The sequence below is a fragment of the Streptomyces sp. SS7 genome, from assembly GCF_037993025.1.
Classification (GTDB): domain Bacteria; phylum Actinomycetota; class Actinomycetes; order Streptomycetales; family Streptomycetaceae; genus Streptomyces.
Genome location: NZ_CP141223.1, coordinates 3584737 through 3639773 on the forward strand (window position 1 = coordinate 3584737; position 55037 = coordinate 3639773).

Annotated in this window: 54 protein-coding genes and 4 pseudogenes (2 of these 58 only partly in view); 29 read left to right on the top strand and 29 right to left on the bottom strand. The window is 71.8% G+C overall.

Features of this window, described 5'->3' with window-relative positions; translation table 11 throughout:
* Window positions 1-677, bottom strand: the 5' portion of a protein-coding gene (ilvA, locus tag U5640_RS16300) for a threonine ammonia-lyase (protein ID WP_340376518.1). The gene continues 553 nt to the left of window position 1, outside the view; the window shows 677 of its 1230 coding nt (coding positions 1-677); the start codon lies at window positions 675-677; the stop codon falls past the left edge of the window.
* Between the two features lie 167 nt (window positions 678-844).
* Here ilvA and U5640_RS16305 point away from each other — a divergent pair, with 167 nt between their 5' ends.
* The 3 genes from U5640_RS16305 (at window position 845) to U5640_RS16315 (ending at window position 2297) form a co-directional block, all read left to right on the top strand.
* The gene (locus tag U5640_RS16305; RefSeq protein WP_340385143.1) at window positions 845-1354 is read left to right on the top strand and encodes a MarR family transcriptional regulator; all 510 of its coding nucleotides are present in this window, start codon (window positions 845-847) and stop codon (window positions 1352-1354) included.
* A gap of 188 nt (window positions 1355-1542) precedes the next feature.
* Window positions 1543-2052, top strand: a complete 510-nt coding sequence (locus U5640_RS16310; protein ID WP_340376519.1) for an RNA polymerase subunit sigma-70 — start codon at window positions 1543-1545, stop codon at window positions 2050-2052.
* A complete protein-coding gene (locus U5640_RS16315) occupies window positions 2049-2297 on the top strand; it encodes a hypothetical protein (RefSeq protein ID WP_340376520.1) in 249 nt (82 codons plus the stop codon). The genes U5640_RS16310 and U5640_RS16315 overlap by 4 nt, the downstream gene beginning before the upstream one ends.
* Before the next feature lie 29 nt (window positions 2298-2326).
* On the opposite strand, the gene U5640_RS16320 is transcribed toward U5640_RS16315, so the two are convergent.
* Window positions 2327-3481, bottom strand: coding sequence for a cystathionine gamma-synthase (locus U5640_RS16320; protein WP_340376521.1), 1155 nt, complete (start codon window positions 3479-3481; stop codon window positions 2327-2329).
* Window positions 3482-3648: 167 nt separating this feature from the next.
* Between U5640_RS16320 and U5640_RS16325 the strand changes: the two genes are divergently transcribed.
* Window positions 3649-4767: a hypothetical protein gene (locus U5640_RS16325; RefSeq protein WP_340376522.1), complete on the top strand. Its 1119-nt coding sequence runs from the start codon at window positions 3649-3651 to the stop codon at window positions 4765-4767.
* Between the two features lie 111 nt (window positions 4768-4878).
* On the opposite strand, the gene U5640_RS16330 is transcribed toward U5640_RS16325, so the two are convergent.
* Window positions 4879-6402, bottom strand: coding sequence for a hypothetical protein (locus tag U5640_RS16330; RefSeq protein ID WP_340376523.1), 1524 nt, complete (start codon window positions 6400-6402; stop codon window positions 4879-4881).
* A gap of 133 nt (window positions 6403-6535) precedes the next feature.
* Here U5640_RS16330 and U5640_RS16335 point away from each other — a divergent pair, with 133 nt between their 5' ends.
* On the top strand, window positions 6536-6796 hold the full coding sequence (locus U5640_RS16335; RefSeq protein ID WP_340376524.1) for a hypothetical protein: 261 nt from the start codon (window positions 6536-6538) through the stop codon (window positions 6794-6796).
* Window positions 6797-6919: 123 nt separating this feature from the next.
* On the top strand, window positions 6920-7513 hold the full coding sequence (locus tag U5640_RS16340; protein ID WP_340385146.1) for a DUF4291 domain-containing protein: 594 nt from the start codon (window positions 6920-6922) through the stop codon (window positions 7511-7513).
* Between the two features lie 65 nt (window positions 7514-7578).
* Here U5640_RS16340 and U5640_RS16345 read toward each other — a convergent pair.
* A pseudogene (locus U5640_RS16345) lies at window positions 7579-7734 on the bottom strand (DUF4291 family protein); the annotation flags it as partial.
* A 100-nt stretch (window positions 7735-7834) separates the two neighbouring features.
* Window positions 7835-8455 (bottom strand): TetR family transcriptional regulator C-terminal domain-containing protein, encoded by a 621-nt coding sequence (locus U5640_RS16350; protein ID WP_340376525.1) that lies wholly within the window; start codon window positions 8453-8455, stop codon window positions 7835-7837.
* 113 nt (window positions 8456-8568) lie between these two features.
* Between U5640_RS16350 and U5640_RS16355 the strand changes: the two genes are divergently transcribed.
* Window positions 8569-9486: an alpha/beta fold hydrolase gene (locus U5640_RS16355; protein WP_340376526.1), complete on the top strand. Its 918-nt coding sequence runs from the start codon at window positions 8569-8571 to the stop codon at window positions 9484-9486.
* Window positions 9487-9562: 76 nt separating this feature from the next.
* Here the strand turns inward: U5640_RS16355 and U5640_RS16360 are convergent.
* Together U5640_RS16360 and U5640_RS16365 are read right to left on the bottom strand one after the other, a co-directional pair.
* Window positions 9563-10685 (bottom strand): annotated as a pseudogene (locus tag U5640_RS16360) (hypothetical protein).
* Between the two features lie 44 nt (window positions 10686-10729).
* On the bottom strand, window positions 10730-11557 hold the full coding sequence (locus U5640_RS16365; protein ID WP_340376527.1) for a DUF6585 family protein: 828 nt from the start codon (window positions 11555-11557) through the stop codon (window positions 10730-10732).
* Window positions 11558-11775: 218 nt separating this feature from the next.
* On the opposite strand from U5640_RS16365, the pseudogene U5640_RS16370 reads away from it, so the two are divergent.
* Window positions 11776-12205: pseudogene (locus U5640_RS16370) on the top strand (RNA-guided endonuclease TnpB family protein); the annotation flags it as partial.
* A gap of 16 nt (window positions 12206-12221) precedes the next feature.
* Here U5640_RS16370 and U5640_RS16375 read toward each other — a convergent pair.
* Window positions 12222-14282: a restriction endonuclease gene (locus U5640_RS16375; RefSeq protein ID WP_340376528.1), complete on the bottom strand. Its 2061-nt coding sequence runs from the start codon at window positions 14280-14282 to the stop codon at window positions 12222-12224.
* A gap of 330 nt (window positions 14283-14612) precedes the next feature.
* Between U5640_RS16375 and U5640_RS16380 the strand changes: the two genes are divergently transcribed.
* A complete protein-coding gene (locus tag U5640_RS16380; RefSeq protein WP_340376529.1) occupies window positions 14613-15740 on the top strand; it encodes a haloacid dehalogenase-like hydrolase in 1128 nt (375 codons plus the stop codon).
* A gap of 66 nt (window positions 15741-15806) precedes the next feature.
* Here U5640_RS16380 and msrA read toward each other — a convergent pair whose 3' ends face one another.
* Window positions 15807-16319, bottom strand: coding sequence for a peptide-methionine (S)-S-oxide reductase MsrA (msrA, locus tag U5640_RS16385; protein ID WP_340376530.1), 513 nt, complete (start codon window positions 16317-16319; stop codon window positions 15807-15809).
* A gap of 151 nt (window positions 16320-16470) precedes the next feature.
* Window positions 16471-17268, bottom strand: coding sequence for a carbon-nitrogen family hydrolase (locus U5640_RS16390; RefSeq protein WP_340376531.1), 798 nt, complete (start codon window positions 17266-17268; stop codon window positions 16471-16473).
* A gap of 140 nt (window positions 17269-17408) precedes the next feature.
* Here U5640_RS16390 and U5640_RS16395 point away from each other — a divergent pair, with 140 nt between their 5' ends.
* The gene (locus U5640_RS16395; protein ID WP_340376532.1) at window positions 17409-18512 is read left to right on the top strand and encodes a serine hydrolase domain-containing protein; all 1104 of its coding nucleotides are present in this window, start codon (window positions 17409-17411) and stop codon (window positions 18510-18512) included.
* A 50-nt stretch (window positions 18513-18562) separates the two neighbouring features.
* Window positions 18563-18982: a hypothetical protein gene (locus U5640_RS16400; protein WP_340376533.1), complete on the top strand. Its 420-nt coding sequence runs from the start codon at window positions 18563-18565 to the stop codon at window positions 18980-18982.
* Between the two features lie 54 nt (window positions 18983-19036).
* Here the strand turns inward: U5640_RS16400 and U5640_RS16405 are convergent, their stop codons facing one another.
* Complete coding sequence (locus tag U5640_RS16405; protein WP_340376534.1) at window positions 19037-20077, bottom strand: NAD(P)-dependent alcohol dehydrogenase; 1041 nt, start codon at window positions 20075-20077, stop codon at window positions 19037-19039.
* A gap of 171 nt (window positions 20078-20248) precedes the next feature.
* On the opposite strand from U5640_RS16405, the gene U5640_RS16410 reads away from it, so the two are divergent.
* Window positions 20249-21172 carry a helix-turn-helix transcriptional regulator gene (locus U5640_RS16410; protein WP_340376535.1) on the top strand — a complete coding sequence of 308 codons (924 nt, stop codon included), beginning with the start codon at window positions 20249-20251 and terminating at the stop codon, window positions 21170-21172.
* A 2-nt stretch (window positions 21173-21174) separates the two neighbouring features.
* Here U5640_RS16410 and U5640_RS16415 read toward each other — a convergent pair.
* The 3 genes and pseudogenes from U5640_RS16415 to U5640_RS16425 all read right to left on the bottom strand — a co-directional run.
* Window positions 21175-21510 (bottom strand): annotated as a pseudogene (locus U5640_RS16415) (antibiotic biosynthesis monooxygenase family protein); the annotation flags it as partial.
* 20 nt (window positions 21511-21530) lie between these two features.
* Window positions 21531-21728 (bottom strand): DUF397 domain-containing protein, encoded by a 198-nt coding sequence (locus tag U5640_RS16420; protein ID WP_340376536.1) that lies wholly within the window; start codon window positions 21726-21728, stop codon window positions 21531-21533.
* On the bottom strand, window positions 21700-22563 hold the full coding sequence (locus U5640_RS16425; protein WP_340376537.1) for a helix-turn-helix transcriptional regulator: 864 nt from the start codon (window positions 22561-22563) through the stop codon (window positions 21700-21702). The genes U5640_RS16420 and U5640_RS16425 overlap by 29 nt, the downstream gene beginning before the upstream one ends.
* 107 nt (window positions 22564-22670) lie before the next feature.
* On the opposite strand from U5640_RS16425, the gene U5640_RS16430 reads away from it, so the two are divergent.
* Window positions 22671-22874, top strand: coding sequence for a hypothetical protein (locus U5640_RS16430; protein ID WP_340376538.1), 204 nt, complete (start codon window positions 22671-22673; stop codon window positions 22872-22874).
* Window positions 22871-23260, top strand: a complete 390-nt coding sequence (locus U5640_RS16435; protein ID WP_340376539.1) for an ATP-binding protein — start codon at window positions 22871-22873, stop codon at window positions 23258-23260. The genes U5640_RS16430 and U5640_RS16435 overlap by 4 nt, the downstream gene beginning before the upstream one ends.
* Here the strand turns inward: U5640_RS16435 and U5640_RS16440 are convergent.
* The 4 genes from U5640_RS16440 to U5640_RS16455 all read right to left on the bottom strand — a co-directional run bounded on the left by U5640_RS16440 (window position 23235) and on the right by U5640_RS16455 (window position 27370).
* Window positions 23235-23921 carry an ABC transporter ATP-binding protein gene (locus tag U5640_RS16440; protein WP_340376540.1) on the bottom strand — a complete coding sequence of 229 codons (687 nt, stop codon included), beginning with the start codon at window positions 23919-23921 and terminating at the stop codon, window positions 23235-23237. The genes U5640_RS16435 and U5640_RS16440 overlap by 26 nt on opposite strands.
* A 46-nt stretch (window positions 23922-23967) precedes the next feature.
* A complete protein-coding gene (locus U5640_RS16445; protein WP_340376541.1) occupies window positions 23968-25428 on the bottom strand; it encodes an ABC transporter permease in 1461 nt (486 codons plus the stop codon).
* Window positions 25429-25563: 135 nt separating this feature from the next.
* Complete coding sequence (locus tag U5640_RS16450) at window positions 25564-26826, bottom strand: Ig-like domain-containing protein (RefSeq protein ID WP_340376542.1); 1263 nt, start codon at window positions 26824-26826, stop codon at window positions 25564-25566.
* Window positions 26827-26989: 163 nt separating this feature from the next.
* On the bottom strand, window positions 26990-27370 hold the full coding sequence (locus U5640_RS16455) for a hypothetical protein (RefSeq protein WP_340376543.1): 381 nt from the start codon (window positions 27368-27370) through the stop codon (window positions 26990-26992).
* A 109-nt stretch (window positions 27371-27479) separates the two neighbouring features.
* Here U5640_RS16455 and U5640_RS16460 point away from each other — a divergent pair, with 109 nt between their 5' ends.
* Together U5640_RS16460 and U5640_RS16465 are read left to right on the top strand one after the other, a co-directional pair.
* Entirely contained in the window at window positions 27480-27848 is a 369-nt protein-coding gene (locus U5640_RS16460) for an LPXTG cell wall anchor domain-containing protein (RefSeq protein WP_340376544.1), read from the top strand.
* Window positions 27849-27890: 42 nt separating this feature from the next.
* Entirely contained in the window at window positions 27891-28703 is an 813-nt protein-coding gene (locus U5640_RS16465) for a hypothetical protein (protein WP_340376545.1), read from the top strand.
* 82 nt (window positions 28704-28785) lie between these two features.
* Here the strand turns inward: U5640_RS16465 and hutH are convergent, their stop codons facing one another.
* The 3 genes from hutH to U5640_RS16480 all read right to left on the bottom strand — a co-directional run bounded on the left by hutH (window position 28786) and on the right by U5640_RS16480 (window position 32543).
* Window positions 28786-30324 carry a histidine ammonia-lyase gene (gene hutH, locus U5640_RS16470; protein WP_340385148.1) on the bottom strand — a complete coding sequence of 513 codons (1539 nt, stop codon included), beginning with the start codon at window positions 30322-30324 and terminating at the stop codon, window positions 28786-28788.
* Between the two features lie 107 nt (window positions 30325-30431).
* On the bottom strand, window positions 30432-31583 hold the full coding sequence (locus tag U5640_RS16475; RefSeq protein WP_340376546.1) for a GGDEF domain-containing protein: 1152 nt from the start codon (window positions 31581-31583) through the stop codon (window positions 30432-30434).
* 156 nt (window positions 31584-31739) lie between these two features.
* Window positions 31740-32543: an enoyl-CoA hydratase-related protein gene (locus U5640_RS16480; protein ID WP_340385150.1), complete on the bottom strand. Its 804-nt coding sequence runs from the start codon at window positions 32541-32543 to the stop codon at window positions 31740-31742.
* A 223-nt stretch (window positions 32544-32766) separates the two neighbouring features.
* Between U5640_RS16480 and U5640_RS16485 the strand changes: the two genes are divergently transcribed.
* Complete coding sequence (locus U5640_RS16485) at window positions 32767-33396, top strand: hypothetical protein (RefSeq protein ID WP_340376547.1); 630 nt, start codon at window positions 32767-32769, stop codon at window positions 33394-33396.
* 1 nt (window position 33397) lies between these two features.
* Here the strand turns inward: U5640_RS16485 and U5640_RS16490 are convergent, their stop codons facing one another.
* Window positions 33398-34492: an adenylate/guanylate cyclase domain-containing protein gene (locus U5640_RS16490; RefSeq protein ID WP_340376548.1), complete on the bottom strand. Its 1095-nt coding sequence runs from the start codon at window positions 34490-34492 to the stop codon at window positions 33398-33400.
* A 137-nt stretch (window positions 34493-34629) separates the two neighbouring features.
* A complete protein-coding gene (locus U5640_RS16495) occupies window positions 34630-35505 on the bottom strand; it encodes a biotin--[acetyl-CoA-carboxylase] ligase (RefSeq protein ID WP_340376549.1) in 876 nt (291 codons plus the stop codon).
* A 110-nt stretch (window positions 35506-35615) separates the two neighbouring features.
* Between U5640_RS16495 and U5640_RS16500 the strand changes: the two genes are divergently transcribed.
* From U5640_RS16500 to U5640_RS16515, 4 genes are all read left to right on the top strand, one after another.
* A complete protein-coding gene (locus U5640_RS16500) occupies window positions 35616-37211 on the top strand; it encodes an acyl-CoA carboxylase subunit beta (protein WP_340376550.1) in 1596 nt (531 codons plus the stop codon).
* A 9-nt stretch (window positions 37212-37220) separates the two neighbouring features.
* Window positions 37221-37430, top strand: a complete 210-nt coding sequence (locus U5640_RS16505) for an acyl-CoA carboxylase epsilon subunit (RefSeq protein ID WP_340376551.1) — start codon at window positions 37221-37223, stop codon at window positions 37428-37430.
* Window positions 37431-37546: 116 nt separating this feature from the next.
* Complete coding sequence (locus U5640_RS16510) at window positions 37547-37675, top strand: hypothetical protein (protein WP_099053973.1); 129 nt, start codon at window positions 37547-37549, stop codon at window positions 37673-37675.
* A gap of 4 nt (window positions 37676-37679) precedes the next feature.
* The gene (locus U5640_RS16515; protein WP_340376552.1) at window positions 37680-38285 is read left to right on the top strand and encodes a nucleoside triphosphate pyrophosphatase; all 606 of its coding nucleotides are present in this window, start codon (window positions 37680-37682) and stop codon (window positions 38283-38285) included.
* Here U5640_RS16515 and U5640_RS16520 read toward each other — a convergent pair.
* Entirely contained in the window at window positions 38254-38769 is a 516-nt protein-coding gene (locus tag U5640_RS16520; RefSeq protein WP_340376553.1) for a hypothetical protein, read from the bottom strand. The two genes, U5640_RS16515 and U5640_RS16520, sit on opposite strands and share 32 nt — an antisense overlap.
* 388 nt (window positions 38770-39157) lie before the next feature.
* Between U5640_RS16520 and U5640_RS16525 the strand changes: the two genes are divergently transcribed.
* Window positions 39158-40933, top strand: coding sequence for a biotin carboxylase N-terminal domain-containing protein (locus tag U5640_RS16525; protein WP_340376554.1), 1776 nt, complete (start codon window positions 39158-39160; stop codon window positions 40931-40933).
* Window positions 40934-41096: 163 nt separating this feature from the next.
* Here U5640_RS16525 and U5640_RS16530 read toward each other — a convergent pair whose 3' ends face one another.
* Window positions 41097-42053: a DeoR/GlpR family DNA-binding transcription regulator gene (locus U5640_RS16530; RefSeq protein WP_340376555.1), complete on the bottom strand. Its 957-nt coding sequence runs from the start codon at window positions 42051-42053 to the stop codon at window positions 41097-41099.
* A gap of 120 nt (window positions 42054-42173) precedes the next feature.
* Window positions 42174-43613: an NAD(P)H-quinone dehydrogenase gene (locus U5640_RS16535; RefSeq protein WP_340376556.1), complete on the bottom strand. Its 1440-nt coding sequence runs from the start codon at window positions 43611-43613 to the stop codon at window positions 42174-42176.
* A 96-nt stretch (window positions 43614-43709) separates the two neighbouring features.
* Here U5640_RS16535 and U5640_RS16540 point away from each other — a divergent pair, with 96 nt between their 5' ends.
* From U5640_RS16540 to U5640_RS16555, 4 genes are all read left to right on the top strand, one after another.
* Complete coding sequence (locus U5640_RS16540) at window positions 43710-44147, top strand: gamma-glutamylcyclotransferase (protein WP_340376557.1); 438 nt, start codon at window positions 43710-43712, stop codon at window positions 44145-44147.
* Window positions 44148-44162: 15 nt separating this feature from the next.
* A complete protein-coding gene (locus tag U5640_RS16545) occupies window positions 44163-44447 on the top strand; it encodes a hypothetical protein (RefSeq protein WP_340376558.1) in 285 nt (94 codons plus the stop codon).
* Between the two features lie 104 nt (window positions 44448-44551).
* Entirely contained in the window at window positions 44552-45376 is an 825-nt protein-coding gene (locus U5640_RS16550) for a purine-nucleoside phosphorylase (protein ID WP_340376559.1), read from the top strand.
* 466 nt (window positions 45377-45842) lie between these two features.
* Window positions 45843-47474: a phospho-sugar mutase gene (locus U5640_RS16555; protein ID WP_340376560.1), complete on the top strand. Its 1632-nt coding sequence runs from the start codon at window positions 45843-45845 to the stop codon at window positions 47472-47474.
* Between the two features lie 80 nt (window positions 47475-47554).
* On the opposite strand, the gene U5640_RS16560 is transcribed toward U5640_RS16555, so the two are convergent.
* The 3 genes from U5640_RS16560 to U5640_RS16570 all read right to left on the bottom strand — a co-directional run bounded on the left by U5640_RS16560 (window position 47555) and on the right by U5640_RS16570 (window position 51820).
* Entirely contained in the window at window positions 47555-49216 is a 1662-nt protein-coding gene (locus U5640_RS16560; RefSeq protein ID WP_340376561.1) for a DUF4157 domain-containing protein, read from the bottom strand.
* A 105-nt stretch (window positions 49217-49321) separates the two neighbouring features.
* Complete coding sequence (locus tag U5640_RS16565) at window positions 49322-51007, bottom strand: hypothetical protein (protein WP_340376562.1); 1686 nt, start codon at window positions 51005-51007, stop codon at window positions 49322-49324.
* A 153-nt stretch (window positions 51008-51160) separates the two neighbouring features.
* Window positions 51161-51820, bottom strand: coding sequence for a PH domain-containing protein (locus tag U5640_RS16570; RefSeq protein WP_340376563.1), 660 nt, complete (start codon window positions 51818-51820; stop codon window positions 51161-51163).
* A gap of 144 nt (window positions 51821-51964) precedes the next feature.
* Here U5640_RS16570 and deoC point away from each other — a divergent pair, with 144 nt between their 5' ends.
* The 3 genes in view from deoC to U5640_RS16585 are tightly spaced (at most 5 nt apart) and all read left to right on the top strand, a layout consistent with a single transcriptional unit that may run on beyond the window.
* Window positions 51965-52918: a deoxyribose-phosphate aldolase gene (gene deoC / locus U5640_RS16575; protein ID WP_340376564.1), complete on the top strand. Its 954-nt coding sequence runs from the start codon at window positions 51965-51967 to the stop codon at window positions 52916-52918.
* Window positions 52919-52923: 5 nt separating this feature from the next.
* Window positions 52924-54375, top strand: a complete 1452-nt coding sequence (locus U5640_RS16580) for an aldehyde dehydrogenase family protein (RefSeq protein WP_340376565.1) — start codon at window positions 52924-52926, stop codon at window positions 54373-54375.
* Window positions 54368-55037, top strand: the 5' portion of a protein-coding gene (locus tag U5640_RS16585; protein ID WP_340376566.1) for an aldehyde dehydrogenase family protein. Its footprint extends 230 nt past the window's final position; the window shows 670 of its 900 coding nt (coding positions 1-670); it begins with the start codon at window positions 54368-54370; the stop codon falls past the right edge of the window. Before U5640_RS16580 ends, U5640_RS16585 begins: the two co-directional genes overlap by 8 nt.

The window sequence follows — 55037 nt, forward strand, 5'->3', positions numbered from 1 at the left end:
CCGGCCGCCAGCGAGGGCGGATACGCCGCCGCCCCCTCGGCCTGCACACCCACGATCCGCACGTCCGGCCGCGACGACTTCACCGCGACCGCGATGCCCGCCGCGAGTCCGCCGCCGCCGATGCCCACGACGACCGTGCCGACCTCCGGACACTGCTCCAGGATCTCCAGGCCGACCGTCCCCTGCCCCGCGATCACATCGGCGTGGTCGAAGGGATGGATGAACACCGCGCCCGTCCGCTCCGCGTACTCCTGCGCGGCGGCCAGTGTCTCGTCGACGACCTGCCCGTGCAGGCGCACCTCCGCGCCGTACTCCCGGGTCGCGCTGATCTTCGGCAGCGGGGCGCCCTTGGGCATGAACACCGTGGAGCGCACCCCCAGCAGCGACGACGCCAGCGCCACGCCCTGCGCGTGGTTGCCGGCGCTCGCCGCGACCACCCCGGCGGCCCGCTCCTCCGGCAGCAGCCCCGCGATCCGCACGTACGCGCCGCGCAGTTTGAACGATCCCGTCCGCTGCAGGTTCTCGCACTTGAGGAGCACCGGCGCCCCGACGAGCTGGGACAGATGCCGGCTGCCCTCCATCGCCGTCATGCGCGCCACGCCCGAGAGCATCTTGTGTGCGCCGCGCACATCGTCGAGGGTGACGGGCCGCAAGGAGTCAGCCGTGCCATAGCTCATGACATCAGCATCGCAGTTCACAGGCGGGAACGGCCGCTGTGACCAACCACCGAGACCGGTTTGCGCAGCGCCGGTACGGCCCGGCTTCCGGCCGCGTACTCTGTCCCCCATTCCTGACAGCACCCCCTTCATGAAGTGAGCCCCCGGCCATGCCCACAACACCTGAAATGTCGATGGACATGACGACCGTCGGTGACACCGGTCTTCTCGACACGCTGCAGCACGAGGTCGCGGTCTTCGCACGCCGGGCCGAACAGACCCGCCTGGGCGGCGTCGGGCAGGTGCGCAACTCCATGGACCGCGCCGCGTACCTGCTGCTCAACCGTCTCGACAAGGAAGGCCCCATGGGCGTCAAGGCGCTCGCGGCGAGCATGGGGATCGACTCCTCGACCGTCACCCGGCAGGTGGCCCCCCTCGTCGACACCGGCCTGGTCAAGCGGACCTCGCACCCCGAGGACGGACGGGCCGTGGTGCTCCAGCTCTCCCCGCGCGGGCAGTCGCGACTGGAGGAAGTGCGGTCCTCCCGGCGGCAGTTGATGGCCGAGCTGACCGAGGAGTGGGCCCCGGAGGAGCGGGAGGCGTTCTGCTCCCTCCTCACCCGCTTCAACGTCGCCCTGTCCTCCCGGATGGCGGCCCAGGGCCTGCCGGGCACGGAGCCGGCACCCGCCGCCTCCTGAGCACCGGCGCACGCACGCGTGCGTGCGTGGCCCTCGGACGCGTCATGCATACGGTGCGTGCGCGGCTCTTGACCGAAAGCCCACGCCTGGCCTCATATGAGACCGGGTCCCCCGGGCCGTACGCGGTGCCGTACGCGTGCTCCGCCGGGAGCCGTTTCCAGGGGGCGCCGGCAGGCGGGAGGCTGGGGATGCGAGAGAGGCGTACGGTCCAGGAAGCCCGCCGGGTCCGGGAGTTCGCGGCGTTCTCGGCCGGGGCGGGCGGACGGCTGCTGCGGACCGCCACCCTGCTCACCGCGGAGACCGCGCAGGACAACCCGCGCGCGCGGCGCCTGCTGACCCACGCCCTGGCGCACACGTACGCGTGCTGGGACCGGCTGCGCGGGGAGGACCCGTACAACCACGCGCGGGAGTGCCTGGCCGTGCGCTTCGCGCGCGGGACCTGGTACCGGTACGGCGGCCTGCCGTTCGGCCGCTCCCGTGCCCGGCCCGCCGGCCCACTGGCCGTGCTCTCCCCCCAGCAGCGGCTCGTCCTGGTCCTGCGGCTGCACGAGGGGGTCGCCGAGGAGCAGGTGGCGGCGCTGCTCGGGCTGCCCCCGGACCGCATCCACCTGATCGTGGACCGGGCGACCACGCTCCTGCTGCACCCGCCGCGCGGGCCGGCCCCCGCGCGCGTGAGCGCGAAGGCGGCCACCTCGTGAACCGGCCCGAACGGGAGGCCGCCGTACGGCAGATGATGGAGCGGACCACGCCGCGGGTGCCGGCCGATCTCCATGCGGACGTGCTCCGGCTGGGCGGCCGGATGCTGCGGCGCCGGACGATCGCGCTGCGGCTGCTGTGGCTGCTGCTGTTCGCGGCGACCGTGGCCTTCGTGGTCTGGGCGGCCACGGTCCGCCCCTGGGTGGAGCCGCCCTCGGAGACGACTCCACCGGTCACCGGCTGGTGACCACCGCGCGGGGAGGCCGCGCGGTGGGGCTAGCCCAGGGCCTGCTGAAGGTCCTCGAGCAGGTCGTCGACGTTCTCGATGCCCACGGAGAGCCGGACCAGGTCGGCGGGCACCTCCAGCGCCGAGCCCGCCACCGAGGCGTGCGTCATCCGGCCGGGGTGCTCGATGAGGGACTCGACGCCGCCCAGCGACTCGCCGAGGGTGAACACCTTGGCGCGGTTGCAGACCTCGACCGCCGCCTCCTCGCCGCCGGTGACGCGGAAGGAGACCATGCCGCCGAAGGACCGCATCTGCTTGGCCGCGACCTCGTGACCGGGGTGCTCGGGCAGCCCCGGGTAGAGGACCTGCGTCACGCGCGCGTGGCGGGTCAGCATGTCGGCGACCTTGGTGGCGTTCTCGCTGTGCCGGTCCATGCGCACCGACAGCGTCTTGGTGCCGCGCAGCACCAGCCAGGAGTCGAAGGGCCCGGCGACCGCGCCCATCGCGTTCTGGTGGAAGGCCAGCTCCTCGCCCAGCGTGGGGTCGGCGGTGACCAGCGCGCCGCCGACGACGTCGGAGTGGCCGCCCATGTACTTGGTCAGGGAGTGCACGACGACGTCCGCGCCGAGCGCCAGCGGCTGCTGGAGGTAGGGCGTGGCGAAGGTGTTGTCGACGACGAGCCTCGCGCCCGCGTCCCGGGCGATCTGGGCGACGGCGGCGATGTCGGTGATGCCGAGCAGCGGGTTGGAGGGGGTCTCCACCCACACGGCCTTGGTCTTCGGGGTGATCGCGGCCCGGACGGAGGCGGGGTCGCTGGTGTCGGCGACCGACCACTCCACGCCCCAGCGGGCGACGACCTTGGCGAAGAGGCGGAAGGTGCCGCCGTACGCGTCGTTGGGGATGACCACGTGGTCACCGGGGCTGAGCAGCGTACGCAACAGGCAGTCCTCGGCCGCCAGTCCGGAAGCGAACGCAAGTCCTCGGCGGCCGCCTTCGAGGGCCGCGAGGTTCTCCTCCAGGGCGGTGCGGGTCGGGTTGGCGCTGCGGCTGTACTCGTAGCCGCCGCGCAGGCCGCCGACGCCGTCCTGCTTGTAGGTCGACACCTGGTAGATCGGCGGGACGACCGCGCCGGTGAGGGGATCGGCGGTGTTGCCCGCGTGGATCGCGAGGGTCTCGAAGTGCTGACTGATGTGCCTGTCGCTCATGGGCACCGAGCGTAGTGCGCTCGCGGGACTGCTGCCGGACGGCCGCCCGGCGGCCGGGCGGCGGGCAGCGGGCGGCCGGGCCTCGCACCCGACCCGGAGAGACGTTTTTCCACAGGCTGACGGGCCGGGGTTGGCCAATTGTCGGCGGCGTCTGGTTCGCTTGAGACATGGAAATTCTCTGGGTCCTGATGGCTCTGATCATGATCAGCTTCGTGCTGCTGCCGTTCCTGCGGCGTCGGCGCGGCATGATCGAGCAGGTCCCGGCGGGCCACCCGGACGCCGCGGACCCGGCCGACTACGGCTTCGTGCGCACGGAGGAGCTGGACATCCGGATGCCCGGCCCCGACCAGGACCTGCTGGACGTCCTGGACGTGGTGCAGCACACCCAGGACTACCGTGCGGCCCAGCAGCTGCTGGCCGGCACGGAGATCGAGGGCGAACTGCGCTGGCAGCGGGTGCAGGCCTTCGCGGGCGCGGCCGCGCTGGAGCTCCAGCAGCGGCCGGGCGGGGTGAGCGAGGCACCGGGCGGGCAGTGGCTGCGGGTGTGGCGGACGGAGGCGCCCAAGGACGCGGGCGGCGCCGCGGTACACGCCGAGTTCCTGGTCCAGCAGGCCTGGCGGACCTCGACGCCGGGCACCGACGACTTCCGGATCATCATGGAGGAGGCGAAGGACGCCTGCGGCCAGGCGGCGCTGCTCTCCCCCGGTGACCCGGTCCCGTACATCGTCGAACTGTCGGTGGCGCGTGGTCTGCACTACTCGCAGGCCGAGTTCGAGCAGCTGTGGCTGAAGATCCTGGACCGCGCCCCCGCGCACATGGGCGCGCATCTGGCCGCCCTGCACTACTGGTGCGAGAAGTGGCACGGCTCGCGCGACCTGGCGACCTCGTTCGCGGAGGCGGCCGCGGCCCGCGCACCCCGGGGTTCGCTGCTCGCCGCGATGCCGCTGTTCGGGGTCTTCGAACACCTCCCCGAGGTCAACCTGGTCAGCAGCTTCTACCAGAGCGAGGTCGTGACCAAGGCGATCCACGGCGCCCTGTTCTCGGTGCAGGCGGCCCGCCCCGACGACCCGATGCTGGCGCACGTCCGCCATCTGCTGATCTTCTTCCTCGTCCGCAGCGAGCGCTGGGCCGAGGCCATGAACCAGCTGATACACGTCGACGGCCATGTCGGCGCCCTCCCGTGGACCCTCTCCCCGGACCCGGCGGGCGAGTTCGCGGTCTACCGCGCGCTGGCGGTGGCGGGCTACGAGGCGAACGGAGGCAGCCCGGCGACGCTCCCGCAGTGACGCGGGCGGGGTGACGCGGACGGATGCGGACGGGGTGCGGCCCGGCAGGACGTGACTGCAAGGCGGGTCCGTGGCCTTCCGAGAGGACCCGGACCCGCCTTCGGTCCGGGCCTACTTCGGTGTGAAGAGAAGCATCCGGTCCATGAGCAGCGACGAGAAGGCCGGGCGGGTGTGGGTCCCCGGCTGCATGTAGACGCGTGCTGCGAACTGGACCATGCTCGTGTCGACGGGCCGGTGGAGGCCGAACCGCGCGCAGTAGTCGGCGCCGGTGGACGGGAGCTGGGTGACGTACCGTCCGGTGGGCCCGTTCTGGCCGGCGCGGCTGAACGTCCAGGCGTAGAACTTGTCCGCGTTCCCCTTGTCGGAGAGGTAGTGGTGAGCGCTGCCGCGCAGCTCCTCGTGGTTCTTGGACGTCAGTGACACGGCCGCCTTGGGGTCGCCGTAGAGCGTGATGCTCGAGTAGGACGCCTGCCGGGTGCTCACATGGTTCGTGCCGTAGGCGACGAGGAAGGACCCGTTGGGCAGTTTGAAGCTCGGGGTGATGGGGTCGTCGGCGTCGTTGGAGAGGGCGTCCACCCCGGTGACGGGCGGGTCGGTCAGCAGCTTCTGCTGGAAGCCCGGATACGACTCCTCGAAGCCGCGCCGCACCACCAGCTCGCTCACCTTGTACCCGGGGTGGGCCTTGATGATCCGGCGGCGCAGCAGTTGCAGCGACGGGTTGAGGTTCAGTTCGGTGGCCCCGGTCCCGGAGACCCGCAGCCGCGGGACGGGCAGCGGATCGGGTGCGTACACCGGCTTGGTCTGATTCGAGGACCCGCTCTTGGGCCGTACGCGGAAGACCTGGATCGGGGGCGCGGCACGGTAGTCGTCGAGGGCCTTCTCGTAGCCGCGTTTCGGCACGGCCGTACGCATTCCGATCAGGAACTGGTCGGAGCGCTTGTCGAGGCCGAGGCGGAACATCGCTGGAGGGATGGTCATGTTGTTGATCGCGCCCCGCAGACCGGAGGCGGCCAGCATCTTGTTCACCTTCGCCCGCGTCTGCCTGTGCCCGGTGACCACGAGGGCGAACGGGCGATCGTACGGAGTCGAGCCGGTCGTGCGCACCGTCTTGTTGTTGACGGGGTCGCCCACGGAGGGCCACAGGAGCGGGCCGGTGGGCAGAGCGCCCTTCATCATCGTGACGTCGAAGGAGAAGTACGCCTCCGGCGGCGGCGTCCTCCCGATCATCACGACCGCCTCGTCCTGGCGGAGGCGCCAGGTCACAGGCGGATTGGTGTTGGGTGCCTGGCCCTGCACCTCGGGCAGTCTGGTGACGATGTAGGGCGACTGGGGATTGGCCCACAGGGCGCTGAACACGGCGCCCTCGCAGTACCGCTTGTCCAGGTCGAACACGGCCTCGGTGCCCGACTGCGACACATAGCCGGACTTCGTGAGCTGGCGTTTGAACCGGGCCGCTTGTCCGCCGACCTGGCCTGCGGCAGGCCGTTGCCCGTCGCCCCGGGCAGAGGAGTGGGAAAGAGGTGGCCGAGTTGACGCGGCCGAGGTCTCGGCGGCGGTTGCGCAGGGCGCGAGCAGGAGCGCGGCGGCGGACATGGCGAGCACCGCCGGACGCCGACGCGGGACGAATGAGGTCATGGGACATGGGTAGCGAACGGGATGTCGTACAGGGCTCACCACGCCGTGGGGGGTTCCTCGGTCACCCGCCGGAAGTCCGTGAGGTCACCCTGGCGGCGGCGCCATCGAGCGATGGGCGTACGGGCGCACACCGATGGAGAACCGCTGCCGGCTGCCGAGGGCCGGCTCACGTGAGGCGGTCACCGGGCGCGATGCGGTGCTCCTCGCCTTGTCCTGGGACGGTGTCGAAGAGATGCCGGGAATGGTGGACGAGTCCGACGCCGTGCTCCAAGGGATGCCGTCGACCGATCCAACGAACGTCGTTACGCATGGCGTCGGCACTCTGCTCACCGAACACGGCGAGGCGATCGCCGGACCTGCTCCGGGAGCCCCCACGGAGGAACATCCGTTCTGACCCCGGAGCTACGTGGCCCGCCCGGGCGACCGCCTGCCGCTTGCGGCCGACGTGCTGCAGCGGATCGGGCAACGGCTCGAAAATCGGTGGTCACCTGAGCTGACCGAGCCCACGCTGTACGCCATGGAAGAACCGCTCCACAGGATCCGCGCGCTCCACACGGCGTCCACGATCACCGTCTACCAGGCGTACTCCTCCGAGATCGGACTGCCCGCCATCCGGGACGGCCGTTTTCCGGCTGCGTGGAAGCCTGGCCGCATGACGTGGATCAAGCCCAGTTTCCTGTGGATGATGTACCGATCCGGCTGGGGCACGAAGGAGAGCCAGGAGACCGTCCTCGCCGTCGAGATCACTCGCGACGGCTTCGACTGGGCGCTGCGCCATGCCTGCCTGTCGAGTTACGTCCGCGGACTGCATCCCGATCGCGGCACCTGGCAGCGTGACCTCAAGCGCGCACCGGCCCGTGTGCAGTGGGATCCCGAACGCGATCTGCACCTGCATCCCCTGCCGTACCGCTCGCTGCAACTGGGGCTCTCGGGTGAGGCATCGTCGCGTTACGCGGACGAGTGGATCGTGTCCATCAGCGATGTGACTCCGCTCGCCCACGAGATCCGCGCACTCGTCAGGGACGGGCAACTGGACTCAGCTGCCCGACTGCTCCCCCAGGAGCAGGAGTACCCCGCTGGAGCAGAACTTCTTGCCCACCTGTCTCCCTGACCGGCAATGCGGGCACCACCGCCAGCACCACCCGCGGGCCACATGCCGGCCAAGGTCTGCGAACCTGGCTTGATGACCCACGTCATGCGGTCGGGCTTCCACGCGGCGGGAAACCGGCCGTCGCAGATGGCGGGCAGGCCGATCTCCGGGGAGTACGCCCGGTAGACGGTGATCGTGGACATCGTGTGGAGTGCGCGGATCCTGCGGTGCGGTTCTTCCATGGCGTACAGGGTGGATTCGGTGGGCTCGGGTGGCCACCGGCTTTTCGGCAGGTGCTCGCCGCGCACCACCCCGTCACCGCGCCGCCGCCACCGCGAGCCGTCAGTCGACCTGGAAGATCCGGTTCAGGTGAAGATCCAGGATCGCGGTCGCGGACTCCGGGCTGCGCTGGCCGACCAGGATGCCGGTGCCCAGTCCGGCGGACATGGCGAGCAGGGCCGCCGCTTCGCCTCTCGCGTCGATTCCGGCCCCCGCGAGACGGGCCTCCTGTGCCTGCCGGAGGAGCCCGGTGAGGGTGTCCTCGGCGGCATCAGGGCTGGCGATGAAGGGCTGGGCGGCCAGAGCCTCGTCCGTCACGGCCAGGACGGCGTACGAGGTGTAGAGGAAGTGGAACGTGCGGCTCTCGTCGTCGGTCGGCAGCGCCGCCGTCAGGAGCGCCTCGATCACGGCGCGGGGGCCCGGACCGCTCCCGGCGGCTCCGCTCCCGGCGGCTCGAACCCGGGCGGCGACCCGCTCCCCGAACCTCTCCGTCAGATGCTGCAGCCCGAAGAGCAACAGCTTCTCCTTGGTCTCGAAGTAGTACTGGACCAGCCGCAGTGACACTCCGGCCTCGGCCGCCACGTCGCGCATCCCCACGGCGTGCAGCCCGCGCCGTCCCGCGACCCTGACGAGTGCCTCGGCGATCTCGGTTCGTCGTTGTGCGTGGTCCACGCGCTTCGGCATCGGTTGCGCCTCTCGTCCGTCCGCCCTGTCGCTCGGCCATTTTCATGATACAGCCGTATCATTTTCATGGTACGGTCGTACCACGATCGAGCTGACGACGAAGGGGGACCCCCGTGCCCAGGACCACGACCGGCGAACGGCTGCGGCCCGATGTGGGGCGGTATGTGAGCGACGTCCTTCGTGAGCGCTACTTCTCCGCGTGCGACGCCGTCTACGCCATGGGTGCGCCCGCTGTCGCCCAGGAGGACGTGGCGACCAGCTTCGGGACGACGCACGTCTATCGGTACGGCCCGGGCGACCCGGCCGACTCCCGCCGTACCCCGGTGGTCCTGGTGCACGGCGCCGGCAGCTGCTCCGCGATGTGGTATCCGAACACTCCGGCGCTCAGCGCCGAGCGAACCGTCTACGCGATCGACACACCCGGCGACCCCGGCCGCAGTGATCAGCGTGAGCCCCTTCACCAGCCCGAGCGTGCCGCGCAGTGGCTGGACGAGACCCTCGCCGGGCTCGGCCTCGACCGCGTCCATCTGGTCGGTTCCTCCTACGGAGGATGGCTCGCCCTCAATCAGGCACACCGCAAGCCCGCACGCCTCGCCTCGGTCACGCTGCTCGACCCCGGCGGCCTCGAGAAGGTCGGCCTGCGCTTCTTCGTCTGGATCTTCGTCAGCCTCTTCGCGACCTCGGCGCCCGCGGCACTGCGCCCACGACTGGCGGCCTGGCTGGAGCAGCCCGTCCTCGTCGTGCCGCAGCTGCGCGCGATGATCAGAACGGGCGTCCGCGCCTACCGCATTCGCCGCCCGGCTCCCCTGCCGCTGTCCGAGGCAGAACTGTCCACCATCCGCACCCCGCTCTATCTGCTGCTCGGCAAACGCAGCCTTCTCGTGCATCCGGCGCGGCAGGTGGAGCGCGTGCCGCGGCTGATACGGGGCGCCCGGGCCGAGATCCTCTCGAACACCGGTCACGGACCCCAGATCGACCACGCGGACGAGGTCAACAGCCGGATGCTGGGCTTCATGGACTCGATCGGCTGACGGGCGCGCCCCCGAACGGGGCCGGCTGCCGCCTTCGAACCGGCGACCGGCTCCCGGCACCTCCGCCGAAGACGGGTCAGCCCGCGGATACCTGCGAAACGGCTTGGCTGTAAGCGTCGCGATACCTCCGCAGCCGGGGGGCGCGTACGGCGGGCAGCCGGACCAGAGTGTCCTGGAAGGCGCCATGATGGGGCGTCAGCGGGTGCCAGGGGCGCGGCGGCTGGGGGTAGTCGTCGCGCAGGACGCCCTCGGGGAGGCGCCCGGTCGCGGGCGTCGGCGAGATCTCGCCCGGGTCGACGAGGTACGCCCAGAACCCCGCTGTCCAGCGGCACCACGGCCCCCTCGTCGCCCGGCGGACGCCAGGACGCCCCGGTGAGGGGATGGCGAGGGACGAGGAGGACATCGGGACGCGCCCGGGGCAGGTGGATCCCCGGGCCGGCCAGGCCCACGGACCGAGCCCCCGATCCGGCCAGCCCCACGGGCCGGGCCCCCGGGCCGGGCAGCCCCACGGACCGGGCCCCGGGGCCGGCGGGGAGATACCGGCCGACGGCGTGGCCGAGCAGCTCGGCGACCGGACCGGCGGGCAGGTGCACCGGGCGGTCCTCGGTGACCGCCACGAGATGGGCCAGGGCGACTCCGACCGCCGCCTCCCAGCGACGGCTCCACGACCCGTCGGGTTCGACGGGAGGGACGCGATGCTCGGCGCGCTGCAGATCGCCCCAGTCAGGAGGCGGACCGGCCCGGAGTGCCGAGAAGCGGCGTACGACCGCGTCGGGCTCGAGCCACACCGTCTGCCACAGTCCGCAGTCGTCCATGCGGGTTGCCACGGCCCGCCCGCACCCCTCGCACGCCAGGTTGGGACCGGCCCGCCCGTCCACACCCCGGCAGTAGCCTTCGCACCTGTCGGGGATCAGGGCCATGGACCGCGAGTCGCCGGGGGCGATGACGATCCTGTTCCGCGCGCCGAAGGAGACGGAGTACACCGGCGCGTACACGCCCTGCCGAGCGGACTCGTCCGCTCCGACCTCCTTCCACGGCCGCCAGGGCGGTCCGGTGGGACGGGGGTCGACGGCGTACGTCGCGGGGTCCATCAGCGCAGGGTGGAGTTCCTCCCACCTCCCGTGGTGGGTGTGGACGGGGAGGGCGACCCGGGACACCGGCGCCGTCAGCTCCGTGCCGCACCCGGCACACGCGAACATGTCCAAACGAGCTCCCCCTGGCGTGGCGCGGGCCGGCCCGCGACTCACCCGGTCTGCCGCGAGGCCCTCCGCAAGGCGTCCGACGCGGTGAGGAACAGAACGGCGTCCGGCACCTCGGAGACCGGCACCCGGACGGGCTTGCGCTCACCGATCACCACCACGCAGATGGTCGACCCCATCAGCTCGACCTCGCTGATCCTCTTCCAGTCCATGACGGTGCCCCCGTGCTCCAGCCCGGCCAGGCTCACCGTGAACGGCCCGAACGCCACCCGCCCGCCGCTCTGCAACGACTCTCCGAGTTCGGCCATGCGGGCCGTGGCGTCCTCCTGGGCCATCCGATTCCGGACCGTGGCCCAGCCGTTCGCGATCAGGGCGCCGATCTCTCGCGCGTCGGACGTGTCGCCCGACACCATGAAGTTGCCGGCCGGCATCTGGACGTACACGGAATGCGTGGTGGCCATGGTGACCCCGTTGCGCACGAGGTCCGTCGCGTGTCGCTGACATCCGGTGATCTCGTCCCAGGCACCGGCGATCGGGGACCGCGCGCCGTCCTGGTACACGACGCCGTGCTCGAAGACGGCACACCATTCCACCGGTTTGAACCATGCGGCCAGGGGGACGGCGATCGCCCCGAGGAAGGAGCACCCGCCGAGAATCATGAAGAGGATCGCGTTCGTCCACTCGCTCTCCTCACTGATGGTGAAGATCATCATCACGCAGAACGCGGTGACCAGCGACAGCATGAACGCGGCCCACCAGGACACCGAACGGGTCCGTGAGCGAAAGGCGTACAGGCCCGCGCCCAACTGCCGCTCCGCCGCCGCTCCCGGCACGGTCGTCGGGATCTCGTCCCATAGGTTTCGAGCCGCCATCGTCGCTCCCCCCGCACACCCAGCTGTGCCACAACAGGCCTGCGGACAGGCTTAGTTGACGGTTCAAAACATCATCGCGATGCTACGGCGCCTGGCCGGAAAGCGGTAGACGGTCGCCGCTCACTCGGACGCCGCCGACTTGCCGAGCTTGTCCAGCTGGGTCCTGATGACGTCCTCCGGGACGGCGGCCGCGGCCGCGTCCCCTGCGCCCCGGGGGCGTGTATGTGGAAGACCTCGCGGTGTCCGGTCTCGGGCGCACCCGGCTCGCCAAGTCCGTGCACGACGCGGGATGGTCCGCGTTCGTGTCCATGCTGGAGTACAAGGCGGCTCGGCACGGCCGCACCTTCGCCAAGGTGGACCGGGCCTTCCCGTCCTCGCAGGTCTGCTCGGCCTGCGGATTCCGGGACGGCCCCAAGCCGCTGCACGTCCGCGAGTGGACGTGCAGCGCATGCGGCACCGTGCACGACCGCGACCACAACGCAGCCCGCAACGTCCTCTTCGAAGGACGTCGAATCGTCGCCGCCGGACGGGTGGAGACGCCAAACGCCTGTGGAGCGCCGGTAAGACGGGCACACGTGCCCGCACAGCGCGGTGAAGCAGGAAGCCCCCCGGAAGGGTCAGACGACCCAGGCCGGAATCCCTGGACTTCAGGCCAGGGAGCACGTCAATCCACCTCGATGCCGAAGTCCTGTACGAGCTCCTCCAGGCCGCCCGTGTAGCCCTTGCCGCCCAGGACGAAGTCCCAGTCGCCGTTCGCCCTGCGGCGGAACGAGCCGAGCACCAACGCGGTTTCGCCCGGCCGGCCGTCGGAGACGTCGAGTCGGCCCAGCTCCGTCAGGCCCGGGTCGAGCAGGCGGATGCCGGCGTCCGTGAAACCGGAGAGGTCGGCGTCCGGGTTGGCCTCGGGGTCGACGGCCGCGACGAGGACGAACCGGTCGGCCTCGCCGGGCAGTCCGTCGAACGAGACACAGATCGCGGCCTTGTCGGGCGCCGTGGCGGGCAGAGCGCGTACCGAGCCGTCCGGCGTCCGCGGGTTGTTGAAGAAGACGAAGTGGTCGTCGCTGAGGACCCGGTTGCCGCGGCAGACGAGAGCGCACACGTCCAGGGCGACGCTTCCGCTCCACGACATGCCGAGGACGTTGTAGTCGTCGGGCAGCCGGGTGTCCGGCGCGGCGGGCGTCGGCCGCGCCGCGGCCTGCCGGCCGCCGTCACCGAGCCGCCCACGCAGCCCATGACGGTGGAGCAGGTCCACGAGTTCGGGGCCCGAGACGAGTTCCAGCGGCTTGCCGTTGGCGAAGGCGTGCGAGCCGGGGCCGAACCCCGACGTCGTCACGAGGACACCTTTGTTGGCGCCGGCGTCCTGCACGGTTCCGTACAGGTCACGCACGGCGGTGGGCGGCACCGTGTTGCGGTAGCGCTTGACCTGCACGACGATCGTTCCGCCTCGGATCGGCGTCGGATCCAGTGCGTCGACGTCCACGCCCCCGTCGTTGGAGCGCTGGGTGGTCACCGCCTGCATCCCCATGGCCCGGAAGAGGTCGGCGACGAGATCCTCGAAGGCGATCGGGTCCATGGCGAACAGGTCGGGTTCCTCGTCGCCGCCGTGCGCGACGACGCGGTTCCCGACATCCTGCGGCCGTCTGCTCGGCCGTACCGGTACGAGTTGGTCCGGTCGGGCCGAGAGCTGGCCGCGCAGGGCGTCGGCCAGGCAACTGCCCGCGTCCACCTGCGCCAGGTGCAGTTCGCGGAACGACGAGCGCGGGGCCATGACGGTCGCGAGAACGATGTGGCCCGGTCGGCCCGTCGTGGGGTCGTGCCCGTCGACGAACCCGTTCAGGGTCACGGACTCCAGGGCGCCCAGCTCGTCCGCGGCGAACAGTTCGTGCAGCACGAGCAGCATGCACTGCGCCAGAACCTCCCGGTACAGAGCACGGCGCTGGCCCACCGGACGGGGCGTCTCCTTGTCCTGGTCGACGCCGGACAGATAGCGCACGGCCTTGACCTCCGGCACGATGCCGTACCCGGGCAGCTCCCAGTCCAGCACCAGTTGACGCGCTGCGGGATCGTACGCCGCCGCCACCTGCCGCGGGAAGCCTTCCGGCCACGCCGTCGAGGCGTAGAGCGCGGCGGAGAAGTACTCGATCACGGAATCGGGATCCTGGCGCCTGACGCCCTCGGTGATCGCGGCGACGCCGGCGTTGTGGCGCCGTACGTCGGCCAGCTGAGCGTCGACGCCTTGCTGGTACTCCCGCTGGTACGAGGCCAGTTGCCGCTGCCGATGGGCCTCCGCCGCCTGCGCCGCCTGCCGGTCCCGTTCGAAGCGTGCGCGTGCGTCGGCCTGCGCCTGGGCCCGGCGATTCGCGGTCCAGCCGCTCTGCGTGTCGTAGTGCCGGAAGTCCGGCATGGGCACGGGCTGCGCCAGCGGTCCCGGAGCGAAGGGCCGGACCACCTCGGGCCGCAGCAGAGAGGCGGCTCTGAAGGCCGGCGCCCGGCAGCCCGAGGCGAGGAGACCTTGCAACGACGCGACCTGCGCGTCCAGTTCCTCGGTGCGCCGCAGGGCCTCCGCCTGCCGGTACTCGCGGTGGCTCTGGGCAGCTCGCCGCTGGTAGGCGCGCGCCTGCTGTTCCTGCTGTCTATGCCGTCTGGCTTCGGCCTCCAGCTGGCGCTGTTGCTGCCGTTGCATCTCGGCCCAGACGCCGACGAGACCGGTAGAGCGACGACTCATGTGCTGCAGGCCCTCCCCAGGACGTTGGCAGCCGACAGGCGCCCCGGTTGTCCCCACAACCAGGTGTAATCAGAAGACTCTAGCCAGCAATCAGTGTCTCGCCTATCCACTCGTCGAAGAACACGATCGCCGAGCACGATCGGCGAACACGATCGCGCACACGTTCAGCCGTCCCCGCAGGTCAACGTGACTGACGGGTAACCAGAACCCCGCGGACAATTTCGTATCGCGCAGCATGTTGCGTATCAAGCAATGACGGGTTCATGATTGCCGCGCTCGACGCGGTGTTCGGACGGCCCGGTGTTCGGACCTCGTTACCAGGGAGGCCAGATGGCAGCACGCAGGGGAAGACGGTTCGGTCTGTCGGCGGTGGGGAGCGCACTCGCGGCGCTGCTGATCGCGAGCGTCGTGGGGCTCTGGCCGCCCCAGGAAGCGACGGCGGCGGGCCCGGACGGGAAGGCCGTGGCGGACCAGCTGCGCCACTGGCCCGCTCCGGTCGCCGAGAAGCTCGGCCAGGTCATCGCGGACCACGCCCACCAGGGCGAGTACGCGGTCTTCGACGCCGACAACACCACCTACCGCTACGACCTGGAGGAGTCCCTGCTCCCCTACCTGGAGATGCGGGGCAAGCTCAGGCGCTCGACGATGGACCCGTCCCTGAGGCTCATCCCCTTCAAGGACACGAAGCACCACAAGGAGAGCCTCTACAGCTACTACAACCGGCTCTGCGAGATCGACGACCAGGTCTGCTACCCCTGGGTCGCCCAGATCTTCTCCGGATTCACGCTGAAGCAGCTCAAGGGGTACGTCGACGACCTCCTCGCGTACGGCAAGCCCGTCCCGGCCGAGTACTACGACGGTGACCGGCTGACGAAGACCCAGGTGCAGCCGCCGCAGTTCTACCGGGGCATGCAGGAGCTGTACCACGTCCTGCGGGACAACGGCATCGAGGTCTACGTCGTCAGCGCCGCCGGCGAGGAGCTGGTCCGGGACGTGCTGTCCGACCCCGCACACGGCTACGGCGCCGAGCCGCAGAACGTGATCGGCGTCTCCATGCTGCTCAAGGACCCGGCCACGGGGAAGCTCACCACCGCCCGCAAGGAGATCGCCGAGGGCCGCTACGACCCGCGCGAGCTGGCCGACGACAAGCTGACCCCGACCCTGTGGGCCCCGCTGACCTGGTTCCAGGGCAAGCCTGCCGCCATCAGCACGTACATCGACCAGTGGCGCAAGCCGATCCTGGTCGCGGGCGACACGCCGGTCAGCGACGGCCCCATGCTCTTCCAGTCCACCGACGTGGAACACGGCGGCGCCAGGATCTGGGTGAACCGCAAGGACAAGTACCTCACGCAGATCCAGGCCATGCAGAAGGCGAACGCGGCCCGTCAGGAGGAGCTCGGCCAGCCGGTGACGGCCGACAAGAACTGGCTCGTGGTCAAGCCGGACGAGATCCGCTGACCCACGGCCGCACCAGGGCCGCACCACGACCCACCCCGGCCGGCCGAGGCCGGCCGGGGCCGGGCGTCAGCCCTCCGTACGGCTCGGCAGTCGCCAGCCCGGGCGGGGGAAGTGGCAGGTGTAGCCGTCCGGGTAGCGCTGGAGGTAGTCCTGGTGCTCGGGCTCGGCCTCCCAGAAGGGGCCGACCGGCTCCACCTCGGTGACGACCTTGCCGGGCCACAGCCCGGAGGCGTCCACGTCCGCGATGGTGTCCTCGGCGATCCGCTTCTGCTCGTCGTCCACGTAGTAGATCGCCGAGCGGTAGCTCAGGCCGATGTCGTTGCCCTGGCGGTTCTTGGTGCTCGGGTCGTGGATCTGGAAGAAGAACTCCAGGAGCGCGCGGTAGTCGGTCCGCTCGGGGTCGTAGAGGATCTCGATGGCCTCCGCGTGCGTGCCGTGATTGCGGTAGGTCGCGTTCGGCACGTCACCCCCGGTGTAGCCGACCCTGGTCGCCGTCACGCCCGGGAGCCGGCGGATCAGTTCCTCCATCCCCCAGAAGCATCCGCCCGCCAGCACGGCCCTCTGCGTCTGCGCAGCCATTACGGCCCCTCCAATGTCGTTCAGCTCGGTCCTCGGCCCGTCGGGCTGTCCGGCTCGTACCTCACCGGCGCTTCCCCCGGCCACTGTCTCAACGCGCGGGGGTCCCCGGCGATTCCGGGCCGCCCCGCCCACTGCGACGCGGGCCGGCACCTCACCGTCGTACGGGCGCCTCGATCGCGAGGACGCGGTCGCGCAGGACGGGAAGCTCGGAGCGGATGCGGGTGAGGTCGGCGAGCGCGAGGTCCGCCGTGACGGTCCGCTCCGTCGTGCCCGCCTCGGCCCGGACCGTGCCCCAGGGGTCGATGATCATGCTGTGGCCGGCCTGCCGCACGGCACCGTGGGCGCCCGTGGCGCAGCACGCCAGCAGGAAGACCTGTTCCTCCAGGGCCCTGGTGCGGGTCAGGAGCTGCCAGTGGGTGAGCCGGGCCGCGGGCCAGGCCGCCGGTACCGCGATCAGTTCCGCACCCGCGTCGAGCAGACCGCGGAAGAGCTCGGGGAAGCGCAGGTCGTAACAGGTGGCCAGGCCGATCACCCCCAGCTCGGTGGGGACGGCCACGATGTCGTCGCCGCCGCCCATCAGCGTCGCCTCGCCGGTGTCGAACCCGTACCGGTGGATCTTGCGGTAGCGACCGCGCAGGTCGCCGGAGCGGTCGAAGAGGAGCGCGGTGTTGTACAAGGTCCCGTCGCCGTCCCGTTCGACGACCGAACCCGCGTGGAGCCACACCCCGGCCTGCCGCGCCGCGCCGGACATGGCGGCGGCGGTGGGGCCGTCGACGCCTTCGGCGTCCTGGTCCCAGCGGTCGTACGCCCAGGCACCGGCCGCCCACAGCTCCGGCAGCACCACCAGGTCGTCGCCCGCCCGGTCGCGGACCAGCGAAGCCGCCCGGCGGCGCCGTTCGTCGGCGGAGTCCGACGCGTCCACGGACAGCTGGATCAGCGAGGCACGCATGGCCGTCACCTCCGGGACCGTTTCGGTACGGTACGAGGAAATATATGAAATATGTTCCCTATGAGGGTAAAGGGGGCCGAGGGGTCCCGGCGCCCCGGAAATCGGTTGCCGGGCGTCGCGCGGCGCGGGCTAATACCCCCATGGCTGACATCCACGGCTCGTACGACGAGCTGTTCTCGGCGGTGCCCACAACTCTGGCCGCGTATCTGGACGAAGGGGACGTGGGCGGCTCGGTGGCCGTGTTCGTCGACGGCGAGGCGGTGGTCGACGTCTGGGGCGGGTTCGCCGACGCGGAGCGGACGGTGCCGTGGCAGCGGGACACGCTCGTCAACGTCTACTCGGTGACGAAGACGATGACCTCGCTGTGCGCGCTGGTGCTCGCCGACCGGGGAGAGCTGGACCTGGACGCACCGGTCGCCCGGTACTGGCCCGAGTTCGCCGCGGCGGGCAAGGAGGGCGTGCTGGTACGGCACCTGCTCGCGCACACGGCGGGTCTGCCGGAGTGGGACGGCCCGGTGGCGGAGATCTACGACTGGCCGGCCGCCACGGCCCGGCTGGCCGCGCGGGCGCCCGACTGGGAGCCGGGCACGGCGGCCGGTTACCACTCGCTCACCCAGGGTTTCCTCGTGGGCGAGGTCGTCCGCCGGATCAGCGGCCGCACCCCGGGCGCGTTCTTCGCCGACGAGATCGCCGGGCCGCTGGGCGCCGACTTCCACCTGGGGCTGGGCGCGGAGCACGACGGCCGGGTGGCGCTCACGGTGCCGCCGCCGGGACGGGACGAGGAGTACGCCGCGAGCGCGCCGGACGCCCCCGAGGGCACCGGCGGGACCCCCCTGCGGGTCCGGGACGGCAACAGCGTGGCCTGGCGCCGGGCCCAGATCCCGGCCGCGAGCGGCTTCGGCAACGCCCGTTCGGTCGCCCTCGTCCAGTCGGTGGTGGCCTGCGGGGGCACGGTCGGCGGGGTGCGGCTGCTGTCGCCGGCGGGCTGTGCCCGTGCGGAGGAGGAGCAGTTCGACGGTGAGGACCGTGTGCTGCACCAGTCGATGCGCTGGGGGCTCGGCTACGGCCTGTTCGGCAACACGATCGGCTGGGGCGGCTGGGGCGGCTCGCTGGTGATGATCGAACCCGAGTCGCGGATGACGGTGGCGTACGTGACGAACCAGATGCGCGAACCGGCGCAGGACACCCGCGGGATGGAGGTCGTGATGTCCGTCTACGACGGGCTCAAGGGCCTGCGCGGCTGATCCGGGCAGGGCGGGGGAACCTCCGCGGCCCGGTGCACATCCTGAGAGGCATGAGTACCGACACGCTCACGGACCTGGACACCGGCCCTGTCACCGGGCCCGGCACCGGCACGGCCGGCGAGGGGTGGCGGATCTCCTCCGCCTCCGTCGTGCTGCTCGCCGTCGGGGTGCTGATGGCGTACGGCTTCAACGTGTTCGAGGACCGGCACGCCGCCGCCGAACTGGACGCCTGCCGTACGCTGCCGCACACCTGGCCGATGTATGCGGCGGCCTGCGCCGGGCTGCTCGCCACCCTCGCGGCGGTGGCGCTCGCCGGACGGCGGCTGCTGCTGCCGCGCCGCCCGCGCGGACCGGTGCAGATGGCGGGGATGGTGCTGCCGGCCGCGGTCCTGCTGCTCGTGCTCCAGGCCATGATCGTGTGGTCGGTGTTCCAGCCGGCGTCGGGCGGAGCGCTCGACTGCCTGCGCTGACGGGACGGGAGAGGGGCCCCGGGCGCACCCGCCCGAAGCCCCTCTCCTACGGCGTCAGATCGTCGCCGTGTCGATCACGAACCGGTAGCGCACATCGCTCGACAGCACGCGCTCGTAGGCGTCGTTGATCTCCTCCGCCGGGATGACCTCGATCTCGGCGCCGAAGCCGTGCTCCGCGCAGAAGTCCAGCATCTCCTGCGTCTCCGCGATGCCGCCGATCATGGAACCGGCGAGGGTCTTGCCGCCGCCGATCACCGAGAACAGGTTGAGGGAGATCGGCTCCTCGGGGGCGCCCACGTTCACCAGCGCGCCCTCGGGCTTCAGCAGCGACAGGTAGGCGTTGAAGTCCAGCGGGGCCGAGACCGTGGAGAGGATCAGGTCGAAGGTGCCGCGCAGGTTCTGGAAGGTCTGCTCGTCGCTGGTGGCGTAGTAGTGGTCGGCGCCCAGCTTCAGGCCGTCGTCCTTCTTGCGCAGCGACTGCGACAGCACGGTCACCTCGGCGCCGAGCGCGTGCGCGATCTTGACGCCCATGTGGCCGAGGCCGCCCATGCCGAGGATCGCGACCTTCTTGCCGGGACCGGCGTTCCAGCGCTTCAGCGGGGAGTACGTGGTGATGCCGGCGCACAGCAGGGGGGCGGCGACGTCGAGGGCGAGGCCGTCGGGTATGCGGACGGCGAAGTTCTCGTCGACGACGATCTTCTGGGCGTAGCCGCCGTAGGTGGGCTCGCCGTCCTTGCCGATGGCGTTGTACGTGCCGACGGCGCCGCCGGTGCAGTACTGCTCCAGGCCGGCCTTGCAGTTGTCGCACTCGCGGCAGGAGTCGACGAGACAGCCGACGCCCACCCGGTCGCCGACGGCGTACTTGGTGACGCCGGGGCCGACCTCGGAGACGATGCCCGCGATCTCGTGGCCCGGGACCATCGGGAAGATCGCCTCGCCCCAGCCCTCGCGGGCCTGGTGGATGTCGGAGTGGCAGATGCCGGCGAACTTGATGTCGATCAGGACGTCGAACTCGCCGACCGGACGGCGCTCGATCGTCGTGCGCTCCAGCGGAGCCTTGGCGGCGGGTACGGCGTACGCGGCAACGGTGGTCATGCCGGGGATCTCCTAGGGGGGGTTTGTCGTCCCGGCCTGCCTTCCGGCCGGTACGGCGTCCAGCGTGCCGCACCCGCGGGGATCCACCCAGGTCACACTTCTGCGTACGTCTGCCGTGCCTACCACTGGCGGGGTCAGGATGCTGGTCGTACGACCGTGAATACTGGACGTATGGAGTCCACCCCCGAGGCCACCGCGACCGGCGCGCCCGAGCCCTCCGGCACGCCGCTGGACCGGCGGGCCGAGCTGAGCGAGTTCCTGCGCACCCGGCGAGCCCGCCTCAAGCCCGAGGACGTGGGGCTGCCGGACTTCGGGCGGCACCGCCGGGTGCCGGGGCTGCGGCGCGAGGAGCTGGCGCAGCTGGCCGGGGTGTCGGTGGCGTACTACACCCGCCTCGAGCAGGGCAACGGGCGGAACGTGTCGGCGGAGGTGCTGGACTCCATCGCCAGGGCCCTGCGTCTGACGGACGCCGAGCACGCGCACCTCACCCACCTCGCGAAGCCGAAGCACAAGAAGAAGCAGGCCGCACCCCAGCAGCAGGTACGGGTGTCGTTGCGGCAGCTCCTCGACAGCATGGACGGCGTGCCCGCGTACGTCATCGGGCGGCGCACGGACATCCTCGCCTGGAACCGGATGGCGGCCGCGGTCTTCGGCGACTGGGCCGAGCTGCCGCCGGCCGAGCGGAACTGGGCGCGGATGGTGTTCCTCAAGCCGGAGTACCGGGAGCTGTTCGTGGACTGGGAGCAGAAGGCGATCGACATCGTCTGCGCGCTGCGCATGAACGCCGGCTGCTATCCCGACGACCCGCGCCTGTCCGCCCTCGTCGGTGAACTCTCCGTCAAGAGCGAGGAGTTCCGCCGTCTGTGGGCGACCCACGACGTGAAGGAGAAGAGCCACGGCGTGAAGCATCTGCGGCACCCGCTCGTCGGCGAGCTCTTCCTCAACTTCGAGGGCTTCAAGCTCGCGGACGACGGCGACCAGACGCTGGTGACCTACCACGCGGACCCCGGCTCCCCCTCGGCGGAGGCGCTGCGCCTGCTGGCGGCCTGGGGCACGGACGCGACCCGGGCCGGCGCTCAGACGCCGTCGGTCTGACCCGGCGGAGCCGAACCCGCTCCGCGTACTGCCGTGACCTTGTAGTGCCGCATCTCCTCTATCGCGGCGACGTACGGCCTGATCTCGGCGAGGAAGGCCGGGAACAGGTCCGACTTCCGGAACCCCTGGAGGTGGTCCTCGGTGGACGTCCAGGTGATCCGCAGGATGAAGTGCTCGAAGTCCTCCTCGCAGCGGGCCAGTTCGTAGCCGACGCAGTGCGGGGAGGCCGCGAGGTGGACCGCGGCGCGGGTGTAGGCGGCGAGGAACTCGGCCGAGCGTTCCTCGGGGATGCGGTAGCGGATGTACTCGACCGTGGTGGCGGGCTCGGATGCCGTCATGGAGAGAGGACCGTGTTCACTCAGCGCAGTGATGCGAGGAAGGGGGACCAGGCGGTGGGGGTGAGGAGGAGGACGGGGCCGTGGGGGGTTTTGGAGTCTCGGACGGGGACGAGATGCGGGATGTTGGCGGCGACTTCGACGCAGTTGCCCCCATCACCGTTGCTGTGACTGCTCTTCATCCAGAGCGCGTTACTCAAGTCGATCCGCTTGCTCGCCATGTCGGGAATCCTCTGCCGCCGCCTTGATCATCGCCAGGGACGTCTCCGGTGACAACGCGACGGCCCTGAGCCGATCGTATGCCTTGCGGTACTGCTTCACGAGGGCCGGATCGTCGATGGTGTCCCCGCTGTACGAGGCCTCGGTGTAGACCAGCGGCGGCGCATCGGGGAAGGTCATCACCATGACGGAGGCGGCCATCAAGGGATACGGGCCGCAGGTCCGCGGAACGATCTGCGGAGTGATCCGGTGCCGCTCGGCCAACTCCACGACCCGGTCCAGCTGGGCCGCCATGTCCCGTGGCGGGAGGATCGGCTCGGCGATCAGCGACTCGTGCAGGATCACCCAGTACTCCGGCGTGGAGTGATCGTCCTCGAACAGACGGGCACGAGCGAGCCGGGCCGTCACCTTCTCCTCAACCCACTCGTCAGTGGCCGCCGGATGGGACGACCGGACCAGGGTCCGCGCGTACGGGGCCGTCTGGAGCAGCCCCGGAAAGGTGACGGGGCACCACTCCTCGATGCACTCCGCGTGTCTCTCCGCTTCGAGGACCTTCTCGAAGTACGCGGCATGCGGACCCCGCCGCGCCTTCCGCACGTCCTCACAATGCCGCTCGAAGAACCCGTCAGTCCCCAGCACCCGATCCGCGTGCCGCGCCAGATCGATCGGCATCCTCCGCTCGCCGTGCTCGATGTCGCTGAGGTACGTCTTGCCGTAGAAGCTCCCTTCGAGGAACGCGTCCAACGACAGTCCCGCCGCCTCCCGCTTCCACCGCAGCTCCTTGCCGTAGAAAGTCGGAACGCTCGTCGAGCCGTCAATGTCCTTGCCGCGAGCCACCGCTCACCCTCCTCCGCCGTACGGATCGCGAACGCGAAACGTCTTTCACGGTAGCCAGCGGGGAAGCATTCTGTGAGCGTTTCGTCACAGTAAGCACAGGAGAGCCCGTGGCCAGCCCCGACGACTCGATCGCCTGCGTGGAGGAACTCCGCGCCGCCCTCGCCCTGCACGCCATCACCCTGCCCTCGCTCCGGATCGACCTGCCGACGTTCACGTCCCCCTACCGCCAGACCCTGGTGGCACTCGGGAACTGCAACCCCGCCGTCGCCCGCGACCTCGCCGCCCTCCTCAGGAAGGCCGCCGAGAAGTGACCTTCGAACTCAGCCTCCTCGCCACCCCGAAGTCCGTCCCCGACCTGCGCGGCCGGCTCCACGCGCACAGTCACGACGTCCGCCTCTGCCTGAGCGAACTGCTCACCAACGTGATCGACCACCTCGGCGAGGGCACCCCGGTGACGGTCCGCGTCACCGGGATGTCGTACGGCCGTACCCGCATCGAGGTGACGGACCCAGCCCCCCGCACCCTGCCCGCCCCCCTCCAGGCGGCGACCACCGCGGAGTCCGGCCGGGGACTCGCCCTGCTCGACGCGCTCGCGGAGAGGTGGGGCGTCGAGCAGGGGGTGGACCGCAAAACCGTCTGGTGTGAGGTGGCGGAGTCGTCGGGTCACCGCATTAAGAAGACGCCGCGTTCTCCTTGACCGTGATCCTGCCCTTGCGGATCGTCGCCAGGCGCGGCGCCTTCTTCGCGATCGCCGAGTCGTGGGTGACCATGATGAAGGTCAGCCCCAGCTCCTTCCACATGCGCTCCAGGACCTCCATGATCTCGTCGCGCATGCTCTCGTCGAGGTTGCCGGTCGGCTCGTCGGCCAGGAGTACCTTCGGCTGCTTCACGAGCGCCCGCGCGATCGCGACGCGCTGCTGCTGGCCGCCGGACAGTTCCGAGGGGAGGTGGCCGAGGCGCTCGCCGAGGCCCACCGACCCCAGCGCCTCCGCCGCCCGTTCGCGCCGGTCCTTGACCTTGACGCCCAGGGGGACGAGGGCCGTCTCGACGTTCTCCTGGGCCGTGAGCGTCGGGATGAGGTTGAAGGACTGGAAGACGAAGCCGATGTTCTCGCTGCGGACCTTCGTCAGCTTGGCCTCGGAGAGTTTCGCGAGGTCGGTGCCGTCGAGGACGACCTCGCCCTCGGAGGGGCGGTCCAGGCCGCCGAGCATCTGGAGCAGCGTGGACTTACCGCCGCCGGTGGGGCCCTGGATGACCAGGCGGTCGCCGTCGGCGATGGTCAGGTCGACGCCGTCGAGGGCGTGGACGGTGTCCTTGCCGCGGGTGTAGCGCTTGGTGACGCCTCTGAGTTCGTACATGGTGGGGTCAACTCCCGGAGTTCGTAGGGGGGCCGGCTGGGCGGGGCTACTCGACTCGGCGCAGGGCGTCCGCCGGTCGGAGCCGTGAGGCCCGCCAGCCGCCGAACGCGCCCGCGATCAGGCCGCCCGCCACCGCCAGGCCCACCGCGACGGCCACCGTCGTGACGCTGACCGGTGCCGTGAGGGCCACGTCGAGGGTCCTGGACGCCGCGCGGCCGGGGCCGCCGAAGCCGCCGCCACCGCCACCGCCGAAGCCGCCCTGTCCCCTGGCACCACCGCCGCCCAGGGAGGCTTCCAGGGTGGGGCTGACGGCCGTCACGGCGTACGCGCCGGCGAGGCCCAGGGCGATGCCGAGGGCGCCGCCGAGCAGTCCGTTGACCATGGCTTCGCCGACGACCTGGCCGGTGACCCGGCGGGACTTCCAGCCGAGGGCCTTGAGGGTGCCGAACTCGCGGACGCGCCGGGAGACCGCGGAGGAGGTGAGCAGTCCGGCGACCAGGAAGGCGGCGACGAGGACGGCGATGGACAGCCACTTGCCGACGTTGGTGGCGAGGGAGGAGGCCGTGGAGAGGGAGCCGGAGACGGTGTCCGCGAGGTCGGCGGAGGTCGTCACCGTCGTACCGGAGACGTTCTTCTGGATCGCGGACTTGACGCTGTCGATCTTCTGCGAGTCGGTCGCCTTGACGTAGATCGTGGTGACCTTGTCCTTCGCGTCGCTGATCGTCTGGGCCTGCTTCAGCGGGATGTAGACGTTGGCGGCGGAGTCACCGCTGTCGGCCGTGGCGATGCCGATCACCTTGAACGTGACGCTCTTGACGGTGACGGTCGAGCCGACCTTGAGCTTCTTCTCCTTGGCGTACGCCGAGTCGACGACGGCGACCTTGGCGTCCGTCTCCGAGGTGGTGAACGTACGACCGCTGGTGATCTTGGAGGAGGTCAGCGGACCGAGGTCGGGTCGGGTGACGTCGGTGCCGAAGACGGAGTAGCTGTTGACGTCGAAGTCGGCTCCGCCGCCCCGTACTTCACCCTGCGGCTGGCCGCCCTGACCGCCGCCGCGGCCGCCCTGCTGCCCGCCGCCGTTCTGCTGGAACTGGCCGCGGGTGAACTGGCCGCTGACCTTGATCACCTGGAGGCTCAGGCCGCCGACCGCGTCCGCGACACCGCTCTGCCCGCCGACCTTGGAGACGGTGCTGGTCGCGAGGGTCTGGAAGCCCTGGACCATGACGCGGTCGGTGCTCTGCTCCTCGCCGGAGTCGTTGTCGCGTGCGTCGAACTGGAAGCGCGGGCGGTCCGAGGCGCTCGCGGTGGGCGAGGCGGCCTTGGTGACCGTCATGTCCGTACCCAGCCCGTAGAGGCTCTGCAGGACCTTGTCCTGGGCCTTGCCCATGCCGGAGGACACGGAGGAGACCACGATGACCAGCGCGATGCCCAGCGCCAGTCCGGAGGCGACGACGAGGGCCGCCTTTCTGCGGCGGCGCAGCTCGCGCCTCAGGTAGGTGAAGAACATGCGCCGCAAGGTAGGTACGCCGCGTGATGACTCCATAAGGCAGCCATAAGAGGAGCATGAGAAGGCTGTGGTTGCCCCCGGAAACACCGATGCCGCCCCTGGGGGCGGCATCGGAAAGCTGTGGCTGACCAGCGGTCAGACGGCCGAACCGGCCTTCCACTGGGCCCAGTCCATGTTCCAGCCGTTGAGGCCGTTGTCGGGGGCCACCGTCTTGTCGCCGGTGTTCTTGACGACCACGACGTCACCGATGATCGAGTTGTTGTAGAACCACGCGGCCGGCGTGCTCGCGTCGTTGGCGCCCTTGGTGTCGGACAGGCCCACGCAGCCGTGGCTGGTGTTCACCGCGCCGAAGATCGACTTCGCGCCCCAGTAGTTGCCGTGCACGAAGGTGCCGGAGGTGGTCAGGCGCATGGCGTGCGGGACGTCCTTGATGTCGTACTCGCCCTTGCCGTCGGAGTCGGTGAAGCCGACCGTCGCGCCGTTCATCCGGGTCTCCTTGAACTTCTCGGAGATCACCATCTGGCCTTCGTACGTCTTGTTGTCGGGCGAACCGGCGGAGATCGGGATGGTCTTGACGACCTTGCCGTCCTGCGTGACCTTCATCTGCTTGGTCTGCGCGTCGACGGTGGTGACCTGGTTGCGGCCGATCTTGAAGGTGACCGTCTTCTGCTGGACGCCGACGACACCGTTGGCGCCCTCGACACCGTCGAGCGCCAGCTTCAGCGTGACGGTGGAGTTCTCCTTCCAGTAGTCCTCGGGACGGCAGTCCATGCGGACGGTGGAGAACCAGTGGCAGACGACCTCCTGGCCGCTGCTGGAGGTGACGGTGATGCCCTTCTGCACGTCCGCCTTGTTGGTGATCTCCTTGTTGAAGTTGATCGAGACGGGCATGCCGACGCCGACGGTCGAGCCGTCCTCCGGCGTGAAGTTCGCTATGAAGCTGTTGTCCGGGGAGACCGTGGTGAAGGACGCGTTCTCGTGGGCCTCCAGGCCCTTGGAGTCCTTCGCGCTGGCGGCGACCTTGTAGGTGGTCGAGCGCTCCAGCTGGGCGTTCGGCTTCCAGCTGGTCTTGTCGGCGGAGAGCGTGCCCTCGACGGCGGTGCCCTCGGCGGTGGTCATCGTCACGGCGGTGAGCGTGCCCTTGCTCACCGTTACGGCCGCCGAGTTGTTGATGGAGGCGTTGTTCGAGCCGTCCGCGGGTGTGATCTTGATCTGTGCCGCGGAGGACTTCTTCGCCGCCGCCTCGTCGGCCTTCGCCTGCGAGGAGCTGTCCTTGCCGTCCGAGGCGCTGCTGTCGCCGCTGGAACACGCGGTCAGCATCAGCACACCGCCGAGCAGTGCGGACGCCGTCATCAGACCTCGGCGCCGCCTACTGTCCGTCATCACACGCTTCTCCATCGTTGCCGATTCCCTGAAACCCCGAGAGTCACCGTCGAGAGTCCCCGTAGTCCCCGTTGAAAAACTTAAACGCTGCGACCGGTCGGCCCCGTTCCACGTTCTCGGAATGTGTGGGGCACGCCACGTCCACGGGGACGGGTGGTGCGGAGGTCGGTCCGTGCGTCTACCGAGACGGCGAAACCCCGGGCGGCGGTTGCAGGTCGTCCTCACCGCCGTCGCCGTACTCGTCCTCGCCATCATCGTCGTAGGGACCCCACTCAGGCGAGTCCGGGTCGAAGTCGATCAGCTCCGTGGACCAGGAGGCCCGGTGGAGTTCCACCCCGGGCACCTCGCTGACCAGGTCGAACGGATCGACGAGATACGCGATCGCCTCGGCGGTGTCTTCCGTCACAGCGCTCCGGGCGTGGACGCGCTCGGCGTCCGGAAGTTCGGGATCGCCCTCGATCCGCCCGACCGCCGCCCCGGTCAGCTCGTCCGGCTCGCGCACCTCGACCACCAGGTCCACCCGAACCCGTACAAAACGTGATGTCTCCTCAGTGCTCATGCCCGGAGCGTACGGCTCACAGCTCCCGCAACTTTCCCGCGACCCGCGCCTTTCACTAGCATCGGGGTCCAGGGCCAATTCGCCAGCGTCACAAGGGGATCGATATCCGGTGTCATCCGCTCGCCGTCCGTTGCTGACCGCCACCGCCGCGGGCACCCTGCTGGGCGCCCTGTGGTTCGTCCCGTCCGCCAACGCGACTCAGGACACCGCGGCCAGAACCGGGACGACGACGCAGGTCACAGCGCAGGCGCGGGCCGCGTCCTCGACGACGGCGACGACGACGGACGCGACCACCGCTTCGAACGACGCCTCCACCGCCGGGTCGGCCACCGCGTCGACCGTGTCGGACGACGGCACCCGGCTCGCCGACACCGGAAGCTTCGACACCACTCCTTATGTGGTCGGCGGAACCACACTGCTCGCACTGGGCGCCGGTTTCGTCGTTTATTCGGTTCGCCGGGAACGCCTGGGTTTTTGAAATCACTTGACTGTTCTTTGACAGGCGTTTCATAGTCCGCCCATGAAGAGATCATCGGGGGCGCGGCTGTGCTCCACAGCCGCGATCGGCGCACTGTCACTCGCCCTGCTCACGGGCTGCTCGTCGGACGAGGGGTCGAAGAAGGGCTCCGGGGACTCCAAGGGGTCCTCGTCGTCCTCGTCGTCCTCGTCCTCGTCGTCCGGTGCGGACGCGAAGGCCCTGACCTCGGCGGAGCTGGAGAAGCTGCTGCTCGCGCAGGGGGACGTCAAGGGCTACAAGGTGGCCGACGGAAACGACACGCTCCCCAAGTCCAAGTCGGCCGTGAAGACCGACAAGGCGGCGTGCGACCCGCTGGCCTGGGCCACGGCCGGGCTCGCCCCGGGCGAGACGGACGCGAACGCGAGCAACACCGTCTCGACGGACAAGACCTCCGACGCCCCGACCGCGCCGGGCGACGTGAGCGGGGCCGACATCGAGGGCGCGTTCGACATCACCCTCACGTTCGTGGGTCTGTCCTCGTACGACGGTGACGGCGCCGAGAAGGCGGTGAAGGCCGTGTCCGACGGGGTCACCGCCTGCGCCGGCGGGTACGGCCTGAAGGCCGAGGGCGAGACCTCCAAGGTCACCAAGGTGGCCGAGGAGAAGGGCACCGGGGGCGGCGACGAGTCGGTGGCGTTCTCCGAGGCCGTCGACATGGACGGCGAGGGCACGGCCACCTTCCACGCCGAGGTGGTCCGCAAGGGCAACACCGTGGCCACGTTCTACACGGTCAACTTCGCCGCGTTCGCCGACGGCGGGGACATGGGCCCGGTCCCGGCGGCCGTGGTCACGGCCCAGCTCGGCAAGCTCAAGTAACCCGCAGGCGCCACACGCAGCACATCGGGCCCTGCCGTCACTTGCGTACGTCCGTACGGTGTGACGGCAGGGCCCGATCGCGTTACCTCAGCGGCCCCGTGACGGTCTCCGCCGCCGCGAGCAGCCGTCCGTCGCGCACGAACGCGTCCGCCGCCGCGAGGTCGGGCGCCAGGAACCGGTCGGGGCCGGGCCCCTCGACCCCGGCCTTGCGTACGGCGTCGAGGACCGCGCGGGTCGCGGGCGCCGGGGTGAGTCCCTCGCGCAGTTCGATGCCGCGGGTGGCCGCGTACAGCTCGACGGCGATGACGCGGGTGAGGTTGTCGACGGCCGTGCGCAGCTTGCGCGCCGCCGACCAGCCCATCGACACATGGTCCTCCTGCATCGCGGAGGACGGGATCGAGTCCGCCGAGGCCGGTACGGCGAGCCGCTTCAGCTCGGCGACCAGCGCGGCCTGCGTGTACTGGGCGATCATCAGCCCGGAGTCGACACCGGCGTCGTCGGCGAGGAACGGCGGCAGGCCGTGGCTGCGGTTCTTGTCCAGCAGCCGGTCGGTGCGCCGCTCGGCGATGGAGGCGAGGTCGGCGACGGCGATGGCGAGGAAGTCGAGGACGTAGGCCACGGGGGCGCCGTGGAAGTTGCCGTTGGACTCGACCCGGCCGTCGGGCAGGACCACGGGGTTGTCGACCGCCGACGCCAGCTCGCGCTCGGCGACCAGCCGGGCGTGGGCCATGGTGTCGCGTCCGGCGCCCGCGACCTGCGGGGCGCAGCGCACCGAGTAGGCGTCCTGGACGCGGGGGGCGTCGTCCTGGTGGTGTCCGGTGAGCTCGGAGCCGGCGAGGACGGCGAGCATGTTGGCGGCGGAGTCGCCCTGGCCCGGGTGCGGGCGGATGGCGTGCAGCTCGGGCGCGAGGACCTTGTCGGTGCCGAGCAGCGCCTCCAGGCTGAGGGCGGCGGTGATGTCGGCGGACTTGTAGAGCCGGTCCAGGTCGGCGAGGGCCATGATCAGCATGCCGAGCATGCCGTCGGTGCCGTTGAGGAGGGCGAGGCCCTCCTTCTCGCGCAGCTCGACCGGGTCGATGCCGGCCTCGGCGAGCAGTTCGGCGGCGGCGCGCACGGTCCCGTCGGGGCCCTCCGCCTCGCCCTCGCCCATCAGCGTGAGGGCGCAGTGGGAGAGCGGGGCGAGGTCGCCGGAGCAGCCGAGGGAGCCGTACTCGTGGACGACGGGGGTGATGCCCGCGTTGAGGATGTCGGCCATGGTCTGCGCGACCTCGGGCCGGACTCCGGTGTGGCCGGAGCAGACGGTCTTCAGGCGCAGGAACATCAGGGCGCGGACCACCTCGCGCTCGACGCGCGGGCCCATGCCGGCGGCGTGCGAGCGGACGATGTTGCGCTGGAGCTGCGCGCGCAGTTCCTGGCTGATGTGCCGGGTGGCGAGAGCGCCGAACCCGGTGGAGACGCCGTAGACGGGGTCGGGCTTGGCCGCGAGCGCGTCCACGATCCCGCGGGCCGCCGCGAGGGCCGCGACCGCCTCCCCGGAGAGCTCGACGCGGGCGCCGCCGCGCGCCACGGCGAGTACGTCGGACGCGGTGACCCCGGACGTCCCCACCACCACAGTGTGCATATCCATATTCAGGAGCGTACGCAGTGAAGACGAAGATGTCACCAGTGGGTGCGCGGTTCACCCCTTACGGAATGCGTCACATTCGGTCGTGGGCCGGTCCGGGCCGGTCAGGGCAGGCCGCGGAAGCTGCGGCGCTCGGCCGCGGGCCGCTCCCCAGGCGGCTCGTCCGCCAGACGTACGACGGGATCGTCGGGCCCCTCGCGGCCCGCGACCACCGGCCGCGCGGCCCGTACGGCCTTGGCACGGTACTGGGCGGCGTCCGCCAGCCGGAAGAGGCGGCGGGCGGTGCGCACCGGCCCGATGGGATCGCCGGTGGAGGCGACCCCGCAGGCCACCCCCTCGCCCAGCTCCAGCTCCCCGGCCCGGCGGCACAGTTCGTCCGCCACCCGCACCACGTCGTCGGCGCCCGGTCCGGCGGCGAGCAGACAGAACTCGTCGCCGCCGAGCCGGGCGGCCAGCGCCCCCGGCAGCATGGCCCCGCACAGTGACAGCACCGACCCGAACCGCTCCAGCAGCCGGTCCCCCACGGCGTGCCCCAGGGTGTCGTTGACCCGCTTGAGCCCGTTGAGGTCGCAGACCACCAGGCTCACCACGGTCCCCCGCTCCCGGTGCTGCTCCACCGCCTCCTCCAGGCGTACGTCGACGGCGCGGCGGTTGGCAAGGCCGGTGAGGGCGTCGGTGAAGGCGAGCCGGCGGGCCTCCTCCAGCCGCTCGGTCTGGGCGAGCCCGGCGGCGACGACGGCCGCGAGGACCGTCGCGAAGTCGGCGTCGGCGCGGTCGAAGACGGGGGTGCCGACGGAACGGGCGACATACAGCTCGCCCCAGGCGCGGCCGTGCAGCACGATCGGCGCGACGACGCACGAGCCGCGCCCCCGCCGGCGCAGGGCGGCGACCCGCTGGTGGCAGTACCCGGGCCGCCGGTCCTCGGCCGGGCCCTCCGCGGTCTCCACCCAGGCGTTGGGCTCGCCGCCCCCGGACACCCAGCGCTCGTGCAGGAACTCGGTGATCTCGGGGAACTGGTGCACCGGATAGGCCTCGGCCTCGGGGAACTCCTCCTCGCCGGCCGCCCGGTCCCCCACGTTCACCAGGACCCGCAGCCGCCCCAGGTCGCGCTCCCACACCGACAGCGCGGCGAACCCCCCGGCCAGCGCGCGGCACGCCCCGAGCGCCGCCGCCCGCCACGACTCCCGGGGCGTGTGCGCGGCGGCCATCCCCTGCGCGAGCGCCACGACGGCCGCGAGGCGTCTGTCCTCACCCATTGCCCCAGGTTAGGGATATTTACTACAAAACGGGATGCGGGAGGGCACTTGGAGTGACGGGTGCGCGGCCCGGGGCGCGGGCGTCGGCTCCCGGCGCGGAGTTCACTGGCGGCGCGGAGTTCACTGGCGGCGCGGAGTTCACTGGCGGCGCGGCCTTCACTCCCCCGGCCACCGGGCCGCGCGCTTCTCGTTGAACGCGGCGACCCCCTCCGCCCGGTCCCCCGAGAACGCCGTGGTCCGCCAGGCGGCGTCCTCGACCTCCAGCCCCGCCCGCAAATCCAGCCCCTGCCCGAGGCGCATCGCCCGCTTGGCGGCCCGCAGCCCCACCGGTGAGTTCGCCGCGATCCCGGCGGCCATGGCCAGCGCCTCCTCCCGGTCCCGCCCCTCGTCCACCAGCACGTCCACCAGGCCCAGCTCCCGCGCCTCGGCGGCCGCCACCCGGCGCGCCGTGAAGATCAGCTCGGCGGCGCGCGCCGCGCCCACCCGGCGGGGCAGCAGCTGCGTACCGCCGCCGCCCGGGATCACCCCCACCGACACCTCCGGCAGCCCCACCACGGCCGTGCGGTCGGCGACGATCACATCGCAGGCGAGCGCCAGCTCGTACCCGCCGCCCAGGGCGAACCCGTGCACCGCGGCGACCGCCGGGACCGGCAGCTCCAGCACGCCGGTGTACGCCCCGCGCGTGACCGGCCGCTGGCGGCGCAGGTCCGCGTCGGTGAAGGAGTTGCGCTCCTTGAGGTCGGCGCCGACACAGAACGCCCGCTCGTGCGTCGAGGTGAGGACGACGGCCCGTACGTCCCGGTCCTGCCCGAGCGCCGCGCACGCATCGCCGAGGGACCGGGCCAGCTCGGTGGAGACGGCGTTCATGGCCTTGGGCCGGTCGAGCACCAGCTCGGCGACATGGCCCCCGTCCCCGTGCCGCCGCACCCGTACGAACTCCCCGAACCGCTCCTCGCCCATGACGTCCTCCAAGGCCATTTGAGTTAACGACGGTTAACACCGCGCACCGCCCGATCATCCCAGGCCCGCCCTCCGGAGGAAAGGGCGGCCCCGGACCAGGAGCGAGGGGCGTCCACCCGTTCGAGTGACATCCCGCCCAAGTCGTCTCCGACCGCCCAGGGGAGCGCATAACGTGCGTCCGCCCCGGCGCAGTGGGGGCGCGACCGCAGCGGGAGGGAACGCGATGGCCGGCACACCGGTGGACGGCACGCAGGTGGAGACCAGTCGGCTCTGGGCGGCGCCGCGGGGCCGGCACCGTCGGCCCCGGCCGCGCAAGGTGCTCTTCGCCGCGGGCGGCCTGGCGCTGGCCGCCGGGGTGCTGAGCCTGGTGAGGCTGTCGTCCGGCCCCGGCGGCGTCACCGGCATCGGCACGGCGGAGGCGGAACCCCACACGGGACCCCACGCAAAGTCGCCGGTGGCCGGCACAGCCACCCGCTCCGCCACGGGCCGTACGCCCGACACCGGGGCCGCCGTCGCGCCCACGACCGCACCCTCCCCGACCGCTCCCTCCCCGATGGGCGGGGCGAGCGCCGAGCCGGCACCCGAGGGCGGCCCGGTCCGCGGCACCCCGGGCGCGCCCACCTCGGTCGCCCTCACCCCGGGCGCCTCCTACACCCCCGCCCCCGCACGTACCCCGGCACCCGCGCCGACCCGCGGCACCACGCCCAGGTCCACCCCGGCACCGCCCCGGGCCACGGCCACCGTCCCCCCGGCCCCCGCGCCGCCGCGGCCCGCGCCGACCCGGCAGCCGGGCGTGTGCGTCCCCGTCGTAGGCCTGTGCGTGGACGCGCTGCACGTGCCGTCCGGGCTGTGAGTCAGTCGACCGGGTCCGGGCGTCGGCTGAGCAGCCAGGGCTCGACCACGCCGAGGCCACGGACCGGGCGCTGCCACATCGGCTGCAGGGCGAAGCGGTACTTCGGCGGCTCCTCGCCCTCCTTCTCGGCCGCCGCGGCCGCCTCGGCGGCCTCCGCCTCCGAGGCCGGCGCGTCCCCGGTGCGGATCAGCTCCTCGGCGAACGCGCTGTCGACCAGCACGGCGTCGCGCGGCGCTATCGACGTCAGCCGGGAGGCCAGGTTCACCGTCGTGCCGAAGACGTCGCCCATCCGGGTCGTGACCGTGCCGAACGCCATGCCGACGCGCAGCTCGGGCATCGTCTCGTCGTTGCTCATCGTCTCGACCAGGAGCAGCGCGATGTCGGCGGCGGTGCCCGCGTCGTCCGCCGCGTACAGCACCTCGTCGCCGAGGGTCTTGATCAGCCGTCCGCCGCGGGCGGCCACCAGGTCGGCGGAGGTGGTCTCGAAGGCCTCGACCAGTTCGCCGAGCTCCTCCTCCTCCATCCGGCGGGTCAGCCGGGTGAAGCCGACCAGGTCGGCGAAGCAGACGGCGAGCCGCCGGTCCACCATCTCCTCGTCGTCCGCGGCCTGCACCACCCGCCCGGCCGACGCGGCGAGCTGGCGCCGCCAGACGTAGACGAGGAACTCCTCCAGCTCGGGCAGGAGCAGCTCGACGATGGGATACGTGACCTCGGTGCGGGTCATCCCGGGCTCGGGCGGCTCGGTCAGGCCTTCCAGGAAGGAGTCGATCTGCCATTCCGCCAGCCGGGCGGTGGTCTGGCCGGTGGACCGCGCCACCTGCACCGCCATGGCCTCGCTCAGCAGCCCCGCCTCGACCAGACCGGCCAGCCGGCGCAGCGCCAGGACGTCGGCCTCGGTGAGCGCCTTGGCCTGCCCGATGTCGGCGAAGCCCATCGCCCGCCAGAAACGGGACGCCAGCTCCATGGAGACACCGGCGCTGCGGGCCGCCTGGAACGGGGTGTAGCGCCGCTCGGCGCCGAGGATGAGCTGTTCGAGGCGCAGCGCGAGCGGGTTGCCCTCGTCGGGATCGTCGGAGCCCGTGTCGTCGACGGTCACGCCTGCTGCCCTTCCGATCTTCCGCGGTCAGGTATCGACCGGCCTCAACTCTACGGCAGTGTGCGGTAGCTCACGCCCGTGGAGCCGACGGTAAGTCCCCTTGACGCGAGCGGCACCCGGCGTCGGGCACTTTTCCCTCACGCGGGCCTCAGATGCACGATGTCCCCCGCCCCCACCGGCTCCTGCACGCCTTGGCCCGTGGCGATCACCAGGCGGCCGTCGCCGTCCACGGCCACCGCCTCGCCCACCACCGAGCGGTCCCCCGGCAGCTCCGCCCGCACCTCGCGCCCCAGGGTCGCGCAACCCGCCGCGTACGCCTCCTGGAGGCCGCTCGCCGCCGGGTCGCCGCCGGCCTCGCGCCAGCGGCCGTACCACTCCTCCAGCGACCGCAGGACGGCCCGCAGCAGCGGGTCGCGGTCCGTGTTCACCGCGCCGGCCAGCGCCAGCGAGCCCGCGTGCGGGACCGGCAGTTCGTCGGCGCGCAGGGTGACGTTGACGCCGACGCCGACGACCACGCCGTCCTGGCCGGCCCGCTCGGCGAGGATCCCGCCCGCCTTGCGCTCCTCGCCCGCCACGGTGACCAGCAGGTCGTTGGGCCACTTGAGTGCCGTGTCCACGCCCGCCGCGCGCGCCAGGCCGGTGGCGACGGCCACGCCGGTGAGCAGCGGCAGCCAGCCCCAGCGGGCGACGGGGACCTCGGCCGGCCGCAGCAGCACGGAGAAGAACAGGCCGGAGCGCGCGGGCGCCGTCCACTGCCGGTCCAGGCGGCCGCGCCCGGACGTCTGCTCCTCGGCCACCAGCACGGCCCCCTCGTCCGCGCCCCCCGCCACGGCCCGGGCCACCAGGTCGGCATTGGTGGACCCGGTGCGCTGGACGACCTCCAGGCCGCGGTAGAGGCCGCCGTGGCCGCCGTCCCGCACCAGTGCGCGGCGCAGTGCGGCGGCGTTGAGGGGCGGCCGGTCGAGGTCGGACCAGCGACTGCCGTTCGGGTCTGAGGCATCTCGGGGCGTCATGCAAGCCACCCTAGGTGTGTGAAACGCCGCACTGCTGATCGGTAGGCGCAGCACTACTCTACGGATGAGTAACCGTCCCCCCTTTTGAGCAGGCAGGGAGCCGTATCCCGATGTCCGAGCCGGAAGAGATCGACATTCACACCACCGCGGGCAAGCTCGCGGATCTTCAGCGCCGGATCGAGGAGGCGACGCACGCCGGCTCCGCACGCGCTGTGGAGAAGCAGCACGCCAAGGGCAAACTGACGGCCCGTGAGCGCATCGAACTCCTCCTCGACGAGGGGTCGTTCGTCGAGCTCGACGAGTTCACCCGGCACCGCTCCACCAACTTCGGCCTGGACGCCAACCGCCCGTACGGCGACGGGGTCGTGACCGGTTACGGCACCGTCGACGGCCGCCCGGTGGCCGTGTTCTCTCAGGACTTCACCGTCTTCGGCGGTGCGCTGGGCGAGGTGTACGGCCAGAAGATCGTCAAGGTGATGGACTTCGCGCTGAAGACGGGCTGCCCGGTCATCGGCATCAACGACTCCGGCGGCGCCCGCATCCAGGAGGGGGTGGCCTCCCTCGGCGCGTACGGCGAGATCTTCCGCCGCAACACCCACGCCTCCGGTGTCATCCCGCAGATCAGCCTGGTCGTCGGCCCCTGTGCCGGCGGGGCGGTGTACTCCCCGGCGATCACCGACTTCACGGTGATGGTCGACCAGACGTCCCACATGTTCATCACCGGCCCGGACGTCATCAAGACGGTCACCGGCGAGGACGTGGGCTTCGAGGAGCTGGGCGGGGCCAGGACGCACAACTCCGTGTCCGGCGTGGCCCACCACATGGCGGGCGACGAGAAGGACGCGATCGAGTACATCAAGCAGCTGCTGTCGTACCTGCCGTCCAACAACCTCTCCGAGGCTCCGGTCTTCCCCGAGGAGGCGGACCTCGCGGTCACCGACGAGGACCGGGAGCTGGACACCCTCGTCCCGGACAGCGCCAACCAGCCGTACGACATGCACACGGTGATCGAACACGTCCTGGACGACGCCGAGTTCTTCGAGACGCAGCCGCTGTTCGCGCCGAACATCCTCACCGGCTACGGCCGCGTCGAGGGGTATCCGGTCGGGATCGTCGCCAACCAGCCGATGCAGTTCGCCGGCTGTCTCGACATCAAGGCGTCCGAGAAGGCCGCCCGCTTCGTGCGCACCTGCGACGCGTTCAACATCCCGGTGCTCACCTTCGTCGACGTCCCCGGCTTCCTGCCCGGCGTCGACCAGGAGCACGACGGCATCATCCGCCGCGGCGCCAAGCTGATCTACGCCTACGCCGAGGCCACCGTCCCCCTCATCACGGTCATCACCCGCAAGGCCTTCGGCGGCGCGTACGACGTCATGGGCTCCAAGCACCTGGGCGCCGACCTCAACCTCGCGTGGCCGACCGCGCAGATCGCCGTCATGGGCGCCCAGGGCGCGGTCAACATCCTGCACCGCCGCACCATCGCCGAGGCGGCGGCGGCCGGTGAGGATCTGGACGCGGTGCGCGCCCGGCTGATCCAGGAGTACGAGGACACCCTCCTCAACCCCTACGTCGCGGCCGAGCGCGGGTACGTCGACTCCGTGATCATGCCGTCCGACACCCGTCGCCACATCGTCCGCGGCCTGCGTCAACTGCGCACGAAGCGGGAATCCCTGCCTCCGAAGAAGCACGGCAACATCCCCCTGTAAGGAGCCGCTGTGACGATCAAGGTCGTACGGGGCAACCCGACCCCCGAGGAGCTGGCCGCCGCCCTGGCGGTGGTCAGGGCCCGCGCCGCGGCGGCGGCGGCCACGCCGCCCGGCGCGGAGGGCCCGAGGGACGCGTGGTCCGATCCGGCGAGGATCGCGGGGCGCCGCGTCCCCGGCCCGGGCCAGGCGTCGTGGACCCGCACGTACTGGCCGAGCTGAGGGCAGCCGACCTGCTGTCGAGGGGCGCGGGGAACCGCGTACAGAGGGACAACTCACGGCACCGAATGAGTACCCCTACTCAGGCCAACCCCCGCCCCAGGCCGCAGGCTGGTGGCATGCTGTGGTCAGACCCGAAGAACGAGCCGCCCGAGGAACTCCGCGACATGCAGGAGACCCTGAGACGGCTCGGCTTCTTCCTCGCGCTGGCCATGGTGGTCGCGATGATCGTGCTGGGCCTACGCTGACCGCATGCGCAGACTCGTCCTCGCCTCCCAGTCCCCCGCCCGTCTGAACCTCCTGCGGCAGGCCGGCCTCTCCCCCGAGGTCGTCGTCAGCGGGGTCGACGAGGACGCGGTGACCGCCCCCACCCCCGCCGAGCTGGCCCTCGCCCTCGCGGAGGCGAAGGCGAGCGTGGTGGCGGCGCGCCCGGACACCAAGGGCGCGCTGGTGATCGGCTGCGACTCCGTGCTCGATCTGGACGGCGAGGCGCTGGGCAAGCCCGCCGACGCCACGGAGGCCACGGCCCGCTGGAAGGCGATGCGCGGCCGGGCGGGCACGCTCCAGACGGGCCACTGCGTCTACGACACCGCCAGCGGGCAGTACGCCTCCGCGACCGCCTCCACGGTGGTCCGCTTCGGCGAGCCGAGCGACGCGGAGATCGCGGCGTACGTCGCCTCGGGCGAACCCCTCCATGTGGCGGGGGCGTTCACGCTGGACGGCCGCTCGGCTCCGTTCATCGACGGCATCGACGGCGACCACGGCAACGTCATCGGCATCAGCCTGCCGCTGATCCGCAGACTGCTGGGCCGGCTGGGCGTCGGCATCACTGAGCTGTGGGCGCCGCCGGAGGCGTGACCGCCGAGCCGTCCCCGGGCTTCCCCGGCTCCCCGTCACCCGGTTCCCCGTTCCCGGGCTCCCCGTCCCGGGGGGCCTCGGCGGCGGGCCGCGGCGGGGCGTCGTACGTCATCAGGAGCAGGACGATCAGCCCGAGCACCACGACCATGAAGGTGAACTGCGCCGGGCCGAGGAGCCCCCAGGCGAAGGCGCCGAGCAGACCGTGCGTCACGGCGGCGCTGATCAGCAGGATGCGGCCGAGCAGGGAGGGCGCCCGGTTGCGCACGGCCACCAGCAGGGCGACCAGGCCGCAGACGGCGAAGTAGAGGCCGAAGACGATCCCGCCGACCTTCGAGGACGTCGCCATGACGTCCGGGTCGATGCCGGCCATGGACATGTTCTGGGAGTCGGCCATGATGCCCAGGGCCCAGTTCAGCAGGGCGATGCCGAAGCCCTCCGCGAACAGCACCAGGGCCACGATCAACGCCAGCGGTCTTCGCACCACCGGTCCCCACCCACTTTCGCCTGCGCTCGCTCGATCCGGAGTCGAGCGGGGTTTCAGTTACCCCAAGTACGTTCGAAACATCGTGAACGCTACTAACGGGTAAACCCGGGGACAAGGGTTCCGCACGCGGCAAAGAATCGTTGGGCCATTCGTAGGGACTCCACAAAGAAACGGAGTGGGCCGCAGCACGCTCTCACAGAGACCTTGGCCACACAAGAGGGCTAGGGTTGCCGGGAAGAGTGCTGCGTACGGCGGTACTACAAGGGATTTCACGGTCGAGTGAGCCTGGCATCACGCTCCGTGTGGGCAAGCTCACCTTTGGGGACGGGTCGATGTGTCGTGTCGGCTGTCCCTAAACTCGGCTTGTTTCAAGGAGGGAGCCTCAATCGTGCGCAAGGTGCTCATCGCCAACCGTGGCGAAATCGCAGTCCGCGTGGCCCGGGCGTGCCGGGATGCCGGTATCGCCAGTGTGGCCGTGTACGCCGACCCGGACCGGGACGCTCTGCACGTGCGTGCCGCGGACGAGGCGTTCGCCCTGGGCGGTGACACCCCGGCGAGCAGCTACCTGGACATCGACAAGGTCCTGAACGCGGCCCGCGAGTCGGGGGCCGACGCCGTCCATCCGGGCTACGGCTTCCTCTCGGAGAACGCCGACTTCGCGCAGGCGGTCCTGGACGCCGGCCTGATCTGGATCGGCCCGCCGCCGCAGGCGATCCGTGACCTCGGCGACAAGGTCGCCGCCCGGCACATCGCCCAGCGCGCCGGCGCCCCGCTGGTCGCGGGCACCCCCGACCCGGTGAGCGGCGCCGACGAGGTCGTGGCGTTCGCGCGCGAGCACGGTCTGCCGATCGCGATCAAGGCCGCGTTCGGCGGCGGCGGCCGCGGTCTGAAGGTGGCCCGCACACTGGAAGAGGTGCCCGAGCTGTACGAGTCGGCCGTCCGTGAGGCGGTCGCCGCGTTCGGGCGCGGGGAGTGCTTCGTCGAGCGCTACCTCGACAAGCCGCGTCACGTGGAGACCCAGTGCCTGGCGGACAGCCACGGCAACGTGGTCGTCGTCTCCACCCGTGACTGCTCGCTCCAGCGCCGCCACCAGAAGCTGGTGGAGGAGGCCCCGGCGCCGTTCCTCTCCGACACGCAGGTCGCGGAGCTGTACTCCTCCTCCAAGGCGATCCTGAAGGAGGCCGGTTACGTCGGTGCCGGCACGGTGGAGTTCCTCGTCGGAATGGACGGCACCATCTCCTTCCTGGAGGTCAACACCCGGCTGCAGGTGGAGCACCCGGTGACCGAGGAGGTCGCGGGCATCGACCTGGTGCGCGAGATGTTCCGGATCGCCGACGGCGAGGCCCTCGGCTACGACGACCCCCCGCTGCGCGGGCACTCCTTCGAGTTCCGCATCAACGGCGAGGACCCCGGCCGCGGCTTCCTGCCGGCCCCCGGCACGGTCACCACGTTCACCGCGCCCACCGGTCCGGGCGTGCGCCTGGACGCGGGCGTCGAGTCGGGCTCGGTCATCGGCCCGGCGTGGGACTCACTGCTGGCGAAGCTGATCGTCACCGGCGCCACCCGCGAGCAGGCCCTGCAGCGGGCCGCCCGGGCGCTGGAGGAGTTCCAGGTCGAGGGCATGGCGACCGCCATCCCGTTCCACCGCGCGGTGGTCAAGGACCCGGCGTTCGCTCCCGAACTCACCGGCTCCGCCGAGCCGTTCACGGTCCACACCCGGTGGATCGAGACCGAGTTCGTCAATGAGATCAAGCCCTTCTCCGCCACGGCCGACGCCGACGCGGAGGAGGACGACAAGGACCGCGAGACGATCGTCGTCGAGGTCGGCGGCAAACGCCTGGAGGTCTCCCTCCCGGCCAGCCTGGGCATGACCCTGGCCCGCACCGGTCTCGCCGCCGGCGCCAAGCCCAAGCGGCGGGCCGCGAAGAAGTCGGGCCCGGTCGCCTCCGGCGACACCCTCGCCTCCCCGATGCAGGGCACCATCGTCAAGGTGGCCGTCGAGGAGGGCCAGGAGGTCAAGGAGGGCGACCTGGTCGTCGTCCTGGAGGCCATGAAGATGGAACAGCCCCTCAACGCCCACCGCTCCGGCACCGTCAAGGGCCTGGCGGCAGAGGTCGGCGCGTCCATCACCTCGGGCGCCGCGATCTGCGAGATCAAGGACTGACGGCACTTCACACCCCGGTTCCCCGCGCCCACCTACAGGGGCGCGGGGCCCTGTTCATATGCGGCTCCGCCGCGCGGGCGCGATCAGCCACAACGAACCGGCACTCGCGCACCCGGGTACCCCCCTACGGCGCCTGGGCGGAGCCAGTGCCGTGGACACGGCACTAGCGACGACGAAGGTCGGCAACCCGCGCCCGCTCACCACCGGGCGCGTCCCCGAGCACCGCGGTGGCCCGCAGCCCCGCCGCCGGCCCCGGCCCCCGTCGTGGCGCGGGAAGCGGCACGTCCCGGCGCTGCGGCTGTGGTCGCGCCGGGACCGCCTCACCCCCCGGGTTCCCTGCCGCCCCGGCCACGGCGATCTGCACCCCCTGGTCCGCGAGGGCCTGGAGCTCCGTGGCGGCGCGGTCGTCGTGCGCGGGCGGCTCGTCGGTCACCATGCGGGTGATGAGGTCCGTCGGCACGGTCTGGAACATGGTGTCGGTGCCGAGCTTGGTGTGGTCGGCGAGGACGACGACCTCGGCGGCGGCCTGCACGAGCGCCCGGTCGACGGAGGCCGACAGCATGTTGGACGTGGACAGGCCGCGCTCGGCGGTCAGCCCGCTCCCGGAGAGGAAGGCCCGGGAGACGCGCAGCCCCTGGAGGGACTGCTCGGCCCCGCTGCCGACGAGGGCGTAGTTGGAACCGCGCAGGGTGCCCCCGGTCATGACGACCTCCACCCGGTTGGCGTGGGCCAGCGCCTGGGCCACCAGGAGGGAGTTGGTGACGACCGTGAGCCCGGGGACGCGCGCCAGCCGGCGGGCGAGTTCCTGGGTGGTCGTACCGGCTCCGACGACGATGGCCTCGCCCTCTTCGACGAAGCCCGCGGCGAGGTCCGCGATGGCGGTCTTTTCGGCGGTCGCGAGATGGGATTTCTGCGGAAAGCCGGATTCCCGCGTGAATCCGCCCGGCAATACCGCACCGCCGTGCCGGCGGTCGAGGAGTCCTTCTGCCTCCAGTGCGCGCACGTCCCGCCGTACGGTCACTTCGGAGGTCTGGACGACGCGGGCGAGCTCACGGAGCGACACGGCCCCGTTCGCTCGCACCATTTCGAGGATCAATTGGCGACGTTCTGCAGCGAACACGAAACTGACAGTAACGCGGGCGACCGTCTGCTTTCAGCTCTTTGCGCCGAATAGTAGAAGTTGTTCGCACACGAGGGCGGGGAGTGGTATAGGACCTGCCCCGCCCCCTTTCCGGGCTTCTCAGAGCTCGCGTCGCGTGTGCAGCTGCCGGGCCACCTCGGCGATCGACCCCGAAAGGGACGGGTACACGGTGAACGCGTTCGCGATCTGTTCGACCGTCAGATTGTTGTCGACGGCGATCGAGATGGGGTGGATCAGTTCCGAGGCGCGGGGGGCGACGACCACACCGCCGACGACGATCCCGGTGCCCGGGCGGCAGAAGATCTTGACGAAGCCGTCGCGGATGCCCTGCATCTTGGCGCGCGGGTTGCGCAGCAGCGGCAGCTTGACGACCCGGGCGTCGATCTTGCCGCCGTCGAGGTCGGACTGGGTGTAGCCGACGGTGGCGATCTCGGGGTCGGTGAAGACGTTCGACGAGACCGTCTTGAGGTTGAGCGGGGCCACCGCGTCGCCGAGGAAGTGGTACATCGCGATACGGCCCTGCATGGCGGCGACGGACGCCAGCGCGAAGACGCCGGTCACGTCACCCGCGGCGTACACGCCCGGCGCGGTGGTGCGGCTGACCTTGTCGGTCCAGATGTGCCCGGACTCGCGGACCTTGACGCCCGCCTCCTCCAGGCCCAGCCCCTCGCTGTTGGGGATGGCGCCGACGGCCATCAGACAGTGCGAGCCCGTGATGACCCGGCCGTCGGCGAGGGTGACCTCGACGCGGTCGCCGACCCGCTTCGCGGACTCGGCGCGGGAGCGGGCCATCACGTTCATCCCGCGGCGCCGGAAGACGTCCTCCAGGACGGCGGCGGCGTCGGGGTCCTCGCCGGGCAGCACCCGGTCGCGGGAGGAGACCAGGGTGACCTTGGAGCCGAGGGCCTGGTAGGCGCCGGCGAACTCGGCGCCGGTGACGCCGGAGCCCACCACGATGAGCTCCTCGGGCAGCTCGCCGAGGTCGTAGACCTGGGTCCAGTTCAGGATGCGCTCGCCGTCGGGCTGGGCGTCCGGCAGCTCGCGCGGGTGACCGCCCGTGGCGATCAGCACGGCGTCGGCGGTGAGGGTCTCCTCGGTGCCGTCGGCGGCGGTGACGACGACCTGGCGGGAGCCGTCGAGGGCCTGCATGCCCCGGAGCCGGCCCTTGCCGCGCATGACCCGGGCGCCGGCCCGGGTGACGGAGGCGGTGATGTCGTGCGACTGCGCGAGCGCGAGCCGCTTCACCCGGCGGTTGACCTTGCCGAGGTCCACGCCGACCACCCGGGCCGCCTGCTCCAGGGGCGGGGTGTCGTCGGCGACGATGATGCCGAGTTCCTCGTACGACGAGTCGAAGGTCGTCATGACCTCGGCCGTAGCGATAAGGGTCTTCGACGGCACGCAGTCGGTGAGCACCGACGCCCCGCCCAGACCGTCGCTGTCGACGACGGTCACCTCCGCGCCGAGCTGCGCGGCCACCAGCGCCGCCTCATAGCCGCCGGGTCCGCCACCGATGATCACGATCCGAGTCACATGCTCCATTCTCCCGCACGGTCCGCGGTGGCCGCCGCCCGGGGGCGAACGGAGATACGCCTGTGACGCAAGTGACCCGCGCACCGGCTGCCGTACCCTCCTCCCATGTCGTTCTACGCCGCCTACGCCGGCAACCTCGACGCGCGGCTGATGACCCGCCGCGCTCCGCACTCGCCCCTGCGCGCGACGGGATGGCTGGACGGCTGGCGGCTGACCTTCGGCGGGGAACAGCTCGGCTGGGAGGGCGCGCTGGCCACCCTCGTCGAGGACCCGGAGGCACAGGTCTTCGTCGCGCTGTACGACCTCGCGCCCATGGACGAGGAGTCCCTGGACCGCTGGGAGGGCGTCGGCCTCGGCATCTACCGGCGGCTGCGGGTGCGGGTGCACACCCTGGACGGCCAGGCCCCGGCGTGGGTGTACGTGCTGAACGGGTACGAGGGCGGGCTGCCGTCCGCCCGCTACCTCGGGGAGGTCGCGGACGCCGCCGAGTCGGCCGGGGCGCCCCACGACTACGTGATGGAGCTGCGGAAGCGCCCCTGCTGATCGATGCTGGAAGGCATGAGCGGGGCACGACACGGCTACCAGGTCCAGTACACCGAGCAGGCGGCGGCCGCGCGCGACCGGCTGGACGCACGGCAGCGTGCCAGGTTCGACAAGGGGGTCGCCGTCCTCACCCGGGACCCCTATCTGCCCGCGTCGCGCGCCGTGAGCGGGACGGGCGACGACCGCACGGTGCGGCTCACCGAGCACATGTTCGCGGAGTACATCGTCAGCCGGGGCCGGCTGCTGATCTTCGTGGTCGAGGTGTTCGGCGACGAGGACGTGCTGGTCCCGGAGGACTGACCGCGCCCGCGGCCCTGGTGGGTTGGAAACGACAAGACAACGATCCCCATCCCGTGGGCTCTGTCATCTACGCGCGTAGGCAAGAACCGGCTACCCTCATCCGCGTGAACGCATCTCTTCTCCCGGACGACATCCAGGGCGACCCGCACGCCGCCGCCGACGCCGCCGCCGCGCGCCTGCGCGAACTGACCGGCGCCGAGACCCACGACGTCGCCCTCGTGATGGGCTCCGGCTGGGCACCCGCCGTGGACGCCCTGGGCGCCCCGGACGCCGAGTTCCCGGTCACCGAGCTGCCCGGGTTCCCGCCGCCCGCGGTCGAGGGCCACGGCGGCAAGGTCCGCTCGTACCGCATCGGCGACAAGCGCGCCCTCGTCTTCCTGGGCCGCACCCACTTCTACGAGGGCCGCGGGGTGGCCGCCGTCGCGCACGGCGTCCGTACGGCCGTCTCGGCGGGCTGCAAGACCGTCGTGCTGACCAACGGCTGCGGCGGTCTGCGCGAGGGCATGCGTCCCGGACAGCCGGTCCTGATCAGCGACCACATCAACCTCACGGCGACCTCGCCGATCGTCGGCGCGAACTTCGTCGACCTCACCGATCTGTACTCGCCGCGGCTGCGCGCGCTGTGCAAGGAGATCGACGCGACGCTGGAGGAGGGTGTCTACGCCCAGTTCCCCGGCCCGCACTACGAGACGCCGGCGGAGATCCGGATGGCGCGGGTCATCGGCGCGGACCTGGTCGGCATGTCGACCGTGCTGGAGGCCATCGCGGCGCGTGAGGCCGGGGCCGAGGTGCTGGGCATCTCCCTGGTGACGAACCTCGCCGCGGGCATGACGGGCGAGCCCCTCAACCACGAGGAGGTCCTCCAGGCGGGGCGGGACTCGGCGACGCGGATGGGCGCCCTGCTCACCCAGGTGCTGGACCGCCTGTAACCACCCCTGGGGGCTCCGCCCCCAGCCCCGGCCTTTCTGCCCGCCCACCACCCGACTCGGCCGCCAGGCGGGCAGCCGGCCGCCTGCCTCGGTCGGCAGAAAGGCCCGCCACGGACCGTCCCCCGGCCGGCAGGAAGGCCCGCCACCACCCGCCCCGGTCGGCAAAGGCCCCCGCCACCCGCCCCGGGTCGGCAGAAGGCCCGTCGGGGTGGGGCGGGCGCGGGCATCGCCGCGGCGACGAGGGCGGCGACGGCGCCACCCAGAGCCACTGCCTGCCCCGTTCGACAGGAATGCCCGCCACCACTCGTCCCGCCCGGTTGCCGGAAGACCAGCCGCCGGCCGACTCAGCCGGGAAGGCCCGCCCGTCCGTCCGGTGTTCGAGGGGGAGGGGATTTCCGTGGCGATCGGGGGTTCGACGGGCGGCGCCCCCTGGCGGCGAGAGACCACACACGAGAGGCTGACCGACGTGCAAGACGACCTGATCACCCGCGCCCGGGCCTGGCTGGCCGAGGACCCCGACCCGGAGACGCGTGCGGAACTCGCGAAGCTCCTGGAGTCGGGAGACCCCGCCGAACTCGCCGCCCGCTTCGCCGGCACGCTCCAGTTCGGCACGGCCGGGCTGCGCGGCGAGCTCGGCGCCGGTCCGATGCGGATGAACAGGGCCGTCGTGATCCGCGCGGCCGCCGGTCTCGCCGCCTACCTGAAGAAGCAGGGCCACACCGACGGGGTCGTCGTCATCGGCTACGACGCCCGCCACAAGTCCGCCGACTTCGCCCGCGACACCGCGGCCGTGATGACGGGTGCCGGGCTGCGCGCCGCCGTACTGCCCCGCCCGCTGCCGACGCCCGTCCTCGCCTACGCCATAAGGCACCTGGGCGCGGTCGCCGGGGTCGAGGTCACCGCCAGCCACAACCCGCCCCGCGACAACGGCTACAAGGTCTACCTCGGCGACGGCTCCCAGATCGTGCCGCCCGCCGACGCCGGGATCGCCGCCGAGATCGACGCGATCGCCGCGCTGGACGACGTCCCGCGCCCCGACAGCGGCTGGGAGACCCTGGACGACTCGGTCCTCGACGCCTATCTGGCCCGCACGGACGCCGTGCTCGCCAAGGGCTCGGCGCGCACCGCCCGCACGGTGTACACCGCGATGCACGGCGTCGGCAAGGACGTCCTCCTCGCCGCGTTCGCCCGCGCCGGCTTCCCGGAGCCGGTGCTGGTCGCCGAGCAGGCCGAGCCCGACCCGGACTTCCCGACGGTGGCCTTCCCCAACCCGGAGGAGCCCGGCGCGATGGACCTCGCCTTCGCGCGGGCCCGCGCGACGAACCCGGACCTCGTCGTCGCCAACGACCCGGACGCCGACCGCTGCGCCGTGGCCGTCCCCGACGGGGGCGACTGGCGGATGCTGCGCGGCGACGAGGTCGGCGTCCTGCTCGCCGCCCATCTGGTCCGGCGCGGCGCGCGCGGCACGTTCGCCGAGTCGATCGTCTCCTCCTCCCTCCTCGGCCGGATCGCCGAGAAGGCCGGCCTGCCGTACGAGGAGACCCTCACCGGCTTCAAGTGGATCGCCCGCGTCGAGGGCCTGCGCTACGGCTACGAGGAGGCCCTCGGCTACTGCGTGGACCCGGCAGGAGTGCGGGACAAGGACGGCATCACCGCGGCGCTGCTGATCACCGAGCTGGCGTCCGAGCTGAAGGAACAGGGCCGTACCCTGCTCGACCTGCTGGACGAGCTGGCCGTGGAGCACGGTCTGCACGCCACCGACCAGCTCTCGTTCCGGGTCGAGGACCTGTCCGTCATCGCCGACGCCATGCGCCGGCTGCGCGAGCGGCCCCCGGCCTCCCTCGCCGGACTGCCCGTCACCCGGACCGAGGACCTCACCCGGGGCACGGACCGGCTGCCGCCGACCGACGGTCTGCGCTACACGCTCGAAGGTGCCCGGGTGATCGTCCGGCCGAGCGGCACCGAGCCCAAGCTGAAGTGCTACCTGGAGGTGGTCGTCCCGGTGGCCGGCCCCGCCGCCCTGCCGGCCGCCCGCGCGCGGGCGGCCGAGGTCCTCGCCACGATCAAGCGGGACCTGTCGGCGGCGGCCGGGCTCTGAGCCGCGGCGCCGCACCCGGCGCCCCCTGACCCACGGGGTGCGCCGGGAAAGGCGTCGGCACCTGCGCCGGGACGCCGGCCCTATTCGATCTCCATCTGGCCGCCGTCGCCGCCGTCCGAGTCGGAGTCGGTGTTGTAGTTCCAGTGCACGCCGTTCTCGATGTTCTCGCCGTGCTCGTCGCACACCAGCTCCAGGGAGGCGAAGGTGCCCCCGGCGGCGGTGACCGCGGTGTCGATCTGGAAGGCGAGGACGGCGGCGTTCTCCACCGTGTAGTTGGGGACGTCCACGTTCGCCGCCCTGCTCGGCCAGTAGGGGCCCGGGGAGATGCCGGTGCCCCCGTAGAGGGAGAGGTAGCAGGCGACGCAGGGACGCTTGGTGCCCACGGTCGTGGCCGGGGTGACGGCGCCCCGGGGCAGGGCCGCGGCCAGCCGCCGTTCCGCGTGCAGGCCGTCCTTCTCCTGGTCCACGGCGGTAGGCACCTCGACCTTGGCGGACAGGGCCCCGAGGATGGGCTGGTAGCCGGCGGACGTCTCCTCGTCGCCCGCGAGCCGGCTGCTCGCCTTGTTCAGGTGCCGCTCGCTCCGGTCGTCCAGGGACCCGGCACGGTTGTCCGCGATCAGCGCCTCCAGGAACGCGGTACCGGTCTTCGTCTCCTCGGCGAGCTCGCGCAGGGTGTCGTTGGCCCCGTTCTTGTTCGCCGAGATGTAGAGCTTCGACCCGTGCAGGGTCGCCTGCACCTCCTCCGGCGCCTTCCTGCGGTTGTTCAGGTAGTTGAGGGCGAGGGTCGTGATCCAGCGCGTGCTCTGGCGGCTGCGTTCCTCGTCGGGGTACGACCGCGGTTCCTTGAGGTTGGCGGTGTCGCCGTAGATCGCCGCGGCCGTGGTGCTCCTGAGGTTTCCGGCCTTCGCGTTGTCGGCGGGGTTCTCCACCCGGGTCGTCTTGTGGATGGTCAGGCTCTGGTTGGCTCCGTACGCCGTCCAGCCCAGCTTCTGCAGCTCGGTCTTGAGCGCGTCGGCGACGGTCTGGCCCTTGGACTTCCTGCCGCTCCGCTTCTTGGTCGCCTCCTTCGGCATCCGCTGCACCGCCACGTCGCTCCCGCTCCGCCCGGCCGCCGGACGCTCCCGGCCGGCGCTCGCCCGCTGCACCGGCGCGGGCCCGGACAGCGCGCGCACCGCGTTGGCCTCGGCGGCCCGCTCGAACCGGTCGGAGGGGTCGCTGACCCGCAGTCCGCTGCCGTTGTCGGTCCCCGCCACCGGGCCGGAACGCTGCTGGATGACATGGGTCAGCTCGTGGGCCAGCGTGTGCCGGTCGGCGCCGCCCCGGCCGATGACGACATGGCTGCCCGAGGTGTAGGCGTGCGCGCCGATCTCCGCGGCGGACCGCTGTGCGGCCCCGTCGTCGTGGACGCGCACATCGGAGAAGTCCGCCCCGAGACGCGCCTCCATGTCGGCGCGGACGGCGCCGTCCAGCGGCTTTCCGGCGCTGCGCAGGACGTCCGGGACGGTCGAGCGCTGGACGTCGGTGGTCTCCTCGCCATGGCCGCAGCCGGGGCCGTGCGCATGCCGTTCCCGGGCGACGAGCTGCACGGCGGCGGCGTTCCCGGCGCTGCGCTGGATCGCCAGGAGCGACTGCGGGACGCGTGCCGTCGGCGCCCGCTCGGTGACGTGCGGTGTCCGGCTCGGCGGAGCGACCGGGGACCGCCTCGCCGCGTCGTGTTCCGGATGGGCGTCGTGCGCGCGCATGCTCACCTGCTCACTGGTGTCTTCCCGAAAAGTTCCAGGATCCCGCCGCCGGGACGGGACGGGGAAGGTCCCCGCGGACACACCGGGGGGCAGTGTGCGGTGCCCTCAGTGGAACAGCACCGCCGCCAGCCCCACCGCGCCGATGACCACCCCGAGCGGCCACAGCGACCGGCCGCGCCGCCGTTCGTCCGCCACACCCGTCGGCCGCCGCGCGGGGTCCCGCCACAGCGCGGTGATCTCGGCGGCCGTCCGCTCGTAGGGGTGCAGCACCCCGAGCCGCGCCTCCAGCCAGGGCCAGCGGAACGCGTCCACCGCCCACTCGTCTGAGGGCGCGCGGCCGCCCACGATCCGCAGCTCGCTGCGGCGGCACCGCACGGTCCGGATGTCGTCCCAGGCCAGCAGACGCGGGCCGCGGAAGCCGGCGAGCCACAGCCCGTCGCGGTCGGCGGTGATACGCCAGCACAGCCGGCGCGGCAGCACCCGCGCCGCCAGCAGACTCACCGCGACGCCGACGACGTAGTGCCGTATGCCGTGACCTCCCGAGAACCAGGTGGCGTAGAGCACCACCACCGTCATGCTGATCCAGTCGCCCCAGCCGGCCCGCCACCGCCGCAGCGCGACGGGAGCGGCGTCCCCGGCTCGTTCGGCGGCCTCCTCGGCGCTCCGCCCCTGGGCCCGGTACCACTTCTCGCGGGCCGCGCCGCGCCGTGCCTCTGCGGCCCGGCGCCGCAGGTTCCACGCGGTCACCGGCCGCACCGGCCCGCTGCCCAGCTCCACCACCGGCGGCTCACCGGCCTTCTCGGCGGCGGCGAGGACCACGACCTCGGCCCCTTCCCAGGGCGCCCCGTACAGCACGCCCTCCCGCAGCGGCCCGACCCGGTCCTCGCCCAGCCGGTCGAGCAGTTCCTCGGCGGCCCGGTCGTCGTCGGCGGCCCGGTCGTCGTCGGCGGCCCGGTCATCACCGGCGTCGGCGGCGGCGTTCTCCTCCGCCCCCACGGTCGCCACCGTGAACCGGGGCCGCCCGCCCGCCGTGTCGTCGGCGGCGTACACCTCGGTGTCGCCGTCCCGGCCGTCCCGCAGCAGCACCCGCAGCACGGGGACGGGCTCCCCACGCAGGGCGGCGGCCCGCCGACGGGCCGACACCCCGGAGAACAGCACGGTGAGCCCGAGCCCGGCCAGACACCAGCCCCCCGCCGGTACGCCCTGCCGGTCGGGGCCCTCCGCCCACAGGTACGCGGCACCGGACACCGCCGCTCCCGCCGCCCCCGTGACCAGCCCGAGCCCGATGAGGAGACGGCCGCGCCGGAACCGCTTGCCGGCCTCGACGGGCAACGGGGCGGTCGCTCCCCCGGCCGTCGTCAGGGCCGCGGCCCGCTGCCGACGGCGCGCGGACAGCCGTAGCACCGCCGCCAGCCATACGACGGTCAGCGCGGCCACGAGCAGGGGCGGCAGCAGCCACGGCGGCCCCGGCCAGTCGCCGAGGGCGACGACCGCCACGGCGGCGACCGGCGCGCACACCGGCACCGCCTCGGGCCGCTGCGTCGTCCAGACGAGGTGCAGGCCGAGCAGGGCGGCGGCCCACCCGGGCAGCACGCTGTTGTAGGCGAGGGCGACCGCGCCGGCCACCGCGCACAGCGGCAGCCACAGGGCCGCCCCGAGCGCGGCGCGCAGGGGCACACCGCGCGCGGGCAGCGTCCGCGTCCAGCGGTCCGCCGACGCGCCGTCCCAGGAGGGGCAGCCCTCGGGGGCCGCGGAGGCGGGCAGCCGCAGCACCTCGCCGGGATTCGTCATGATGGTTCCCCAGTCTCAGGGCCCCGCGTTCCGTCGATGTGGCTGGGGCCGCGCGCCCGATGATGACGAAGAACCCTGTGACCTGGAAGAACTACCGGATCACAATCCGGCCGCACCGAAGCGGGGAGGCGGAGCCACCGCCCGCCCCCGGGCTCACCCCGTCGCCAGCAGGATCGCCAGCACCACGGCGCCGGCTGCGGCGGGGCCGAGGATCTCCCACGCCCAGCGCACCGTCACCTCGCCCTGCGCGCTCTCCGTGTGCTCGCGCTCCTCCCACAGGGTCCGCAGGTCGTCCATGACCTGGTCGGTCGCGGCCCGTACGGGTCCCTGCCCCGCCCGGCCACCGTCCCGCCCGCCGCCGCCCGCGGTCCCCGGCGTGCCCTGTGCCACCGCCCGGGCCTCGCGCCGCGCGGCGGACTTGCGGGCCCGCAGCGACACCGGCACCGCCCAGAGCTGGAACTTGGTCCCCGACCTGGTGAGGACCTCGTTGGAGTATCCGGAGCGCAGCGCCGCGACCTGCCCCCAGGGCAGCACGACCACCCGGAACGGATTGCGCACCCGCAGCCGGTCCCGGCCCGCGTACACGGCGGGCCGCAGGGTGAAGGCGACGACCAGCGGGACGACCAGGATGAGCAGGGCGAGCGCCAGCCACGGGGTGCGTCCCTCGCCCGCGACGATCGCGTCGACGCCGAGCCAGCCGACGAGCGCCAGCAGCAGGACGCCACTGGCGATACCGGCGGACGACCGGTGGACACGGTCGGCGTACTCGGGGGCCGGGGGCTGTGCGGAGGGCTGGTCTTCCGGGGTGGTCATGGGCCCGATTGTGCCGCACGCCCTCGGGGTGGGCCGGGTCGCCCGGCCCCGTCCCCGCCCGCCGGTCCGCGCATCCGGCTCCGTCGAGGATCGTTCCTCGGGCTATACATCCGCTACGCGCGTAGATATGCTCGTCTGGTGACCATGCCCACCAATGCACCCACCGCAGCCCTCGCGGACGTGACCTCGTCCGGCAGCACGCTGCGCCGCTTCCTCCACGGGCTGCCCGGCGTCGACGCGGTCGGCCTGGAGGCACGCGCCGCCTCGCTCGGCACCCGTTCCATCAAGACGACCGCGAAGGCGTACGCCATCGACCTCGCCATCTCGATGGTCGACCTGACGACGCTGGAAGGCGCGGACACCCCGGGCAAGGTCCGGGCGCTCGGCGCCAAGGCGGTCCGCCCCGACCCGACCGACCGCACCACGCCCACCACCGCCGCGGTCTGCGTCTACCCCGACATGGTGGCCGTCGCCAAGGAGGCCGTCGCCGGCTCCGGTGTGAAGGTCGCCTCGGTCGCCACCGCCTTCCCGGCCGGCCGCGCCGCCCTCCCGGTCAAGCTGGCGGACGTGCGGGACGCGGTCGCCGCGGGCGCCGACGAAATCGACATGGTCATCGACCGCGGCGCGTTCCTCGCGGGGAACTACCTGAAGGTGTACGAGGAGATCGTCGCCGTCCGGGAGGCCTGCGGGGCGGCCCGGCTGAAGGTCATCTTCGAGACGGGCGAGCTGTCGACGTACGACAACATCCGCCGGGCGAGCTGGCTCGGCATGCTGGCGGGCGCCGACTTCATCAAGACCTCCACCGGCAAGGTCGCCGTCAACGCCACCCCGGCGAACACCCTCCTCATGCTGGAGGCGGTGCGGGACTTCCGGGCGCAGACCGGGGTCCAGGTCGGTGTGAAGCCCGCGGGCGGGATCCGGACCAGCAAGGACGCCATCAAGTTCCTGGTCCTGGTGAACGAGACGGCCGGCCCGGACTGGCTGGACAACGACTGGTTCCGCTTCGGCGCCTCCTCCCTCCTGAACGACCTGCTGATGCAGCGCCAGAAGCTGGCCACCGGCCGCTACTCCGGCCCCGACTACGTGACGGTGGACTGAGACCCATGACCACGGAAAAGCGGACAACAGTGTTCGAGTACGCACCGGCCCCCGAGTCCCGCTCGGTCGTCGACATCGCCCCCTCCTACGGCCTGTTCATCGACGGCGAGTTCGTGGAGTCGGCCGACGGCAAGGTCTTCAAGACGGTCTCGCCGTCGTCGGAGGAGGTCCTGTCCGAGATCGCGCAGGCCGGCGCCGAGGACGTCGACCGCGCGGTGCGGGCCGCCCGCAAGGCGTTCGAGAAGTGGTCGGCGCTGCCCGGCGCGGAGCGGGCGAAGTACCTGTTCCGGATCGCCCGGATCATCCAGGAGCGCAGCCGTGAGCTGGCCGTCCTGGAGACCCTGGACAACGGCAAGCCGATCAAGGAGACGCGCGACGCCGACCTGCCCCTGGTCGCCGCGCACTTCTTCTACTACGCGGGCTGGGCGGACAAGCTGGACCACGCGGGCTTCGGCCCCGCGCCGAAGCCGCTGGGCGTGGCCGGCCAGGTCATCCCCTGGAACTTCCCCCTGCTGATGCTGGCGTGGAAGATCGCCCCGGCGCTGGCGACCGGCAACACGGTCGTCCTGAAGCCGGCGGAGACCACCCCCCTCTCGGCGTTGTTCTTCGCGGACATCTGCCGCCAGGCGGGCCTGCCCAAGGGCGTCGTCAACATCCTGCCGGGCTACGGCGACACGGGCGCCGCGCTCGTCGCGCACCCCGATGTGAACAAGGTCGCCTTCACCGGCTCCACGGCCGTCGGCAAGGAGATCGCGAAGACGGTCGCGGGCACCCGCAAGAAGCTCACCCTGGAACTGGGCGGCAAGGGCGCCAACATCGTCTTCGACGACGCCCCGATCGACCAGGCCGTCGAGGGCATCGTCAACGGCATCTTCTTCAACCAGGGCCAGGTCTGCTGCGCCGGGTCCCGGCTGCTCGTGCAGGAGTCGGTCCAGGAGGAACTGCTGGACTCGCTCAAGCGCCGGCTGTCCACGCTCCGGCTGGGCGACCCGCTGGACAAGAACACCGACATCGGCGCGATCAACTCCGAGGAGCAGCTCGCCCGGATCACCTCCCTGGTGGAGCGGGGCGAGGCGGAGGGCGCCGAGCGCTGGTCCCCGGCCTGTGAACTCCCCGAAGCGGGCTACTGGTTCGCCCCGACGCTGTTCACCAACGTCACCCAGGCCCACACCGTGGCCCGCGACGAGATCTTCGGCCCGGTGCTGTCGGTCCTCACCTTCCGCACCCCGGACGAGGCCGTCGCCAAGGCGAACAACACGCCGTACGGCCTGTCGGCGGGCATCTGGACGGAGAAGGGCTCCCGCATCCTCGCGGTGGCGAACAAGCTCCGGGCCGGTGTCGTCTGGTCCAACACGTTCAACAAGTTCGATCCGACCTCGCCGTTCGGCGGTTACAAGGAGTCGGGCTTCGGCCGCGAGGGCGGTCGCCACGGCCTGGAGGCGTACCTCGATGTCTGACCGCACCAACGAGCGTCTGAGTGTCTTCAAGACCTACAAGCTGTACGTCGGCGGGAAGTTCCCGCGTTCGGAGAGCGGCCGGGTGTACGAGGTGACGGACTCCAAGGGCAACTGGCTGGCGAACGCACCGCAGTCGTCCCGCAAGGACGCCCGTGACGCGGTGGTCGCCGCCCGCAAGGCCTTCGGGGGCTGGTCGGGCGCCACCGCCTACAACCGCGGCCAGATCCTCTACCGCGTCGCGGAGATGCTGGAGGGCCGCCGCGAGCAGTTCGTGCGCGAGGTGGGCGAGGCGGAGGGCCTCGGCAAGTCCAAGGCGGCCGCCGTCGTGGACGCCACGATCGACCGCTGGGTCTGGTACGCGGGCTGGACCGACAAGATCGCCCAGGTCGTGGGCGGCGGAAACCCGGTCGCGGGCCCGTACTTCAACCTCTCCTCCCCGGAGCCGACGGGCGTGGTCGCGGTCCTGGCCCCGCAGGAGTCGTCCTTCCTGGGCCTGGTCTCGGTGCTGGCCCCGGTGATCGCGACCGGCAACACGGCCGTGGTGGTCGCCGCCGAGAACTCCCCGCTCCCGGCCCTCTCCCTCGGCGAGGTCCTGGCCACCTCCGACGTCCCCGGCGGTGTCGTCAACGTCCTCTCCGGCCGTACGGCGGAGATCGCGGCGC

Excerpts from the sequence above, each read along its gene's own strand:
- U5640_RS16335 (WP_340376524.1), top strand. The coding sequence starts at position 6,536 with ATGGAGAACCGCTGCCGGCTGCCGAGGGCCGGCTCACGTGAGGCGGTC.
- deoC (WP_340376564.1), top strand. The coding sequence starts at position 51,965 with ATGCCCACCAATGCACCCACCGCAGCCCTCGCGGACGTGACCTCGTCC.
- U5640_RS16495 (WP_340376549.1), bottom strand. The coding sequence starts at position 35,505 with ATGACGCCCCGAGATGCCTCAGACCCGAACGGCAGTCGCTGGTCCGAC.
- U5640_RS16390 (WP_340376531.1), bottom strand. The coding sequence starts at position 17,268 with ATGCGTGCCTCGCTGATCCAGCTGTCCGTGGACGCGTCGGACTCCGCC.
- U5640_RS16570 (WP_340376563.1), bottom strand. The coding sequence starts at position 51,820 with ATGACCACCCCGGAAGACCAGCCCTCCGCACAGCCCCCGGCCCCCGAG.
- U5640_RS16340 (WP_340385146.1), top strand. The coding sequence starts at position 6,920 with ATGGAAGAACCGCTCCACAGGATCCGCGCGCTCCACACGGCGTCCACG.
- msrA (WP_340376530.1), bottom strand. The coding sequence starts at position 16,319 with ATGGCTGCGCAGACGCAGAGGGCCGTGCTGGCGGGCGGATGCTTCTGG.
- U5640_RS16540 (WP_340376557.1), top strand. The coding sequence starts at position 43,710 with ATGTCGTTCTACGCCGCCTACGCCGGCAACCTCGACGCGCGGCTGATG.
- U5640_RS16560 (WP_340376561.1), bottom strand. The coding sequence starts at position 49,216 with ATGCGCGCGCACGACGCCCATCCGGAACACGACGCGGCGAGGCGGTCC.
- U5640_RS16565 (WP_340376562.1), bottom strand. The coding sequence starts at position 51,007 with ATGACGAATCCCGGCGAGGTGCTGCGGCTGCCCGCCTCCGCGGCCCCC.
- U5640_RS16440 (WP_340376540.1), bottom strand. The coding sequence starts at position 23,921 with ATGTACGAACTCAGAGGCGTCACCAAGCGCTACACCCGCGGCAAGGAC.
- U5640_RS16350 (WP_340376525.1), bottom strand. The coding sequence starts at position 8,455 with ATGCCGAAGCGCGTGGACCACGCACAACGACGAACCGAGATCGCCGAG.
- U5640_RS16365 (WP_340376527.1), bottom strand. The coding sequence starts at position 11,557 with ATGGCGGCTCGAAACCTATGGGACGAGATCCCGACGACCGTGCCGGGA.
- U5640_RS16480 (WP_340385150.1), bottom strand. The coding sequence starts at position 32,543 with ATGGGCGAGGAGCGGTTCGGGGAGTTCGTACGGGTGCGGCGGCACGGG.
- U5640_RS16320 (WP_340376521.1), bottom strand. The coding sequence starts at position 3,481 with ATGAGCGACAGGCACATCAGTCAGCACTTCGAGACCCTCGCGATCCAC.
- U5640_RS16325 (WP_340376522.1), top strand. The coding sequence starts at position 3,649 with ATGGAAATTCTCTGGGTCCTGATGGCTCTGATCATGATCAGCTTCGTG.
- U5640_RS16395 (WP_340376532.1), top strand. The coding sequence starts at position 17,409 with ATGGCTGACATCCACGGCTCGTACGACGAGCTGTTCTCGGCGGTGCCC.
- U5640_RS16410 (WP_340376535.1), top strand. The coding sequence starts at position 20,249 with ATGGAGTCCACCCCCGAGGCCACCGCGACCGGCGCGCCCGAGCCCTCC.
- U5640_RS16455 (WP_340376543.1), bottom strand. The coding sequence starts at position 27,370 with ATGAGCACTGAGGAGACATCACGTTTTGTACGGGTTCGGGTGGACCTG.
- U5640_RS16420 (WP_340376536.1), bottom strand. The coding sequence starts at position 21,728 with ATGGCGAGCAAGCGGATCGACTTGAGTAACGCGCTCTGGATGAAGAGC.
- U5640_RS16500 (WP_340376550.1), top strand. The coding sequence starts at position 35,616 with ATGTCCGAGCCGGAAGAGATCGACATTCACACCACCGCGGGCAAGCTC.
- U5640_RS16465 (WP_340376545.1), top strand. The coding sequence starts at position 27,891 with ATGAAGAGATCATCGGGGGCGCGGCTGTGCTCCACAGCCGCGATCGGC.
- U5640_RS16445 (WP_340376541.1), bottom strand. The coding sequence starts at position 25,428 with ATGTTCTTCACCTACCTGAGGCGCGAGCTGCGCCGCCGCAGAAAGGCG.
- U5640_RS16305 (WP_340385143.1), top strand. The coding sequence starts at position 845 with ATGTCGATGGACATGACGACCGTCGGTGACACCGGTCTTCTCGACACG.
- U5640_RS16405 (WP_340376534.1), bottom strand. The coding sequence starts at position 20,077 with ATGACCACCGTTGCCGCGTACGCCGTACCCGCCGCCAAGGCTCCGCTG.
- U5640_RS16380 (WP_340376529.1), top strand. The coding sequence starts at position 14,613 with ATGGCAGCACGCAGGGGAAGACGGTTCGGTCTGTCGGCGGTGGGGAGC.
- U5640_RS16535 (WP_340376556.1), bottom strand. The coding sequence starts at position 43,613 with ATGGAGCATGTGACTCGGATCGTGATCATCGGTGGCGGACCCGGCGGC.
- U5640_RS16400 (WP_340376533.1), top strand. The coding sequence starts at position 18,563 with ATGAGTACCGACACGCTCACGGACCTGGACACCGGCCCTGTCACCGGG.
- U5640_RS16510 (WP_099053973.1), top strand. The coding sequence starts at position 37,547 with ATGCTGTGGTCAGACCCGAAGAACGAGCCGCCCGAGGAACTCCGCGAC.
- U5640_RS16545 (WP_340376558.1), top strand. The coding sequence starts at position 44,163 with ATGAGCGGGGCACGACACGGCTACCAGGTCCAGTACACCGAGCAGGCG.
- U5640_RS16580 (WP_340376565.1), top strand. The coding sequence starts at position 52,924 with ATGACCACGGAAAAGCGGACAACAGTGTTCGAGTACGCACCGGCCCCC.
- hutH (WP_340385148.1), bottom strand. The coding sequence starts at position 30,324 with ATGCACACTGTGGTGGTGGGGACGTCCGGGGTCACCGCGTCCGACGTA.
- U5640_RS16375 (WP_340376528.1), bottom strand. The coding sequence starts at position 14,282 with ATGAGTCGTCGCTCTACCGGTCTCGTCGGCGTCTGGGCCGAGATGCAA.
- U5640_RS16330 (WP_340376523.1), bottom strand. The coding sequence starts at position 6,402 with ATGACCTCATTCGTCCCGCGTCGGCGTCCGGCGGTGCTCGCCATGTCC.
- U5640_RS16515 (WP_340376552.1), top strand. The coding sequence starts at position 37,680 with ATGCGCAGACTCGTCCTCGCCTCCCAGTCCCCCGCCCGTCTGAACCTC.
- U5640_RS16450 (WP_340376542.1), bottom strand. The coding sequence starts at position 26,826 with ATGGAGAAGCGTGTGATGACGGACAGTAGGCGGCGCCGAGGTCTGATG.
- U5640_RS16485 (WP_340376547.1), top strand. The coding sequence starts at position 32,767 with ATGGCCGGCACACCGGTGGACGGCACGCAGGTGGAGACCAGTCGGCTC.
- U5640_RS16310 (WP_340376519.1), top strand. The coding sequence starts at position 1,543 with ATGCGAGAGAGGCGTACGGTCCAGGAAGCCCGCCGGGTCCGGGAGTTC.
- U5640_RS16475 (WP_340376546.1), bottom strand. The coding sequence starts at position 31,583 with ATGGGTGAGGACAGACGCCTCGCGGCCGTCGTGGCGCTCGCGCAGGGG.